General features: G+C 72.3%; 50 protein-coding genes (2 of these 50 only partly in view). 29 read left to right on the forward strand and 21 right to left on the reverse strand.

Annotated elements, in window-relative coordinates; translation table 11 throughout:
* Both ACZ42A_RS25050 and ACZ42A_RS25055 read right to left on the reverse strand, forming a co-directional pair.
* Positions 1-251, reverse strand: partial view of a GNAT family N-acetyltransferase gene (locus tag ACZ42A_RS25050; protein WP_468529479.1) — the 5' portion only. It extends 202 nt beyond the left edge of the window; the window shows 251 of its 453 coding nt (coding positions 1-251); its start codon is at positions 249-251; its stop codon lies beyond the left edge, outside the window.
* A 7-nt stretch (positions 252-258) separates the two neighbouring features.
* Positions 259-1,005 carry an FG-GAP repeat domain-containing protein gene (locus ACZ42A_RS25055; RefSeq protein WP_468529480.1) on the reverse strand — a complete coding sequence of 249 codons (747 nt, stop codon included), beginning with the start codon at positions 1,003-1,005 and terminating at the stop codon, positions 259-261.
* Positions 1,006-1,151: 146 nt separating this feature from the next.
* Here ACZ42A_RS25055 and ACZ42A_RS25060 point away from each other — a divergent pair, with 146 nt between their 5' ends.
* The 3 genes from ACZ42A_RS25060 (at position 1,152) to ACZ42A_RS25070 (ending at position 3,203) form a co-directional block, all read left to right on the forward strand.
* Positions 1,152-1,442 carry a hypothetical protein gene (locus ACZ42A_RS25060; protein WP_468529481.1) on the forward strand — a complete coding sequence of 97 codons (291 nt, stop codon included), beginning with the start codon at positions 1,152-1,154 and terminating at the stop codon, positions 1,440-1,442.
* Between the two features lie 31 nt (positions 1,443-1,473).
* Positions 1,474-2,460 carry an endonuclease/exonuclease/phosphatase family protein gene (locus tag ACZ42A_RS25065; protein ID WP_468529482.1) on the forward strand — a complete coding sequence of 329 codons (987 nt, stop codon included), beginning with the start codon at positions 1,474-1,476 and terminating at the stop codon, positions 2,458-2,460.
* A gap of 230 nt (positions 2,461-2,690) precedes the next feature.
* Positions 2,691-3,203 carry a GNAT family N-acetyltransferase gene (locus tag ACZ42A_RS25070; protein WP_468529483.1) on the forward strand — a complete coding sequence of 171 codons (513 nt, stop codon included), beginning with the start codon at positions 2,691-2,693 and terminating at the stop codon, positions 3,201-3,203.
* Between the two features lie 84 nt (positions 3,204-3,287).
* Here ACZ42A_RS25070 and ACZ42A_RS25075 read toward each other — a convergent pair whose 3' ends face one another.
* From ACZ42A_RS25075 to ACZ42A_RS25085, 3 genes are read right to left on the reverse strand one after another with little or no spacing between them, the layout of a single operon-like run.
* Positions 3,288-4,337: an ACP S-malonyltransferase gene (locus tag ACZ42A_RS25075; RefSeq protein ID WP_468529484.1), complete on the reverse strand. Its 1,050-nt coding sequence runs from the start codon at positions 4,335-4,337 to the stop codon at positions 3,288-3,290.
* Entirely contained in the window at positions 4,334-5,617 is a 1,284-nt protein-coding gene (locus ACZ42A_RS25080; RefSeq protein ID WP_468529485.1) for a beta-ketoacyl-[acyl-carrier-protein] synthase family protein, read from the reverse strand. The genes ACZ42A_RS25075 and ACZ42A_RS25080 overlap by 4 nt, the downstream gene beginning before the upstream one ends.
* A complete protein-coding gene (locus ACZ42A_RS25085; protein WP_468529486.1) occupies positions 5,614-5,886 on the reverse strand; it encodes an acyl carrier protein in 273 nt (90 codons plus the stop codon). The genes ACZ42A_RS25080 and ACZ42A_RS25085 overlap by 4 nt, the downstream gene beginning before the upstream one ends.
* A 307-nt stretch (positions 5,887-6,193) precedes the next feature.
* On the opposite strand from ACZ42A_RS25085, the gene ACZ42A_RS25090 reads away from it, so the two are divergent.
* The 4 genes from ACZ42A_RS25090 (at position 6,194) to ACZ42A_RS25105 (ending at position 11,179) form a co-directional block, all read left to right on the forward strand.
* The gene (locus tag ACZ42A_RS25090; protein WP_468529487.1) at positions 6,194-8,698 is read left to right on the forward strand and encodes an ATP-dependent Clp protease ATP-binding subunit; all 2,505 of its coding nucleotides are present in this window, start codon (positions 6,194-6,196) and stop codon (positions 8,696-8,698) included.
* A 67-nt stretch (positions 8,699-8,765) separates the two neighbouring features.
* Positions 8,766-9,767 (forward strand): NAD-dependent epimerase/dehydratase family protein, encoded by a 1,002-nt coding sequence (locus ACZ42A_RS25095; RefSeq protein WP_468529488.1) that lies wholly within the window; start codon positions 8,766-8,768, stop codon positions 9,765-9,767.
* An 18-nt stretch (positions 9,768-9,785) separates the two neighbouring features.
* The gene (locus ACZ42A_RS25100) at positions 9,786-10,481 is read left to right on the forward strand and encodes a glycosyltransferase family 2 protein (protein WP_468529489.1); all 696 of its coding nucleotides are present in this window, start codon (positions 9,786-9,788) and stop codon (positions 10,479-10,481) included.
* A 77-nt stretch (positions 10,482-10,558) separates the two neighbouring features.
* A complete protein-coding gene (locus tag ACZ42A_RS25105) occupies positions 10,559-11,179 on the forward strand; it encodes a TIGR04282 family arsenosugar biosynthesis glycosyltransferase (RefSeq protein WP_468529617.1) in 621 nt (206 codons plus the stop codon).
* A 59-nt stretch (positions 11,180-11,238) separates the two neighbouring features.
* Here the strand turns inward: ACZ42A_RS25105 and ACZ42A_RS25110 are convergent, their stop codons facing one another.
* Positions 11,239-11,706 (reverse strand): hypothetical protein, encoded by a 468-nt coding sequence (locus ACZ42A_RS25110; RefSeq protein ID WP_468529490.1) that lies wholly within the window; start codon positions 11,704-11,706, stop codon positions 11,239-11,241.
* Positions 11,706-12,974, reverse strand: a complete 1,269-nt coding sequence (locus tag ACZ42A_RS25115; protein WP_468529491.1) for a molybdopterin-dependent oxidoreductase — start codon at positions 12,972-12,974, stop codon at positions 11,706-11,708. The genes ACZ42A_RS25110 and ACZ42A_RS25115 overlap by 1 nt, the downstream gene beginning before the upstream one ends.
* 112 nt (positions 12,975-13,086) lie before the next feature.
* On the opposite strand from ACZ42A_RS25115, the gene ACZ42A_RS25120 reads away from it, so the two are divergent.
* The 4 genes from ACZ42A_RS25120 to ACZ42A_RS25135 all read left to right on the forward strand — a co-directional run bounded on the left by ACZ42A_RS25120 (position 13,087) and on the right by ACZ42A_RS25135 (position 19,071).
* A complete protein-coding gene (locus tag ACZ42A_RS25120) occupies positions 13,087-14,514 on the forward strand; it encodes a hypothetical protein (RefSeq protein WP_468529492.1) in 1,428 nt (475 codons plus the stop codon).
* 446 nt (positions 14,515-14,960) lie between these two features.
* A complete protein-coding gene (locus ACZ42A_RS25125; protein WP_468529493.1) occupies positions 14,961-17,204 on the forward strand; it encodes an endonuclease in 2,244 nt (747 codons plus the stop codon).
* An 89-nt stretch (positions 17,205-17,293) separates the two neighbouring features.
* Positions 17,294-17,791, forward strand: a complete 498-nt coding sequence (locus tag ACZ42A_RS25130) for a MarR family transcriptional regulator (RefSeq protein WP_468529494.1) — start codon at positions 17,294-17,296, stop codon at positions 17,789-17,791.
* Between the two features lie 173 nt (positions 17,792-17,964).
* Positions 17,965-19,071 carry a SagB/ThcOx family dehydrogenase gene (locus tag ACZ42A_RS25135; RefSeq protein ID WP_468529495.1) on the forward strand — a complete coding sequence of 369 codons (1,107 nt, stop codon included), beginning with the start codon at positions 17,965-17,967 and terminating at the stop codon, positions 19,069-19,071.
* A gap of 95 nt (positions 19,072-19,166) precedes the next feature.
* On the opposite strand, the gene ACZ42A_RS25140 is transcribed toward ACZ42A_RS25135, so the two are convergent.
* Complete coding sequence (locus ACZ42A_RS25140) at positions 19,167-19,631, reverse strand: cyclic nucleotide-binding domain-containing protein (protein ID WP_468529496.1); 465 nt, start codon at positions 19,629-19,631, stop codon at positions 19,167-19,169.
* Between the two features lie 387 nt (positions 19,632-20,018).
* Here ACZ42A_RS25140 and ACZ42A_RS25145 point away from each other — a divergent pair, with 387 nt between their 5' ends.
* The gene (locus tag ACZ42A_RS25145) at positions 20,019-21,221 is read left to right on the forward strand and encodes a globin domain-containing protein (RefSeq protein WP_468529497.1); all 1,203 of its coding nucleotides are present in this window, start codon (positions 20,019-20,021) and stop codon (positions 21,219-21,221) included.
* Positions 21,222-21,241: 20 nt separating this feature from the next.
* Here ACZ42A_RS25145 and ACZ42A_RS25150 read toward each other — a convergent pair whose 3' ends face one another.
* The 5 genes from ACZ42A_RS25150 to ACZ42A_RS25170 form a co-directional block, all read right to left on the reverse strand.
* A complete protein-coding gene (locus ACZ42A_RS25150; RefSeq protein ID WP_468529498.1) occupies positions 21,242-22,963 on the reverse strand; it encodes a sensor histidine kinase in 1,722 nt (573 codons plus the stop codon).
* Positions 22,964-23,045: 82 nt separating this feature from the next.
* Positions 23,046-23,750 (reverse strand): response regulator, encoded by a 705-nt coding sequence (locus ACZ42A_RS25155; protein ID WP_468529499.1) that lies wholly within the window; start codon positions 23,748-23,750, stop codon positions 23,046-23,048.
* Between the two features lie 153 nt (positions 23,751-23,903).
* Positions 23,904-26,288, reverse strand: a complete 2,385-nt coding sequence (locus ACZ42A_RS25160) for a phosphoketolase family protein (protein WP_468529500.1) — start codon at positions 26,286-26,288, stop codon at positions 23,904-23,906.
* A gap of 220 nt (positions 26,289-26,508) precedes the next feature.
* Positions 26,509-27,426, reverse strand: coding sequence for an aminoglycoside phosphotransferase family protein (locus ACZ42A_RS25165; protein ID WP_468529501.1), 918 nt, complete (start codon positions 27,424-27,426; stop codon positions 26,509-26,511).
* A gap of 138 nt (positions 27,427-27,564) precedes the next feature.
* Positions 27,565-28,884: a phytase gene (locus tag ACZ42A_RS25170; RefSeq protein ID WP_468529502.1), complete on the reverse strand. Its 1,320-nt coding sequence runs from the start codon at positions 28,882-28,884 to the stop codon at positions 27,565-27,567.
* Between the two features lie 509 nt (positions 28,885-29,393).
* On the opposite strand from ACZ42A_RS25170, the gene ACZ42A_RS25175 reads away from it, so the two are divergent.
* From ACZ42A_RS25175 to ACZ42A_RS25205, 7 genes are all read left to right on the forward strand, one after another.
* Positions 29,394-30,953, forward strand: a complete 1,560-nt coding sequence (locus ACZ42A_RS25175) for an APC family permease (protein ID WP_468529503.1) — start codon at positions 29,394-29,396, stop codon at positions 30,951-30,953.
* Between the two features lie 147 nt (positions 30,954-31,100).
* Positions 31,101-32,150 (forward strand): YihY/virulence factor BrkB family protein, encoded by a 1,050-nt coding sequence (locus tag ACZ42A_RS25180; protein WP_468529504.1) that lies wholly within the window; start codon positions 31,101-31,103, stop codon positions 32,148-32,150.
* A 230-nt stretch (positions 32,151-32,380) separates the two neighbouring features.
* Positions 32,381-33,715: a S8 family serine peptidase gene (locus tag ACZ42A_RS25185; protein ID WP_468529505.1), complete on the forward strand. Its 1,335-nt coding sequence runs from the start codon at positions 32,381-32,383 to the stop codon at positions 33,713-33,715.
* A gap of 142 nt (positions 33,716-33,857) precedes the next feature.
* Positions 33,858-34,955, forward strand: coding sequence for a ComEC/Rec2 family competence protein (locus tag ACZ42A_RS25190; RefSeq protein WP_468529506.1), 1,098 nt, complete (start codon positions 33,858-33,860; stop codon positions 34,953-34,955).
* 21 nt (positions 34,956-34,976) lie between these two features.
* Entirely contained in the window at positions 34,977-37,817 is a 2,841-nt protein-coding gene (locus ACZ42A_RS25195; protein WP_468529507.1) for a CHAT domain-containing protein, read from the forward strand.
* A 78-nt stretch (positions 37,818-37,895) separates the two neighbouring features.
* Complete coding sequence (locus ACZ42A_RS25200; protein WP_468529508.1) at positions 37,896-38,978, forward strand: DUF2235 domain-containing protein; 1,083 nt, start codon at positions 37,896-37,898, stop codon at positions 38,976-38,978.
* A 146-nt stretch (positions 38,979-39,124) separates the two neighbouring features.
* Positions 39,125-39,859 (forward strand): carbonic anhydrase, encoded by a 735-nt coding sequence (locus ACZ42A_RS25205; protein ID WP_468529509.1) that lies wholly within the window; start codon positions 39,125-39,127, stop codon positions 39,857-39,859.
* Positions 39,860-39,872: 13 nt separating this feature from the next.
* On the opposite strand, the gene ACZ42A_RS25210 is transcribed toward ACZ42A_RS25205, so the two are convergent.
* The 3 genes from ACZ42A_RS25210 to ACZ42A_RS25220 are packed head-to-tail and all read right to left on the reverse strand — an operon-like array spanning position 39,873 to position 42,881.
* Positions 39,873-41,372 carry a tripartite tricarboxylate transporter permease gene (locus ACZ42A_RS25210; RefSeq protein WP_468529510.1) on the reverse strand — a complete coding sequence of 500 codons (1,500 nt, stop codon included), beginning with the start codon at positions 41,370-41,372 and terminating at the stop codon, positions 39,873-39,875.
* 1 nt (position 41,373) lies between these two features.
* The gene (locus tag ACZ42A_RS25215; protein ID WP_468529511.1) at positions 41,374-41,901 is read right to left on the reverse strand and encodes a tripartite tricarboxylate transporter TctB family protein; all 528 of its coding nucleotides are present in this window, start codon (positions 41,899-41,901) and stop codon (positions 41,374-41,376) included.
* Positions 41,898-42,881, reverse strand: coding sequence for a Bug family tripartite tricarboxylate transporter substrate binding protein (locus ACZ42A_RS25220; protein ID WP_468529512.1), 984 nt, complete (start codon positions 42,879-42,881; stop codon positions 41,898-41,900). Before ACZ42A_RS25220 ends, ACZ42A_RS25215 begins: the two co-directional genes overlap by 4 nt.
* Before the next feature lie 350 nt (positions 42,882-43,231).
* Between ACZ42A_RS25220 and ACZ42A_RS25225 the strand changes: the two genes are divergently transcribed.
* Positions 43,232-43,801: a TetR/AcrR family transcriptional regulator gene (locus tag ACZ42A_RS25225; protein WP_468529513.1), complete on the forward strand. Its 570-nt coding sequence runs from the start codon at positions 43,232-43,234 to the stop codon at positions 43,799-43,801.
* A 25-nt stretch (positions 43,802-43,826) separates the two neighbouring features.
* A complete protein-coding gene (locus ACZ42A_RS25230) occupies positions 43,827-45,008 on the forward strand; it encodes a GDSL-type esterase/lipase family protein (RefSeq protein WP_468529514.1) in 1,182 nt (393 codons plus the stop codon).
* Between the two features lie 4 nt (positions 45,009-45,012).
* On the opposite strand, the gene ACZ42A_RS25235 is transcribed toward ACZ42A_RS25230, so the two are convergent.
* Complete coding sequence (locus ACZ42A_RS25235; protein WP_468529618.1) at positions 45,013-47,880, reverse strand: glycosyl hydrolase 115 family protein; 2,868 nt, start codon at positions 47,878-47,880, stop codon at positions 45,013-45,015.
* A 126-nt stretch (positions 47,881-48,006) separates the two neighbouring features.
* On the opposite strand from ACZ42A_RS25235, the gene ACZ42A_RS25240 reads away from it, so the two are divergent.
* Positions 48,007-48,192 carry a hypothetical protein gene (locus ACZ42A_RS25240; RefSeq protein WP_468529515.1) on the forward strand — a complete coding sequence of 62 codons (186 nt, stop codon included), beginning with the start codon at positions 48,007-48,009 and terminating at the stop codon, positions 48,190-48,192.
* 134 nt (positions 48,193-48,326) lie between these two features.
* A complete protein-coding gene (locus ACZ42A_RS25245; RefSeq protein ID WP_468529516.1) occupies positions 48,327-49,064 on the forward strand; it encodes a response regulator in 738 nt (245 codons plus the stop codon).
* A gap of 22 nt (positions 49,065-49,086) precedes the next feature.
* Here ACZ42A_RS25245 and ACZ42A_RS25250 read toward each other — a convergent pair whose 3' ends face one another.
* On the reverse strand, positions 49,087-49,623 hold the full coding sequence (locus ACZ42A_RS25250) for a hypothetical protein (protein WP_468529517.1): 537 nt from the start codon (positions 49,621-49,623) through the stop codon (positions 49,087-49,089).
* Between the two features lie 799 nt (positions 49,624-50,422).
* Entirely contained in the window at positions 50,423-50,878 is a 456-nt protein-coding gene (locus ACZ42A_RS25255; RefSeq protein ID WP_468529518.1) for a flavodoxin family protein, read from the reverse strand.
* A 79-nt stretch (positions 50,879-50,957) separates the two neighbouring features.
* Here ACZ42A_RS25255 and ACZ42A_RS25260 point away from each other — a divergent pair, with 79 nt between their 5' ends.
* Positions 50,958-51,593 carry a class I SAM-dependent methyltransferase gene (locus ACZ42A_RS25260; protein WP_468529519.1) on the forward strand — a complete coding sequence of 212 codons (636 nt, stop codon included), beginning with the start codon at positions 50,958-50,960 and terminating at the stop codon, positions 51,591-51,593.
* Between the two features lie 51 nt (positions 51,594-51,644).
* A complete protein-coding gene (locus ACZ42A_RS25265) occupies positions 51,645-52,529 on the forward strand; it encodes an arginase family protein (RefSeq protein ID WP_468529520.1) in 885 nt (294 codons plus the stop codon).
* Between the two features lie 102 nt (positions 52,530-52,631).
* Here ACZ42A_RS25265 and ACZ42A_RS25270 read toward each other — a convergent pair whose 3' ends face one another.
* Positions 52,632-53,039, reverse strand: coding sequence for a four-helix bundle copper-binding protein (locus tag ACZ42A_RS25270; RefSeq protein WP_468529521.1), 408 nt, complete (start codon positions 53,037-53,039; stop codon positions 52,632-52,634).
* Between the two features lie 184 nt (positions 53,040-53,223).
* Here ACZ42A_RS25270 and ACZ42A_RS25275 point away from each other — a divergent pair, with 184 nt between their 5' ends.
* Positions 53,224-53,664 carry a DUF6153 family protein gene (locus ACZ42A_RS25275; protein ID WP_468529522.1) on the forward strand — a complete coding sequence of 147 codons (441 nt, stop codon included), beginning with the start codon at positions 53,224-53,226 and terminating at the stop codon, positions 53,662-53,664.
* A 107-nt stretch (positions 53,665-53,771) separates the two neighbouring features.
* On the forward strand, positions 53,772-54,455 hold the full coding sequence (locus ACZ42A_RS25280; RefSeq protein WP_468529523.1) for a DUF305 domain-containing protein: 684 nt from the start codon (positions 53,772-53,774) through the stop codon (positions 54,453-54,455).
* Between the two features lie 49 nt (positions 54,456-54,504).
* Here ACZ42A_RS25280 and ACZ42A_RS25285 read toward each other — a convergent pair whose 3' ends face one another.
* Positions 54,505-54,864, reverse strand: coding sequence for an ArsR/SmtB family transcription factor (locus ACZ42A_RS25285; protein ID WP_468529524.1), 360 nt, complete (start codon positions 54,862-54,864; stop codon positions 54,505-54,507).
* Positions 54,865-54,994: 130 nt separating this feature from the next.
* Here ACZ42A_RS25285 and ACZ42A_RS25290 point away from each other — a divergent pair, with 130 nt between their 5' ends.
* The gene (locus ACZ42A_RS25290) at positions 54,995-55,387 is read left to right on the forward strand and encodes a Fur family transcriptional regulator (RefSeq protein ID WP_468529525.1); all 393 of its coding nucleotides are present in this window, start codon (positions 54,995-54,997) and stop codon (positions 55,385-55,387) included.
* 159 nt (positions 55,388-55,546) lie between these two features.
* A protein-coding gene (locus ACZ42A_RS25295; RefSeq protein WP_468529526.1) for an FAD-dependent oxidoreductase crosses the window boundary here: on the forward strand, positions 55,547-56,531 show its 5' portion. It continues 380 nt past the right edge of the window; the window shows 985 of its 1,365 coding nt (coding positions 1-985); it begins with the start codon at positions 55,547-55,549; the stop codon falls past the right edge of the window.

A 56,531-nucleotide genomic window follows, 5' to 3' on the forward strand; every position in this document is an offset into this window, starting at 1 on the left:
AGGCCCGCGCCCCGGGCGTCGTCCCGGGTGGCGATCAGATGCACGTAGCCGGTCGCGTCGGGGGTGACGAAGCCGATGAGATATCCGCGGATGCCGTCATCGGCGCGGGCCACGAGGCAGGTCGAAGGGAATTCGTGCACCAGGGTGACGAGATGCAGTGAGCGAAGGTCGCGTTCGCCCCAGTAACGGGAGTGCTCGGCCACGACCCGGTGGAAGTCGGCTATGCCGGCCTGAGTGATCTCTACATCCATGGGGCGATCATGGCAGCTCTTTCCTCCCGCAAGCCGGGTGAAATACCGTCAGGTCCGCGTGCGGCATGGTCGTGGGAGTCGGGTTGTCGGTCTCCTCGGCGACGACGACGTACCGCCGGTTCCCGGCGTCCAGCTTCCGGTCGAGGCCCTTGTCGCCGCCGAGGCGGGCCTCGGTCGCGTACACGCCGTCGCCTTGGTGGCGGTAGGCGGCGAGGTCCGGATACCGGTCCCGGTCGTAGTCGGCGACGGCGACAGCGCGCGGTTCGTTCAGGTCGACGTGGTGGTCGCTCTGGCCGCGCCCGCGTGCCGAGAACGGCCCGAGCCGCAGTTCGGAGACGTCCGGCTCGATCGGATCGTCGCCCCGGAACTCGTCGGTGGCGGCGACGAACAGATCGGTCCAGCCGTCGCGGTCGAAGTCGGCGACGACCGCGAGCACATCCTCCGCGTCCTCGCCGCGGTCCCCGACGAGGTCCCTGGGTCCGACCGTTGTGCCCTCACCGTCCTTGGCGCCGAAGGTGAGGGTGAGACCGGCGCCGGTGAGGTCGGCGTTCGAGGCACGGTCGGCCGTACCGTCGCCGTCGAAGTCGGCGACGAGGCCGCCGGACGGCGTCACACACGGACCGATCGCCGGCCCGGCCGTCGGACGCGGGGGTGGGTCGCCCCGGCCGTCACCGCATGCCGCGACGAGGGCGACCGCGACCGCGAGCACCACCGCGCGGCGCGCCCGCCCGACCGTCCGTCCCCCACCGCGCACGTGGTGACCGCCTCTCCCCTGAGCCTCAGCAAGCCAGTCGCAAGCGAGTTCGCAAGCGAGGTGATCCTAGACGCCGTCCACGGGCCCGGTCGGATCGTCCCCGTGTCGCGGCGGGACCCGCCCCGTGATCGCCATAGGATCCGGGCGTGGCACACACCATCGACGAGCTCGTGGAACTGCAGCGGGCAGCCAATGCCGCACACGCCGAGATGCAGCGCCTCCGGGACGCTTTCGGCAAGCCCACCGAGGGGAGGTGGGCCGCCGAGCAGCACACCGAGTGGGAGACCGCCTGGCGGGCCTGGAGCGACCTCTCCCGCCAGGTGCAACTGGCCGTCACCGAGCACGCGGAGGCCGAGGGCGTCCCGCGGAGCAAGGTGGAGGCGGAGGTCCAGCGGAGGGCTCGGGAGCCGGAGCAGGACGGCACCGAGGGATCGTAGCCCGGCGGTGGTGGAACGGGGGGAACGCACGGTGCGGTGGCGCTTTTCGGACGACGGCGGGAACGGGGACGCGCACGGCGGCCCGTCGGTGTGGGCGCGGGGGCGGCTCCTCGCCGCGCTCGCCGTACTCACGGCCGGCCTGCTGGTCTGGCACCGTGCGATACCCAACTCCGTCGGCCGTCTGGGCAGCCTGCTGGAGACGTTCCTGCCGTGGCTCGGTCCGGCGGTCGTCGTGTTGCTCTGTCTCGCGCTGCTGCGCCGCTCGCCCCTCGCGCTGGTGGCGCTGCTTCTCCCGGCGGCGGCCTGGACGTATCTCTTCGGCGGGCTGCTGCTGCCCCGGGCCGGGGCCGGTGGGGAAGACCTGCTCGTGGTGCAGCACAACGTCAGCGACGAGAACACCAATCCGGCGGGTACGGCCCGCGCGCTGGCCCGTGTCCGGCCCGACCTCATAGCGCTGGAGGAGCTGGTTCCGCCGGCGCTGGCGGTCTACGAAGAGATCCTGGCCCCGGACTACCCCTTCCACGCCGTCCGGGGCACCGTCGGGCTCTGGTCGAGGTATCCGCTGCGCGACGTCCGGCCGCTGGACATCAAACCCCGGGGGATCACGGAGCCGTGGAACCGCGCGCTGCGGGCCGTCGTCCGCGCGCCGCGGGGCGAGATCGCCGCGTACGTCGCCCATCTGCCGTCGGTCCGCGTCCGGGCGAGCGGCCTCGCGTCCGCCCGGCGGGACGAGAGTGCCCGGTTGCTGGGCGAGGCCGTCGCCGCCGAGAAGCTGCGGACGGTGGTGGTGCTCGGCGACCTCAACGGCACGGTCGACGACCGTGGACTGGCTCCGCTCACCTCGCGGATGAACGTGCCGCGACGGGGCTTCGCCTTCAGCTTCCCCGCGGCCTTTCCGCTGGCCCGGATCGACCAGGTCATGGCCCGCTCCGCGACGGTCGCCGACATCCGCGCCCTGCCCGCCACCGGCAGCGACCACCTGCCGGTCGCGGCCCGCGTGAAACCGCTTGGCGGCTGAGGCGCTGCTCTGTACGGTGGGACCGTTCGTGTCGATCGTGACCGGCACAAGCGACGAGCAGAGCAGGAAGGTGAGGTTGATGACCGCGCTCGAGGCCACCGCGTCCGGCGCCCGGGTCCCCCTCACGTCCCGGGTCGTGGCCTGATCTCGTCCTGTCCTTCCTCGCCGGGAGCGTGAGCTCGCGAGGGATCGTCACACGAACGCTTCTACGGAACGGATCCGTATCTGTCATGAGCAACACCTGGATCACGCGCGCCGAGACTCCCGGCGACCGCACCGCCGTCCGTGAGATCCTCCTCGCCGCCTTCCCCACCGCGGAAGAGGCCGACCTGGTCGACGCCCTGCGCGCCGACCCCGCCGCGTGGCTCGACGGGCTGTCCGTCGTCGCCGCGGACGAGCACGGCGAGGTCGTCGCCCTCGCGCTGCTGACGCGCTGTCACATCGGCGAGGTCCCGGCCCTGTGCCTGGCCCCGTGCGCCGTACGGCCCGAACGGCAGCGCACCGGTGCCGGCTCGGCGGCCATCCGCGCCGCCCTGCGGGCGGCCAGGGAGGCGGGCGAGCGGTACGTCGTCGTCCTCGGGCACCCGACGTACTACCCGAGGTTCGGCTTTACCCGCGCCTCCGCGTACGGCATCAAGCTGAGCATCGACGTCCCGGACGAGGCGCTCATGGCCCTCGCCCTCGACGCCGAGCATCCGCTGCCCGGCGGCACCGTCCGCTACGCCGCGGCCTTCGGCATCTGACCGAGCCCGCCGGGCGGGGACGCGACGGTGCCCCCGCCCGGCGCCTTCAGGAGCCTCGGTCCCACGAGTTGAAGAGCACTTCCGTCAGCTGCGCGCGCTCCTCAGGGAGGGCAGGCCGACGGGGCGGTGGACCGGGCCGCCGTCCAGGGCTCGGGTGAGCCGCTCGCGTACGCGGGTGACGTCGACGGGGGTGCGCAACGGTGCGGCGGTGCGGCAGCCGGGCAGGGTGGCCTTGGCCAGGGTGCTCAGCAGGGCGCGGGGCCCGCTGTCGATGAAGGTGGTGTAGCCGGCCCGGCGCATCGTGTGCAGGGTGCGGACGAAGGACAGGGGCGCGGTGAGGTGGGCGGCCGCGGCGCTGCGGAGCTGGGCCGGGCTGCGGGCGGGCCGGCCGGACGCCGCGGTGTAGACGGTGAGGGCGGGCGGGTGCAGCCGCTGTGTCCGCAGCAGGCGGCGGTAGGCGCGGTGCACGTCGGTGAGCAGCGGATGGTGGAAGGCCGTACGGCTGGTGAGCGGGGTGGCGCGATGGCCGCGGTCGCGGGCGGCCTGCCGGGCGAGGGCGAGGTCGCCGTCGGGTCCGGAGAGGACCGTCTGGGCGGGGGCGTTGTGGGCGGCGATCCGTACCTGTCGCAGGCCGCAGGCGTCGAGCAGGCCGGCCGTCTGGTCGGTGGTCATGTCGGTGGCCAGCAGGCCCGCCGAGGGCAGCCCGGCGTCGCGCAGCATCCGGTCGCGGACGTGCAGCAGCCAGGCGCCCTGCCGCACGGTGATGGCCCCGGCGACGGTGAGTGCCGCCAGGTCGCCGATGCTGTGCCCGAGGACGGCGTCGACGGGGGTGTGCAGGGACCTGAGCAGGACAGCGGCCGAGGCGACGACGGCGGCGTAGGTGGCCAGGTCGAAGGCGAGCGGATGCCGGGCCACCAGGTCGTCGGGGCCCGGCGCGCTCTCGTCGGTGAGGAGCGTGCTCACCGGTGGTGCGGGGCCGTCGGGGCAGAGGGTGTCGACGGTGTCCAGGACGGTCCGTACGGCGGGGATATCCCGCAGGTGGCGGAGGGCGCCCGGGAGGTAGGCGCCCTGTCCCGGGCACATCAGCACGGTGCCCGGTGAACCGCCGGCGGAGGCGGGCTCGGCGCGGGTCATGAGGCGGTGGTGAAGGCCAGCGCCACATTGTGGCCGCCGAACCCCATGCTGGTGCTGACCGCCGCCAGGGGCCCGGCGGGCAGCGGGCGGGGATCGGGGCCCGCGACGTCGAGTGCGATCGCCGGGTCCAGGCGGTCGAGGGTGGACACGGGCGGTGCGACGCGCTCGCGCAGGGCGAGCACGGTGAGGACGGCCTCGATGGCTCCCGCGGCGCCCAGGGTGTGTCCCAGGGCGGCCTTGGGCGCGCTGACCACGATGTCGCGCAGCGCCTCCCCGAACGCGCTGCGCAGCGCCTGGGCCTCGCAGAGATCTCCGACCGGCGTCGACGTGGCGTGGGCGTTGACGTGCCGGATCTGCTCGGCGGCCAGCCCCGCGTCGTGCAGGGCGGCCGTGACCGCGGCGGCGCAGCCGGTGCCGCCGGGCGCGGGCTGGGCGATGTGGTGGCTGTCGTTGGTGATGGCGGCGCCGGTCAGGTGGCCGTGGACGCGGGCGCCGCGGGCCGCTGCGTGCGCCGGGCTCTCCAGGACGAGCATGCCCGCGCCCTCGCCCATGACGAATCCGTCCCGGTCGGCGTCGAAGGGGCGGGAGGCCCGCTTGGGGTCGTCGTGACGCCGGGACAGGGCCTGGAGACGGGCGAAGCCGGCGAGGGCGACGGGGACGAGGGCGGCCTCGGCGCCTCCCGCGACGACGATGTCGGCCTGTCCGTCACGGATGAGGGAGAGAGCCTGGGCGAGGGCCTCGGCGCCCGAGGCGCAGGCGCTGACCGGGGCGTGCACCCGGGCCTTGGCGCCGACCATCAGCCCCACTTCGGCGGCGGCCTGGTTGGGCAGCATCATCGGGATCGCCCGTGGGCTGACCCGGCCGACGCCGCCCGACTCCAGTCGGCGGTGCTGTTCGAGGATGCTGCCGAGTCCGCCGAGGCCCACCCCCACGATCACGGCCACGCGGGTGCCGGCCTCGGAGAGCGCCGTCGCGAGTCCCGCGTCGCGCAGCGCCTCCCGGGCGGCCACGAGGGCGAGTTGTGCGGCACGGTCGCAGTGCGAGGCCTTCGCGGTGGACAGCACCGTCCGGGGATCGACCGCCGCCGGCGCCGCGAGATGCACCTGCGCGGGTCCGGAGGGCCCCCCGAAGTCGAGGCAGTCGATGCCGCACTCCCCGGCCAGCAGGGCCGTCCACGTGGAGGGCACGTCACCGCCCAGGGGCGTGGTCGCCCCCAGACCGGTGACAGCCGCCACGGCGGTCCCGTCGGCCGGATCGAGCGGGTGGTGCCGCGGGCTCATGCGAGGTCCCCGGCAGGGGCGGGCAGGACGGTCGCCAGATGGGCGACGATCTGACGCACCGTGGCGAGCTGCTCGGCCTCCTCCGTGGGCACCTCGATCTGCCAGTGGTCCTCGATGGCCGCGACCAGTTCCAGCCTGGCCAGCGAGTCGACGCCCAGGTCGTCCTTCAGCGAGCTGTCGAGCCGGACGTCCTCGGCGGACAGGTCCTCGACCGTGGCGGCCAGCAGCTCACGGAGGGCGTCGAACAGCTGTCCTTCGTCGGTGGTCATCGCGGGGTCCCTTCCTCGTCGGTACGGCAGCGGCACGGCCGGGCTGCCGGATGCTGCCGACAGCCTTTCCGAGCGTCCGGACGGGCAAGCCGTGCGTGCGGTGGCCGATGAAGCATCCGGTGCACCCGAGGAGCGCCTCACCGGCGGGCCTGGCTTCCGTACGCGTTCAAGCGCCCCGCTCGGCGTTCAGGGTGGGGGGCGGTGAGCGCGTAAGAGCAGCCGTCACCCTTACGCCACACAGGACGGGCCGGTCGACGCCCTGTCCTCCAGGCTGGGCAGGGTCACCGCTGATCCACGGAGAGCTCACATGTCGATGGCGTTCGGTTCGCCCTTTGGTTCGTCCGATCCGTTCAGCGATCTCCTGAACCGGTTCTTCGGAATGTCGCCGGCGTCGTCTCCCCCGGCCGTGCAGCGGGTGCCGATCGGGCGGCTGCTGACCGAGTCGTCGCACGAACTCCTCGGCCTGGCCGCCCGGAAGGCGGCCGAGGACGGCACGTCCGACCTCGACACCGAGCATCTGCTCTGGGCGGCCACGCAGGTCGACCCGGCCCGCAGGCTGCTGGCCGAGGGCGGCGTCGACCCCGAGGCACTCGCGGCCCGGATCGCCAAGGTGCTCCCCACGGAGTCGGGCGAGCCGGCCGCGGAACCCGGTCTCACCCCGGCGGCGAAGCGCACGCTCGCGGCGGCCTACGCCACCTCGCGGGCGGCCGGGGTCTCCTACATCGGACCCGAGCACATCCTCGGCGCGCTCCTCGGCGACCCCGACTCCGGCGCCGGTCGTCTGCTGCGCGCCGAAGACCTGGATGTACGGCAGTTGCGCGGCCTCACGGACCAGGCGGCCCGCCCGGAGGGCAGGTCCCCCGCCGTGCGGGAGCCGGCCACGACCCTCGACGAGTTCGGCAGGGACCTGACCGAGGAGGCGAGGGCGGGCCGGCTCGACCCGGTGGTCGGGCGGGCCGAGGAGATCGAGCAGACCATCGAGATCCTGTCGCGGCGCACCAAGAACAACCCCGTGCTCATCGGCGAACCCGGCGTCGGGAAGACCGCCATCGTCGAGGGGCTGGCCCAGCGCATCGTGGCGGGCGAGGTGCCCGACGTCCTGAAGGGCAAGCGGGTGGTCTCGCTGGACCTGTCCGGCATGGTGGCCGGCGCGCAGTACCGCGGGCAGTTCGAGGAACGGCTGAAGAAGGTCATCGAGGACGTCAGGGAGGCCGGCGGGGGCATCGTCCTCTTCATCGACGAACTGCACACGGTGGTGGGCGCCGGCGCGGCCGGCGAGGGCTCGATGGACGCGGGCAACATGCTCAAGCCCGCCCTCGCCCGCGGGGAGCTGCATGTGGTCGGCGCGACGACGATCGACGAGTACCGCAGGTACATCGAGAAGGACGCCGCGCTCGAACGCCGCTTCCAGCCCGTGCTGGTCCCCGAGCCGACGGTCGAGGAGACGGTGCAGATCCTCGAGGGGCTGCGGGACGCGTACGAGGCACACCATCAGGTGCGCTTCGCCGACGGGGCGCTGACGGCCGCGGCGGAACTGTCGGACCGCTACATCAGCGACCGGTTCCTGCCCGACAAGGCCATCGACCTCATGGACCAGGCCGGCGCCCGGGTACGGCTGCGCGGCGCGGCCCGGTCCACCGAGGTGGTCGGTCTCGAGGACCGGCTGGCGAAGCTGCGGCGCGAGAAGGACCAGGCGGTCACGAACGAGGAGTTCGAGCGGGCGTCGGAGCTGAAGCAGCAGATCGCCGAGGTGGAGGAGGAGCTGGCGGGCATCGAGGAGCGGCGGGAGGGGGTCGTCTCGGTCACGGCCTCCGACATCGCCGACATCGTCTCGCGGCGCACGGGCATCCCGGTCTCCCAGCTCACCGCCAGCGAGAGGGAACGGCTGCTGAGGCTGGAGGAGGAGATGCACGCCAGGATCGTCGGCCAGGACGAGGCGGTCACCGCGGTCTCGCAGGCGGTACGCCGCAGCCGCGCGGGCATGGGCGACCCGGACCGCCCCGTCGGTTCCTTCCTCTTCCTCGGGCCCACGGGCGTGGGCAAGACGGAACTCGCCAAGACGCTCGCCGAGCTGCTGTTCGGGGACGAGAGCCGCATGATCCGGTTCGACATGAGCGAGTTCCAGGAGAAGCACACGGTGGCCCGGCTGGTCGGCGCGCCTCCCGGCTACGTCGGCTACGAGGAGGCCGGCCAGCTCACCGAGCAGGTCCGGCGCCGGCCGTACAGCGTGGTGCTGTTCGACGAGGTGGAGAAGGCGCACCCGGACGTCTTCAACACGCTGCTCCAGATCCTCGACGACGGCCGGCTCACCGACGCACAGGGCCGCACGGTCGACTTCCGCCACTGCGTCGTCATCATGACGTCCAACATCGGTGCCCATCGCATCCTCGCCCACCAGGGCGACGCGGCCGGGCTGAAGGACGAGCTGATGGAGGATCTGCGCGGGCGGTTCCTGCCGGAGTTCCTCAACCGGATCGACGACATCATCGTCTTCCACCGTCTCAGCGAGCGGGATCTCACCCGGATCGTCGAACATCTCCTGGACCAGAGCAGGCACCGCGTCCATGCCCAGGGCATGGAGCTGGAGGTCACCGAGGCGGCCAGGAAGCTGCTGGTCGCCCACGGTTACCAGCCGGAGTTCGGGGCCCGTCCGCTGCGTCGCACCATCCAGGCGGAACTCGACAACCGCGTCGCCTCCCTGCTCCTCGGCGGCGAGGCGGACCCCGGGGACACGATCGTCGCCGACGTACGGGAGGACTCGCTGCACTGCTCGGTGCGCCACGGGGCCGTCGCCGAGCAGGCGCCGGCGTAGGGACGAGGCCCGGTTCCCGGCGGTCGGCGTGTGTGGCGCGGTGTCGGCGCGGGCCCGGCGGGGCCGTATGCGGGTACTGGTCACCGGCGGTGCCGGGTTCATCGGGTCCCATGTGGTCGAGGTGCTCGCGGCGCGCGGGCACGAGCCGGTCGTGTTCGACGTCCGGGAGGATCCCGGCGCCGATGTGCGGGACGCGGCGGCCGTCGGCCGGGCGCTGTCGGGTGTGGACGCCGTGTGCCACCAGGCGGCGATGGTCGGGCTCGGCGACGGGGTCGCCGACGCGGCGGAGTACGTCTCGCGCAACGACCTGGGCACCGCCGTGCTGCTCGCCGCCATGGCGGAGGCGGGAGTCACGCGCCTCGTGCTGGCCGGGTCGATGGTCGTCTACGGGGAGGGGCGGTACGAGTGCCCGCGGCACGGGGTCGTACGGCCCGGGCCGCGGGCCGTCGCCGATCTCGACGCGGGCCGGTTCGAGCCCACCTGCCCGGTGTGCGGGAACGACCTCTCCCCCGGCCTCGTCGGCGAGGACGCCCCGGCCGATCCCCGGAACGTGTACGCGACGACCAAGCTCGCCCAGGAGCACCTGGCCGCCGCCTGGGCCCGCTGCACCGGCGGATCGGCGGTGTCGCTGCGCTACCACAACGTGTACGGGCCCGGAATGCCGCGCGACACCCCGTACGCCGGTGTCGCCTCCTTGTTCCGATCAGCGCTCGCCCGGGGCGCGGCACCGCGCGTGTTCGAGGACGGGCGGCAGCGGAGGGACTTCGTGCACGTCCGGGACGTGGCGGCGGCCAACGCGCTGGCGTTGGAGGCGGAGGCCGCGCGGGGTGTGCTCACGCCGTACAACACCGGCAGCGGTGAGCCGCACACCGTCGGCGAGATGGCGCGGGCGCTGGCCGCCGCGTACGGCGGGCCCGAGCCCGTCGTCACCGGCGAGTACCGGCTGGGGGACGTCCGGCACATCACCGCGGACTCGTCGCGCCTGCGGGCCGAGCTGGGGTGGAGGCCTGGGGTCGGATTCGCGGACGGCATGGCGGAGTTCGCGCGGGCCGGCATGCGGGGCGTGTGAGGCCGCGGTGGTGAGCCCGTGACGACGACACCTTCGGACGTCGATGTGGTGCTGCCCTGCCTGAACGAGGCCGAGGCCCTTCCCTGGGTGCTCGAACGGATTCCGCCGGGCTGGCGCGCGCTCGTCGTCGACAACGGTTCCACCGACGGCTCGGCCCGGGTCGCCCGCGCACGCGGCGCGACCGTCGTGCACGAGCCGCGCCGGGGCTTCGGCGCCGCCTGCCACGCCGGGCTGACCGCCGCCACCGCCGACGTGGTGTGCTTCTGCGACTGCGACGGCTCCCTCGATCCGTCGCTGCTCGTGCCCTTCGTACGCGAAGTACGCGGCGGCGAGGCCGACCTGGTGCTCGGCCGACGGCGTCCGCAGGGCCGGGGCGCGTGGCCCGCGCACGCCCGCGTCGGCAACCTCGCGCTGGCGCGGATGCTGCGCCGCCGCACCGGGCTGCGCCTGCACGACCTCGGTCCCTTGCGCGCCGCCCGCCGCGAGCCGTTGCTCGCCCTCGGCCTCACCGACCGGCGCAGCGGCTATCCGCTCCAGATGGTCGTCCGCGCGGCCGACGCCGGCTGGCGGATCGCCGAACACGACGTGCCGTACCTGCCGCGTACCGGGGCGTCGAAGGTGACGGGCACCTGGCGCGGCACCTGGCAGGCCGTACGGGACATGAGCCGCGTGTTGAGCGAGCCACCCGCGCACGGAGGAGGAACCGTCCGTTGAGTCCGTCAAGTGCGTCAAGCTCGTCGAGTACGCCGAGTGCGCCGAGTGCGTCGCGTGCGTCGACCACGCTCCTCGTCATCGCCAAGGAGCCGCTGCCGGGCCGGGTCAAGACCCGGCTCACCCCGCCGTTCACGCCCGTGCAGGCGGCGGAGCTGGCCGAGGCGGCTCTCGCGGACACCCTGCACGCCGTGGCGGCCACGCCCGCCTCCCGGCGCGTCCTCGTCCTCGACGGCACCTCCGGCCCGTGGCTGCCGCCCGGCTTCGACGTCGTACCGCAGTGCGCGGGCGGGCTGGACGAGCGGCTTGCGGACGCCTTCGCCGGCTGCGCCGGCCCGGCCCTGCTCATCGGTATGGACACCCCGCAGGTGACGCCGGAGCTGCTCACCGTGGACTTCGCCGGCTACGACGCCTGCTTCGGCCCCGCCGAGGACGGCGGCTTCTGGGCCCTCGGCCTGGCGCGCCCGGATCCCGCCCTGCTGCGGGGCGTGCCCATGTCGACGCCCGTGACGGGAACGGTCCAGCGGGACCGGCTCGTCACCGCCGGTCTGCGGGTGCGCGACCTGCCGTGCCTGCGCGACGTCGACACCGCCGCCGACGCCCACGCCGTCGCCGCCCTGGCCCCGCACAGCCGCTTCGCGGCACGGCTGGCCCGGTTCACGGCGGTCACGGGAGCCGACTCACCCGGGTCACCGAGCTGAACTCCCCGCCGGTCTCCGCACCGGACGCCCGACGGCCCGGACCGCCCTGGTGGACGTCGTCAGCGGACGGCCGGCGGACGGCGCTTCGCCGCCCTGCGCGGCCGCGCCAGCCGCAGCGCCAGCAGCAGCGCGGAGCCGCCGAACAGGACGGCGGTGATCAGCAGCCAGCGGGCGAGGAACACGTCCGGCGGCAGCCCGGTGCCGGACCGGTAGCGCCGCTCGACGTTCCCGCTGATCAGCGGGAACCAGACGAGAAGGAGTAGCCCGGACAGGGCCGCCGGTACGCGCGCGTACGGCACCCAGTCCCGGCGCCGGACCGCGCCGAGACCTCGTACGACCGCCCGGTCCGCGACCGTGTACACGGGCAGCAGGACGAGGTCGTGCAGCAGTGCGGCGCCCACGAACCACAGCGCCACGCCGAACCAGTCGTCGGCGAGAAGGCGCACGCCCGCGTAGGCGGCGAGAGTGAACGAAGCAGTGAGCAGCAGGAGTTGGAAGGGGCCGCCGATCCGGATCCGCGGACGCATCACAGGTCTCCGAACGTCAGCCGGGCCACCCACTTGGTGTTCAGCACACCGGGCGCCGCGGGCACGATGATCCGTGCCGGGTGGCCGTGGTCGGGGGACAACTCCTCGCCGTTGACGTACAAGGCGAGCAGGGAACGCGGGTCGGCCACCTGGTTGGCGCGCAGGGCGGCGCTGCGGAAGGCGCCGCGCCGCTGGAGGGACTCGACGAACACGTCCGGCGGGTCGTCGTACCCGACGAGGGCCGCGAGGTCGCGCAGCCGCACCCCGCGCCACCACAGGTCCGACGTCGACCAGCCCTCCACGCAGGCGATGGGCAACGCCGAACTGGTCAGGGGCAGTCCGGCGAGCTGGGCCCGGCTGAGGCGGACGGTTCCCGTGCGCCCCGTCACGACGAGCCGCCACGCGTCCTCCCCCGTCTGCGCCGCGTCGATCCCGGCGTACGCGGCGGTCTTGTTGATCTGGAAGCCGTTCGGGCCGCTGCCGGGGTCCCCGCCGCCGTGCGGTGCGAGGAGGGCGGTGCGCCGCAGCGGACCGTCGGTGTTCTGCCCCACCGTCGTCGCGAAGAGCAGCAGCGAGCCGCCCCCGACGAACCACAGGGCGCCCCGCCGGGAGAAGGTCGGCTCGGCGGGGCGCGGGGACACCAGGTCGTTCTTCTCCTCGTCGTCCTCCCGCCGGTGCCGCAGACTGCGCAGCACCGTGGGCGCCTTCAGCAGCGCGTGGGCGACGAACGCGGCGAAGAACACCCACGCTCCGTAGAAGTGCAGCGGATAGAAGGAGCCGGGGAAGACGTAGTCGAGCTGGATGTTGAGCACACCGGTCACGAACTCGAACAGCCCGCCCCCTACCAGCAGCACCAGCGAGATCCGCTCCAGGGCGTGCGCGAGCGAGCGGGCCGGCGGCAGCGCGAACAGCCTCGGCACCACGGACCACAGCTTGGCGAGCAGGACGGGGATGAGGGTGATGCCGAGGGTGACGTGGACGCCCTGGTTGAGCCGGTACAGCCAGTGCGGGTTCGTCGGCCAGGCGAAGAGGTAGAAGCCGAGGACTCCCTTGTCCGGGGTCATGTCGTTCACCGGCGACAGGTCCGGGTTGTAGGCGGCGTACGAGACCAGGCCCGTCACGAACAGCACGGTGATGCCGACGAGCAGGACCAGGCCCAGCACCGAGGTGAACCAGGGGCCGCGCAGAGGGCTGCGCCAGAAGGCGGGCGAGAAGGGAAGCCGTGAGTCGGCTCGCGGGGAGAGCCGTGGGGCGTCGGGATCGCGCATGCCCCGACGGTAGGCCGCGACCACCCCGCGAAAGGGTGCACCACCCAGGACGAAACGCTGACAACGAGCCCGGACGGCGGTCTCGCCCGGCCGCGCGCCCTAGCGTTCCGGTGTGATCCGCACCCCGCCCTCCGCCGGGCCCCGCGCCGCGCACCCCGGCGAGCGTCGTGGCCTCCGCCGTGACCTGTACGCCGCCGGGGCCGCCGCACTGCTCGTGACGGTGGCCGCGCTGGTCGGCCGCCACATCGAGGAGACCAGTCGGACCCTGTTCGTCGGCTGGCCCCCGCTGCTGGCGTCATGGGACCCTCACGTGGGCCCCGGCACTCCGGCGGCCGTCCTGGTGGCGATCGCCACGGTGGCGTACGGCCCCACCCTCGCGGCCCGTCTCCCCTGGCGGGCCTTGCTGCTCCTGGCGTGGGGCACGGCCCTGGCGTGGATCTTCTCCCTGGCCCTGGTCGACGGCTGGCAACGGGGCATCGCCGGCCGGCTCACCACTCCCCACGAGTACCTCCGGGTCATCGACCGCTTCCACGACATCCCGGCAGCCCTGCGGAACTTCACCCGGCACATCCTCATCGACTCCCCCGACAACTGGCCCGCCCACATCGCCGGCCATCCGCCCGCGGCCCCGCTCGCCTTCGTCCTGCTCGACCGGATCGGGCTGCGGGGCGGGGGCTGGGCCGGGATGTGGTGCGTCACCGTCGGGGCGACGGTCTGCGTGGCCGTGCTGGTCACGATCCGCGCCCTGGCCGACGAGGCACTCGCGCGCAGGGCGGCGCCGTTCCTCGTCCTGGCCCCGGCCGCGGTGTGGATGGGCACCTCGGCCGACGCGTACTTCGCGGCGGTGGCGGCATGGGCGGTGGCGCTGGTCGCACTGGCGGTCACCGGACGGTCCCTCTGGTGGGCGGGAGCGTCCGGGCTGCTGTTCGGCCTGACCTGCTACCTGTCGTACGGCCTCACGCTCGTCGCCCTGATCGCGGCCGCGGTCCTGGCGCTCGGCCGCCACGGGATCCGGGAGCGCCCGGTGCTGCTGGTGCCGCTGCTCGCCGGACTGGCCGTGGCCCCGACGGCGTTCACGCTCGCCGGGTTCGACTGGTGGGAGGCGTACCACCTGCTCGTCACGCGCTACCACCAGGGTGTGGGCGGCATCCGGCCCTACGGCTACTGGGTGTGGGCCAACCTGGCCTGCACGGTGCTCAGCACCGGCCTGGCGACGGCGGCGGGGCTGCGGCGGGCAGGTGCGGTGCTCGTCCGCCACCGCTCCGACGCGCTCACCCGTCCCGGCGGCCCCGGTGCCGACGCCCGTCTGGCGCTCCTCCTGTCCGCCGCCCTCCTCGCCCTGCTGGTCGCCGACCTGTCCGGCATGAGCAAGGCGGAGACGGAACGCATCTGGCTTCCCTTCACGACATGGCTGCTCGCGTCCTGCGCGTTCCTCACCCGATCCCAGCCTCTCGGCCCCACCCGAGCCCTCCGCACCTGGCTCACCGCTCAGGCGCTGCTCGCGCTTGTCCTCAACCATCTGCTGCTCACCGGGTGGTGAGCGCTCCCGAGGGGGGGAGCTACCCGTACTTGCGGATCGCCTCCTGCAACGTCCCGTCGGGCGTAAGGGAGTTGCTCCAGGTCGCCGTAGCGCAGGGGCCGGTCCTGGCAGACGGCGGCGAGTTCGGTGCGCAGCCGGTGCTCGATCTCCGGGTTCCGGGTGATCTCCACGACGGCAATGCGACCCGCAGTGATCACTGCGTCACAGCTGCGGCTTTGCCCGTCGGCCCTTTTGCGTGCATATCCCACATCTGGAAGCATCGGTAACAGGAAAACCTGTACGAAAAGCAGCGCGCCGTACAAACGTGTACGAAAGCACCGCGCCGTACATGGTCCGCGCGCATCCGCGGCAGAGCCCGACGCCTTCACCGGACGCCGTCCCGCCTGTCCCCGGAAGAACCGTGCCCCCACACCACCGCCACGATCGAGCAGGCCAGGAGGCGGATCATGGCCACGGCGGAACTCGCTACCGAACGAGAGTCGGCCTATCTGACGCAACTGACGATGGCCGCGGCACGCTACACCAAGCGAACCGAGGAACGGGAGAGAAACCAGTCCGTTCTCGAGACGCGGGGCGTGCTGTACGCGGACACTCCCGAGCGGGTCGAGAAGCGGCTGGCCCGTCTCGGCGCCGACTGGGCCATGGCGCGGGCGATCGAGCACACGCCGACGGAACCCGCCAGCAGCGCGGGGAGCACGCTCCCGCTGCCCCCGGAGGCCTTCACCAGTGAGGTGCTGGGGCTGGAGCGCCTCATCGGGCGGAACAACCTCACCCCCGTCGCGTTCCTGGAGAAGGGGGTCCAGGCCTCCCACTCGATCGGCCGGATCACCATCAGCGGGCCGGGCGGCGGCCACGGCACCGGCTTCATGGTGTCCCCCTCCCTGCTGCTCACCAACAACCACGTGCTGCGCGGCGCGCCGGAGGCGAGCCGCAGCAAGGTGGCGTTCGCGTTCCAGGACGGCGCCGACGGCAGCCCGCTCGTACCGGCGGTGTTCCAGCTGGAGCCGCACCGGTTCTTCGTCACCGACCGGGCGCTGGACTACAGCCTCGTCGCGGTCGCCCCGCGCGGTACGCAGGGCGAGGCGCTGTCGTCGTTCGGCCTGCTGCCCCTGAGCGAGGCGCTGGGGAAGGTCGTCATCGGGGAGTTCGTCAACATCATCCAGCACCCTCGGGGCGAGCCCAAGCAGATCGCGCTGCGCGACAACCAGGTCGTCGACGTGCTGGAGCGGTTCCTGCACTACGAGTCCGACACCCGTGAGGGTTCGTCGGGTTCTCCCGTCTTCAACGACCAGTGGGAGGTCATCGCGCTGCACCACTCGGCCGTGCCGAAGACCGACGACCAGGGCCGGCCGGTGAGCGTCGACGGCGGGGTGTGGCGGCCGGAGATGGGCGAGCAGCAACTGGCGTGGCGGGCCAACGAAGGCGTGCGGATCAGCCGCGTACTGCAGTCCCTGCACGCGGTGACCCTGACCGGTGAGGCGGCCCGGCTGCGGGACGAGGTGTTCACCACCGGGCTCGCACTCTCCCCCATGGAGAGCGCCCCGGCGCCGTCCTCCGCCCCCGCGCCCACCCTCCCCGGGATCGACGGCGCACAGGCCCGGGAACAGGCTCCGGCACAGGTACAGCCACAGGCGCAGGCACAGGCGGTCGACGGCACTGCCCGGCTCACCCTCCCGCTGCGCATCACCGTCGGCTTCGACACGCCCTCGTCGTCGCCGGTCACCCTCTTCGCCCCGCTGCCCGCGGTGGCGCCGGCACCCCCGCCGACGCCGACACCGGTGACGGTCCCGCAGCCGTCCCCCACCGGGCGGACGGACATCGTGTCAGCGGTCGGGAAGGACGTCGAGGCCGCCCTCGTCAACCACCGGCTGGCCCAGGAACGCCCCTACTACGACCGGACCGCCGACGCCGCCGCACGCGACGCGTACTACGCGGACATCCGCACCGGCGACGCGGACGCGCTGCGCCGCGCGCTGACCACGCTGCTGACGGAAACGCACACTCCGCAGCCCAGGTACAAGCCGATGCGGCTGGTCTATCCATGGGTGGACCTGCACAAGGACGGCAAGCTGCGCAGCATCTACTCGGGCAAGACCTTCACCGCCGAGGAGCTCATCCAGGCCGACGCGGCCGTGGCGGAGGCCCGGCTGGCCCGGGTCCAGGAACTCCTGTTCCAGGAGAGCACGGCGGGACCGGCCGAGTTCGAGGCGGAGTTCGACGCGCTGGAGGCGTCGATGCCGTTCAACTGCGAGCACGTGGTGCCGCAGTCGTGGTTCGCCAAGAAGGAGCCGATGCGGGGCGACCTGCACCACCTCTTCGCCTGCGAGGTGGCCTGCAACAGCTACCGGGGCAACTTCCCGTACTTCGACTTCCCCAACTTCGACGAAGTGGTCCGCGAGTCCTGCGGTATGCGCGAGAAGGTGGGGTTCGAGCCGGAGGAGGGCAAGGGCGCGGTCGCCCGCGCCACCCTGTACTTCCTGCTCCGCTACCCGGGCCAGGTCGGCGATGTCGAGCGCGAGTTCCCCGAGGACCGGCTGCCCGTCCTGCTGCAGTGGCACGAGAGCGAGGCGGTCACCGACTACGAGCTGCACCGCAACGCGGCCATCGCGGAGATCCAGGGCAACCGCAATCCGCTGATAGACCACCCCGAGTGGGCCCGCGAGATCGACTTCTCGGGCGTCTGGCCCTGAGGGCCGCGTCGGGTCAACGTCCTTGACCTCAACCTTGGTTGACCTTCTACGGTGCCGTCGTAGAGATCGATCACCAGGAGGGTACGGACATGACCGCGGCCCAGGCCCAGAGCCAGACCCAGGACTTCTCCGACGCCGAACTCGCCGCGCAGCCGGCCGCCTACTGGACCGGAGTGGCCTACGAGGCGCTCATCGCGTTCACTCGGGCCCGGCAGGCGGAGCTGGGATTCACCCAGCCCCAGTACTGGCTGTTGCGGAACCTGTCGGAGAACGACCTCTCCCCCGACGGCCACGGCATGACACTCCCGGAACTGCGGCAGGCCATGAGCTCCTACCTCAGACCCGAGGACGATCTGGCCGCCGAAGCGGAGGTCCTGCTGGAGCGCGGCCGGCTCACCCGCGACGGCGACGGGCGGCTGTGGATCACCGAGGCGGGCGAGGCCGCCAGGGCCGAGTTGAAGAAGCACGCCCCGGCCATCCGTGACCGCATCCACGAGGGGATCGACGACGCGGACTACATCACCGCGCTGAGGGTGCTTCAGCGGATGATCCGCAACACGAGCGGCGCGCAGAACCACTCCCAGTGAACGTCAGGGGCGTACGCCGGACTGTTCCCGTGGGCGTTCGACACCGGTGTGCTCGGTCGGGTGGTTTCGGGGGGTGAGCGGCGCCGGCCGCGGTCGGGTCGAGTCTCCTGGTGCGGCGGACGCCCCTCGCGGGGGTCCGCGTCCCCCGTCGCCCGGCCTTGGAGGGGTGTGTCATGCGTCTACGGCGGTCGCGCGGGCTGACCTGCTACTGGCGCCGGGGCCTGCTGATCGCGCATCCCTATCCGCACGGCACGCCCACGGCACTGCGACCGGTCGCGGTGGAAGTCCTGGACGTGTTCGAGGAGTTCACCGATGTCGCCGACGCCGTCAAGGCTCTCGGGCATCTCCGGCCGGAGGAGGTGGAGGAGACGGTGCGCGCTCTGCGGTCGGCCGGACTGCTGCTGGACGAGGACAGCGAGGAGGCGCAGCGGGACGAGCACATCGCACGCCGGTGGGGTCCGTGGGCGCCCGAGGCGCCGTTCTTCCACTACGGCACCCAGCAGCCGGAGGGCGCCGAGGGCGGCCCCCGGGGAGCCACCGGGCACCTGTCGGCGTTCCGCCCGCAGCCTCCGCTCTTCACCTGCTATCCGGACGCCGACCGGCTGATGCTGCCCCGCGGGCGCGCCGAACTCGACGCCCCGTACGGACGGGTGCTGTACGCCCGGCGCACCCACCGTGACTTCTCGGGCCGGCCGGTGGCCCTGGAGGTGCTGGCCGCCCTGCTCGCCACCGTCTTCGGCCCGACGGACTTCGTCGACTGCGGCCGCAGCGCCCTGTACCGGCGTACCAGTCCGCAGGGCGGCGCCCGGCAGGAACTTGACGTCTACGTCGGCGCGATGAACGTCACCGGTGTCGATCCCGGCATGTACCACTACAACGCGCGCGAGCACTCCCTGGAGCTCCTCTCCCCCGGCCTCACCGGCGAGGAGACCGCACGCCTGTGCGCCGGGCAGGAGTGGACGGGCGGCGCCGCCTTCCTCGTCGCCCTGGTCGCCCGGCTCGACCGGATGCAGGCCGGGTACGGCTCGGCGCGCTGCTATCGCGTCTGCCTGCTCGACGCGGGCCATCTGGGGCAGACCTTCGCCCTCACCGCGACCGCCCTCGGCCTGGGCCCCGCCCAGACCGGCACGTTCACGGACGCGCTGCTGGCAGCTCGGCTCGGCCTGGACAACGCCGCTCACACGCCGCTCTACGTCCTGCTCGCCGGCCACCCCAGCCGCCATCCCCTGCACGCCCCGCCGCCCGCGACCCTGCGGGCCTTCCGTCACACCGCGCTCTGATCCGGCGTCAGCGGCGACACGTTGTTCTCCCGGCGTGTGCTGCGGACTCTGCGCACCCCACGACACGCCTCCGCCCACGGGCCGCGCCAGGGAGTTCAGCCGGGGATCCCGCTGCCGTAGGGGGCGTACAGGTCGAGCAGGCGGGAGCGGGCCGCGTGCAGGCGGTGGGCGAGGACCTGGCCGGCCCAGTGCGCGACCGACTCGCCGAGCCGGGGGTCGTCGCGGCACAGCTCCCGGACGGGACCGGCGTCGAACTCCCAGGCGCGCACCGGTGTCACCGCCTCGGCGCCCAGGTGCCACACGTGCGGCGGGAACAGCCAGGACCAGCCGACGAGATCGCCGAAGCCCAGGGTCTCGATGACGGCCGGGCGCCGGCCGGGCACCCGCACGTCGAGGGCGACCGTTCCGGTGCGGACGATCCAGAAGCGGTCGGCCCGCCCGCCCTCGTCGAAGAGCCGGCTGCCCTGCGGGACGGCCACCTCGCGGGCGAGGCTCATGAGCGTGCCCCGGTGTTCGGCGGGCAGGGACCGGGTGATGCGGGGCGTGGTCGTGGTGGTCATGACTGCACCTCCTCGTGCGGCGGTCGCGGCGTGGCGGGTTCGCCGCTGTACGGCACCTGGCCCCAGGTTCAGGCACGGGGTGTCCGGCGGCTTGGGCCGAGAGGCCCGGTGCGGGGTGCCGATGGGCCTCGTACGAGCCGGCCGGTGGGCGGGACCCGGCGAGCCGGTGGGCGGGACCCGGCGGGCCTCTCCGTCCCGGGCCGCGGGGCCGGTCGGCCCTCGGTCATGGGGCCGAAGGTCCCTGTTGTGTGGGCCGCTGGTCCCCGGTTGCCGGCCGGGGACCCGTAACCGCCGGGAAGGGACGGATCCGGTTGCTATACAGAGGCGGCCGGCCGCTCGTCGCGGCGGCCGTCCCCCTGTCCTCTCCATCCCGTCCCGGGAGGCTTCATGCTGTCCGCAGAGTCCGCCGCCGTCATACGCGCCACCCTGCCCGCCGTCGCCGGCGCGCTCGACGCGATCACCGAGCGCTTCTACGACACGATGTTCCGCGACCGCCCGGAGCTGCTGGACGGCATGTTCAACCGCGGCAACCAGGCCGTCGGCACCCAGCGCCGGGCGCTGGCCGGGGCTGTGGCGGGCTTCGCGAGCGTGCTGGTCGCGGATCCCGGGGCCCGTCCCGACGCGCTGCTGGACCGGATCGCCCACAAGCACACCGCCGTCGGCGTCACCGAGGACCAGTACACGGTCGTCCACAAGTATCTGTTCGGCGCGATCGCGGAGGTGCTGGGCGACGCGGTGACGCCGGAGGTGGCGGCGGCCTGGGACGAGGTGTACTGGCTGCTGGCCGGTGCGCTGATCGCCCGGGAGGCCCGGCTCTATCAGGCCGCGGGCGTGGCGCCGGGCGACATCTGGCGGCCGTGGACCGTCGTCGAACGCCGCGAGGAGACCTCCGACGTGGTCTCCTTCCTGCTGCGGCCCGCCGACGGCGGGCCCGCACCGGCGGCCCGGGCCGGGCAGTACGTGAGCGTGCGGATGACGATGCCGGACGGGGTGCGCCAGCTGCGCCAGTACAGCCTGTCCTGCGACCCGGGCGGCCAGCTGCGGCGCATCACCGTCAAGCGGGTCGCGGGCGGCGACGGCGCCCCCGAGGGCGAGCTGTCGAACCTCCTGCACCGGACCGTCCGGGTGGGCGACGAACTCACCCTCTCCGTGCCCGTCGGCGATGTCGTCCTCGACGAGGCCGACACCCCGCTCGTCCTCGTCTCGGCGGGCATCGGCTGCACTCCCCTGGTCGGGATGCTCGCCCGGCTCGCCGCGACCGGCTCCGAGCGCCCCGTCCTCGTCCTGCACGCCGACCGCTCCCCCGACGACCACGCCCTGCGCGCGGAGACCCGGGAGCTGACCGACCGTCTGCCCCGGGCACAGGCCGTCTTCTGGTACGAACGTCCCGGCGCCGCGGAGCCCGGCGCCCGCGTCGGCCGGATGGACCTCTCCGAGGTGACGGTTCCCGCCGACGCCACCGTGTACCTGTGCGGCCCGCTGCCGTTCATGCGCGCCGTCCGGTCCGCGCTGCTGGAGCAGGGCGTTCCCCCGCGGCGCGTCCGCTACGAGGTCTTCGGCCCGGACCTGTGGCAGGCGGAGGCCGTCTGACGGGAACGTTGAACCGGCCGCTACTCGGCCACCGGCACCCGCCACACCAGCCTCGTGCCGCCGGACGGCGGTGTCGTCCAGGTCAGGTCGCCGCCCAGGTGCGCGGCGCGTTCCGCCATGTTGCGCAGGCCGCTGCGGCGGCCCTCGGGCGGGATGCCGACGCCGTCGTCGGTGACCTCCAGGAGCAGTTCGCGCCCGTCGGTGGCCAGGACCACGTCGGCGCGGGAGGCCCGGGCGTGGCGGGCGATGTTGGTCAGGGCCTCGGAGAGGACGGCGATCGCGTGGTCGGCGGTCTCCTTGGGCACGCGGGTGTCGAGGAGGCCGTCCATCCGAAGGGCGGGCGCGAAGCCCAGGACGGGTGCGGCCTCGCCCGCCACCCGGACCGCGCGGGCCCGCAGACCGGTGCCGGCGCCGGTCTCGCGGGAGCGCAGGCCGAAGATCGTGGAGCGGATGATCTTGATGGTCTCGTCCAGGTCGTCCACCGCGCGCGTCACCCGCTCGGCGGCCTCCGGGTGCTCGATGAAACGGCCCGCGCTCTGGAGGGTCATCCCGGTGGCGAACAGCCGCTGGATCGCCAGGTCGTGCAGGTCCCGTGCGATCCGGTCCCGGTCCTGGAGCACCGCGATCCGCTCGGCGTCCCGGCGCCGCTCGGCCAGCTCCATGGCGACCGCGGCCTGCCCGGCGAACGACTGCAGCGGCTCGGTCTGCCGCTCGGTGAAGACCGTCTGGCCGGCCTCCCTGACCAGCAGTACGACCCCGCGTACGCCGTCGCCGCTGCCGATGGGCACCGCGACCGCCGGACCGAGCCCGGCGAACCGCGGCGGGCCGGACGAGACCCGGTGGTCCCGGGCGATGTCCGGGCTGGTGAGGGTGGCGGCCTCGGCGAAGGACCGGCCGATCAGGCTGGCCCGCACGGGCAGCACCAGGCCCTGGTGGACGTCCGCCTCCCGTCCGAGGGCGAGTTCCACCGTGAGGGAGTCGGTGCCGTCCATGGGCACCGCGACCACCGCGAGGGCCGCCCCGGTGATCTCCCGGGTCCGCTCGGCGATCAGCCGCAGCACCTCGCCGCGGTCGCTGCCGGAGATGATGCTGTGGGTGATCTCCGCGCTCGCCCGCAGCCAGCGTTCCCGCAGCCGGGACTCCTCGTACAGGCGGGCGTTGTCGATGGCCACGCCGGCCGCCACGGCCAGGGTGGACAGCACCGACTCGTCCTCCTCGTCGAACTGCGCCCCGCCCCGTTTCTCGGTCAGATACAGATTGCCGAAGACCTGGTCGCGCACCCGGATGGGGACGCCGAGGAAAGTGTGCATCGGCGGGTGGTGGGGCGGCAGGCCGTAGGAGGCGGGGTGCTCGGAGATCCTGGCCAGCCGCAGCGGCCGGGGGTGCCGGATCAGCTCGCCGAGGATGCCGTGCCCCTCGGGGAAGTCGCCGATCTCGGTGATCTGCTCGTCGGTGACGCCGACCGTGTGGAAGTCCGACAGCCGCCTGCCGTCAGGGCCGATCACGCCGAGGGCCGCGTACCGGGCGTCCACCAGCACGGCCGCGGCCTGCACGATGCTGCGCAGCACCTGTTCCAGGTCCAGCTCGCTGCCGACCGAGAGCACCGCTTCCAGCAGGTTGTGCACGCGGTCGCGGGTGCCGCGGACCGCGTCCAGCCGTGCCTGGACCTCCTCCAGCAGCTCGTCGAGCCGAAGCTGGGGAAGCCTGATCCGCGCCTCCCCGGGCTCCGCGGGGCCTGCCACCCGAGTTCCTCCCGGCCTTCACCGCGCGTCCGCCGGCCGGACGCGTCCGCTGCCACCGTAACCGGGGCCGGACGGGCAGGCCTCACAGGCCGCCGCGGCCCTCCTGCCGGAGCCGGTCCTGGGCCTGGGTGGCGATGACGGCGGCCTGGACGCGCCGTTCGACGCCCAGTTTGGCGAGGAGGCGGGAGATGTGGTTCTTGACCGTCTTCTCGGCGAGGTAGAGCCGTCGGCCGATCTGCCGGTTGGTCAGCCCTTCCCCGATCAGGGCGAGGATCTCGCGCTCGCGCCCGGTCAGCGCGGGAAGGGCGTCGGGCTCGTCGGGCGGCTGCTCGGTGGTGCCCCGCAGCCGGGCCATCACGCGGGTGGTGGCGCTGGGGTCGAGCAGGGATTGGCCGCGGGCGACCGTGCGGACCGCCGTGACCAGGTCGGAGCCCTGGATCTGCTTCAGGACGTATCCGGACGCGCCCGCCATGATCGAGTCCAGCAGGGCCTCCTCGTCGTCGAAGGAGGTCAGCATCAGGCATGCCAGGTCGGGCATCCGGGAGCGCAGTTCCCGGCAGACGGTGACACCGTCGCCGTCGGGAAGGCGGACGTCGAGGATCGCCACCCGCGGGCGCAGGGCCGGTACCCGCACCAGCGCCTGCTCGGCGGTGGCGGCCTCGCCGACGACGGCGATGTCCGGCTCGTCGTCCAGCAGGTCGCGCACCCCGCGCCGTACGACCTCGTGGTCGTCCAGCAGGAAGACCCGGGTCGGTCCGTCCGGGCCGGGCCGCTCGCCGTCCGCCATCGCTCGCTCCTCGTCCTCGCCCCGGTCCTGGCCCTGGCCCTGGCCCTGGCCCTGCGGGATTGTCCTGGTCCTGCGGGGCCTGGGGCCCCTGTCCAGGATCCTGGTCCCCGCGGGGCCGGATGACCAGGGCCGTTCGGCCCTGATCCGGCCGGCTCAGCCCTCCCAGGCCCAGTCGGTGACCTCGGGCAGGTCGATGCCGTGCGCGCGGATCCAGTCGTGGTGGCGCAGCCGGGCGTCCTCCATGCGCTGCCGTACGGGCGCGGCCCGCACGGCGAGGCCGGGCACGCGGTCGATGACGTCCATGACCAGGCGGAAACGGTCCAGGTCGTTGGCGACGACCATGTCGAACGGGGTGGTCGTGGTGCCGATCTCCTTGTAGCCGCGGACGTGCAGGTGGGGGTGGCCGGCCCGGCGGTAGGCCAGGCGGTGGATGAGCCACGGGTAGCCGTGGTACGCGAAGATCACCGGCTTGTCGCGGGTGAACAGGGCGTCGTACTCGGCGTCCCGCATCCCGTGCGGATGCTCCTCCCGGGGCAGCAGCCGGGCCAGGTCGACGACGTTGACCACGCGCACCGACAGCTCGGGCAGGTGCCGCCGCAGCAGCTGGGCGGCGGCCATGACCTCCTGGGTGGGCACGTCGCCGGCGCAGGCCAGCACCACGTCCGGTTCGCGGGTGCCGTCCTCGGTGCCCGCCCAGTCCCACACCCCGGCGCCGCGCGCGCAGTGCACCTTGGCCTGCTCCATGGTCAGCCAGTCGAAGCAGGGCTGTTTGCCCGCGATGACGACGTTGACGTAGTCGCGGCTGCGCAGCACGTGGTCGGCGACGGACAGCAGGGTGTTGGCGTCCGGCGGCAGGTAGACGCGTACCGCCTCGGGGCTCTTGTTCAGGATGTGGTCGACGAAGCCGGGGTCCTGGTGGGAGAAGCCGTTGTGGTCCTGGCGCCAGACGTGCGAGGTGAGCAGGTAGTTCAGCGAGGCGATGGGGGCGCGCCAGGGCAGCCGGCGGGTCACCCGCAGCCACTTGATGTGCTGGTTCACCATCGAGTCGACGATGTGCGCGAACGCCTCGTAGCAGGAGAACAGCCCGTGCCGGCCCGTGAGGAGGTAGCCCTCCAGCCAGCCCTGGCAGGTGTGTTCGGAGAGGATCTCCATCACCCGGCCGTGCCGGTCGAGGTGCTCGTCGACGGGCAGGGTGCGGGCCTGCCAGGCCTTGCCGCTGGCTCCGTAGACGGCCTGGAGGCGGTTGGAGGCGGTCTCGTCGGGGCCGACGAGCCGGAAGTCGCGCCGACCGGCGGTGGCCCGCATGACGTCCTCCAGCAGGCCGCCGAGGACGGCGGTGGGTTCGTGCCGGGTGGTGCCGGGCTTGTCGACCGGGACGGCGTACGACTCCAGGGACGGCAGCGGGAGTTCGCGCAGCAGGAGTCCGCCGTTGGCGTGTGGCGTGGCGCCGAGGCGGCGCGGTCCCTCCGGGACGCAGGCAAGCACCTGGGGACGGGGCCTGCCCCGCTCGTCGAAGAGTTCCTCGGGCCGGTACGACCGCAGCCACGCCTCCAGCTGCCGCAGATGCTCCGGGTCGTCCCGTACGGCGGCCAGCGGCACCTGGTGGGAGCGCCAGGTGTCCGCCACGGGCAGGCCGTCGACCTCGGCCGGTCCGGTCCAGCCCTTGGGCGTGCGCAGCACGATCACCGGCCAGCGGGGGCGCTCGGTCACGCCGTCCTCGCGGGCGGCGCGCTGCACGGCGGCGATCCGGTCCAGCGCGGTGTCCAGGGCCTGGGCCATGGCCCGGTGGACGGTGGCCGGGTCGTCGCCGGTGACGTGGATCGGGTCGTGGCCGTAGCCGGTGAGGAGGGCGTCGAGTTCGGGCTCGGGGAGCCGGGCGAGGACCGCCGGGTTGGCGATCTTGTAGCCGTTGAGGTGGAGGATCGGCAGGACGGCCCCGTCGTGCACGGGGTCGAGGAACTTGTTCGAGTGCCAGGAGGCGGCCAGCGGACCGGTCTCCGCCTCGCCGTCGCCGATGACGCACGCGACGAGCAGGTCCGGGTTGTCCAGCGCGGCGCCGTAGGCGTGGGAGAGGGAGTAGCCCAGCTCGCCGCCCTCGTGGAGGGAGCCCGGAGTCTCCGGCGCGACATGGCTGGGCACGCCGCCGGGGAAGGAGAACTGCCGGAACAGCCGGGCCATCCCGGTCGCGTCGCGCGTGACGTCCGGGTAGGTCTGGGTGTACGACCCCTCCAGCCAGGAGTTGGCGAGTACGGCCGGACCGCCGTGACCGGGCCCCCACACGCACAGAGCGTTCAGGTCGCGGGCACGGATCACCCGGTTGAGGTGGGTGTACACCAGGTTCAGGCCCGGGGAGGTGCCCCAGTGGCCGAGCAGCCGCTGCTTGATGTGTTCGGGGCGCAGCGGTTCGCTCAGCAGCGGGTTGGCCAGCAGGTAGATCTGGCCGACGGACAGGTAGTTCGCGGCGCGCCAGTGGGCGTCCAGCGCCGTCAGCTCCTGGTCCGAGAGCTCGGCGGAGGCCTGCCGGGTGTCGACGGACATGGGGTCCCTCCGGTCGGGTGCGGTCGGGATACGTGCGGGCGGCGGATCGGCGGCGGGGCGGTCGTCTTCGCGTTGTCTCCGTGTCTCCGCGTTGTCTCCGTGCTTCCACCCTCACCCTGGCCCGCCCGCCCGGGTACCCGACAGGGCCGTTCGGTCCACTCGGGGGCCTGCGCGGCCCATACGGCGCCCGACGGTGCCACGGCGATCAGCGAAGGATCCGTCACCCCCGCCCGTCGCCTCGGACCTCCGCCAGCACCTCCCGGATCACATGCCGGGCGTTCCGCGCCATCGCCAGGTTCCTCTCCCGGTGGTACGGCAGCGCGATCAGCGCCTGCGAGAGTGTGCGCCCCCGGCCGCGGACCCACGATGCGTCGTCCACGCCGAGTGCGTCGCGGAACACCTGCCGTGCCGCGCCGGGCAGCAGATTCCAGGCGGGGAACAGATCGCAGGCCGGATCGCCCACGCCCATGCACCCGAAGTCGATCACGGAGGTGAGCCGGCCGGCGTCCACCAGCAGGTTGCCCGGCATCAGATCGGCGTGCAGCCACACCGGCGGCCCGGACCAGTCCGGCGCCTGGAGCGCGTCCTCCCATACGGCGGCCACGGCGTCGCAGTCGACGCCCTCCTGCGGGATACCGCGCAGTTCCTCGATCGCCGCCCGGGTCCCCGCGTCGAGCGAGGCGAGGGGTCCGCCGCGGTAGGCGGCCGGCGCTCCCGGCAGGGTGATGCCGCGCATCGCCGTCACGAACGCGGCCAGCTCCTCGGCCAGCCGTACGGGCTCGCTCAGCGCCCCCGCCTCGGGGTTCTCCCCCGGCAGCCACCGGTACACCGACCACGGCCACGGATATCCCTCGGTGGGCTCGCCCGCCGCCAGCACGTCGGGCACGGCCGTGGGCAGCAGGGGCGCGAGGCGCGGCAGCCACTCCCGCTCGACGGCCACGTCCTCGGCTCCGCCCGCCACCAACGGCAGCCGCACGACCATGTCGTCGCCGAGCCGGTACATGGCGTTGACGGTGCCGCCGGACGGGACCCGCTTCAGCGGCAGGCGGGCCCACCGCGGGAACTGCCCGGCGATCAGCCGCCGTACGAGGTCGTCGTCGACGGCATGCCCGTCCGAATCTGTCCGCACGCTGCTCATGAGGGGTCATCCGATCGCCGGGACGCCGAGGGCGTCAATCGCTTTTCGGCGCCCGGTGCGTCCCTGACCGCCACGGGCGTACGGCCGCCGGGCCCACGCGGTTACCCGGCGGCCGTCCGCACCTCAGGTGTACGGATCTCACATGTCGGCGGCGTCCACCACGTCACCGAGGTCGACGAACTTGAAGCCGGTCGCCGTGCGGGTGCCGCCCTCGCCGTCGGGGACCTCGGGGGTCTCGTGGCCGTCCTGGACGACCAGCAGGCCGTTCGGGTAGCGGCTGCCGAGCGGGGCGTTCAGGACCGCGGCGCCGTCGCACTCCTCGGAGCCGTCGAGCGTGGCCGAGGCGGCGCCGACGCGGAAGCCGCCCTCGTACTCGTTGTCCTCGCTCACCTCACGGTCGTACAGGGCGAAGGTGTCGTCGCCCTGGCTGGAGGCCAGCAGGTAGCCGTCGCCGTCGGACTCCTGGAACAGGGTCAGGCCCTCGACGTCGGCGGACAGCCGCTCGCCGCCGTAGCCGGGGTCGGTGCCGGCGGTGCACTCCTCGGTCGTCTCGTCGTAGACGCCGGGGACGCCGTACTCGCGGACCTTGTCCACCAGAACGGGCCGGTCGGTGAGGTCGGCGCGCAGCCGCCAGATGCCGACGTCCTCCTGGCCGGCGTAGAGCGTGCCGGTGGCCGGGTCCACCACCATGCCCTCCACCTGCGGGAGTTCACCGGGCTCCGCGCAGGGGGACCAGGTGGTGCCGTTGGGCAGACGGAAGGACGACGGCAGGTCGAGGGTGCGGACCTTGCGGTAGCCGACGGTGCCGTTCGCGGTCGGGGTCAGCTCGACGAGGGCCACCCGCGTCCGCTCGCGCTGGCTGACCAGGGCGTAGGTGCGCCCGGTGGCCTTGTCCTGCCAGGTGGCGAGGCCGTACGCCGTGCGCTGGTCGTTGATCTCGGCCTGGTCGGCGGAGAAGACCGGGGCGGCGGCCGGGTCGGTGATGTCGGTGAGCGGGGCGCCGGGCCGGGCCGGGTCGATGCGGTAGATCCGCAGGCGGTCGTTGCCGCGGTCGCTGACCACCGCCACGTCGGCGCGGCCGGCGGAGGTGCGCAGGCCGGTGACGAGGTCGACGTTGTTGAAGCGGCCCGGGGCGTCGTCCTCGGCGGGCGGTCGCGGGGCGGACAGCGACTGCACCAGACGGGCGTCGAGGTCGTACACGCGCAGGCCGCCTTCCTTGGCGGTGGCGATGACGAGGCTGCGGTCGGGGTCGGCCGCGTTGCGCCAGATCGCCGGGTCGTCCGCGTCGGAGTTGCCGCCCGCCTCGTCGTCATAGAGGGCGGGGGTCTCGCTGACGGGGGTGACCGTCGGCAGGCCCGCGTCGTCGTCGGCCCCGGCCGGGGCGGCGGCCAGCAGGGCGAGCAGGGCGGTGCCCAGGGCGAGGATGGCGGCTCTGTGCGGAGTGCGGTGCGTTCTCACAAGCGCTTCCTTCGTCGGCGTCTTTGTGTCAAGGACATGCCGATACTGCGGGGAGAAGCTTGCATCCAAGGGTCCGTGAGCTGTACGCAGACCCACGAGAGACATGACTCCGCGTCAACTCTCAGCCGTCCGGTGCGTCCCGGACCGTGGGTTCAGCTCCTCGCGCAGGGCCCGCCGCTCCTCGGCGGGCGACAGCGGGACCCCCTCCCGGGCGGCGGCGAGGAGAGTCATCCGCCCCACCCAGCCATACGTCGAATATCAGCCACCCTCGCTGTGTGACGCAGATCACACCGGAAGCTTTGGAACCGGGCATTCCGGGCCTCGCTGCGATTACCGAATATCGAACACCGACCGCGCGGTTATGGAAGACCAGTTCCGCAGGGTGAAGAAACCTTCGAAATGTAGGCAGTGAGGGCCATCACGCCCTCGAAAGGTCGGATCATGAAGCCCTGAACCCCTCGATGTCACGCACCGTTGGCACGGAAACCGCAGCACTTAACGTCCTGTTCATGACTCAGCTGGACGTACGGCCCCTGGCCGGAAACACAGGCGACGGGGCCCCCGCCGACGGCATGCGTGCCAAGGGCCTGAGCGGGAACTCCGTCGGGCTGCTCGGCAGCGCCGTCATCGGCGTCTCCACGGTGGCCCCGGTGTACTGCCTCACCTCCACCCTCGGGTCCACCGCGGGTGAGGTCGGGGTGCAGATGCCGGCGGTGTTCCTCGCGGGCTTCCTGCCGATGCTGCTCGTCGCCTTCGCCTACCGCGAGCTGAACAAGGTGATGCCGGACTGCGGCACCTCCTTCACCTGGACGGTGAAGGCCTTCGGCCCGAAGGTGGGCTGGATGTGCGGGTGGGGCCTGGTGATCGCCACGATCATCGTGCTCTCGAACCTCGCCGGTGTGGCGACGTCGTACTTCTGGCTGCTCGCCGGGGAGATCACCGGCAGTGACAAGGTGGCGGCGCTCGACGGGAACAAGGCGGTGCATATCGTCACCTGTCTCGCGCTGGTCGCCATCGCGACCGTGATCAGCTACCGCGGGATGACCGCGACCAAGGGCGTGCAGTACGCGCTGGTCGGGCTTCAGCTGGTGGTTCTCGCCCTCTTCGTCGTGATGGCGTTCGGCAAGGCGGGCAGCGCCGACTTCCCGACCTCGACGGACTTCTCGCTGTCCTGGCTCAACCCCTTCGCGGTGCAGTCGTTCGGCGCCTTCACCGCCGGTCTGTCCCTGTCGATCTTCATGTACTGGGGCTGGGACGCCTGTCTGACCGCCAACGAGGAGACCAGCGGCAGCACCAAGACCCCGGGCCGCGCGGCGCTGCTCGCGATGGTCGTGCTGGTCGGCTCCTACCTGGCCACCGGTGTGGCGGCGCAGATGGTGGTCGGCTCCGGCGACAAGGGGCTGGGCCTCGCCAACCCCGACACCTCCGACAACGTCTTCGCCGCGCTGGCCGGTCCGGTGATGGGCCCGGCGCTGGGCATCCTGCTCTTCGTGGCCGTCCTGGCCTCGGCGGCGGCGAGCCTGCAGACCACGTTCATCCCGGTCGCCCGTACCGTGCTCGCGATGTCGACGTACGAGGCGCTGCCCGCCTCCTACTCCAAGGTCCACGAGCGATTCCGCACCCCGGGCCGCGCCACGGTCATGGCCGGCATCGCGACCGGCGTGTTCTACACCGTGATGACGCTGGTCAGCGAGCATGTGCTGGTCGACACGATCTACGCGCTCGGCCTGATGATCTGCTTCTACTACGCCCTCACCGCCTTCGCCTGCGTCTGGTACTTCCGCGCCGATATCCTGCGCTCCGGGCGTGACCTGCTCTTCAAGGGCCTCTTCCCGCTGGTGGGCGGGCTGCTGCTGAGCGCGGTCTTCGCCAAGACGCTGGTGGACATGTGGAACCCGGACTACGGCAGCGGGTCCTCCGTCCTCGGCGTGGGCTCGGTGTTCGTGATCGGCGTGGGTCTGCTGCTCCTGGGTGTCGTGATCATGTACGCGATGCGGTGGCGCAGCCCGGCGTTCTTCCAGGGCAAGACCCTCACCGGGTCGACGCCGGCGCTGGTCGCCGAGGACTGACGGCCGAGTCACCAGGAGAGGCGGGGCATCCCACGGGGTGCCCCGCCTCTTCCGTGTTCCCCGCCGAGTTCCAGGACGACCGCCGGCTGGAGACGGCCGGCACGCGGGACTGAGTGAGGGGTCCCGTCAGATGGTTACTCGGGGCCCATGGCGAAGCTGCATCTTCCCGGGCGCCTCGGGCACCGGGACCGGCACGACGACCACCGGCCGCCGACTCCGGAGGAGGTCGGGCCCGGTCCCGAAGTGGAGCGGGCCGCGCCCGACACGCCGGCCAAGCTGCCGAAGGGTGCCTGGGGGGCGGTGTTCAAGGGCAGCCTCCGGGAGTTCAAGGACGACGAGCTGACCGACCGCGCGGCGGCCCTGACGTACTACGGGGTGCTGTCGCTGTTCCCGGCGCTGCTGGTGCTGGTGTCGCTGCTCGGCATCTCCGGCAGGTCGACCACGGACAAGGTCCTGCAGAACCTGGAGTCGCTGGCCCCCGGCGCGGCGCGGGACATCATCACGCGGGCCGTCGAGCAGTTGCAGGGCAACGCGGGCATCGGGTCCGTGATGGCGATCGTCGGTCTGGTCCTCGCGGTGTGGTCCGCGTCCGGTTACGTGGCGGCGTTCATGCGCACGGCGAACGCCGTCTACGACATCCCGGAGGGGCGGCCGATGTGGGCGATCCTGCCAGTGCGTCTCGGACTGACCGTGGCGCTGATGATCATGGCGGTGATCAGCGCGCTGATCGTGGTCTTCACCGGCGGCCTGGCCCGCCGCGCGGGCGACGTCCTCGGTCTCGGGGACACCGCGCTGACGGTGTGGGCCATCGCCAAGTGGCCCGTCCTGGTCCTGCTGGTCACGCTGATGATCGCGCTGCTGTACTGGGCGAGTCCCAACGCCCGGGTGCGGGGCTGGCGATGGATCACCCCGGGCAGCTTCCTGGCCCTGGTGATCTGGATGATCGCCTCCGCCGGGTTCGCGTTCTACGTCGCCAACTTCGGCTCGTACAACAAGACGTACGGGACCATGGCCGCCGTCATCGTCTTCCTCGTCTGGCTGTGGATCACCAATCTGGCGATCCTGCTGGGCCTGGAGTTCGACGCCGAGACCGCCCGCCAGCGGGCCATCGCCGGGGGCCATCCGCCGGAAGAGGAGCCGTACACCGAGCCGCGCTCGACCCGCACCTGGGACGAGCCCCCGCCCGGTGGACACTAGGGGGCCGCCGGCACGGCCGTGCACCGGCACTGAGTTGCGAGGCCCCGTGCGCGGTGTGACCGTGGACACTGAAGTCATGTCTGCCGGCCCGGGAGCGGACAGCCCTTGCAGGCGATGGCACGACACGTCGACACCCGACTGACACACCTCCCACCTATGGCGCTGACGGAACCGCCGATGAGCGTGTGTCCGAGAGCCGTGAGAGATACGCACAGAGCGCGGGAGACGCGATGTCGAACGGACCCATGGACAGGCGTTCCTTCGGTGACCAGCCCGACCGGCCCGAGGGCGGCGGCACGGGCAAGCGCGGGGAATTCACCGGTCGGTACCTGATCGCCCTGGACCGGAATGATCAGGAAAGCGGGTTGAACGCGTTGCGCTCCGAGGCCGGTATAGGACCCGTCGAACGCGTCCGGGGAACCGAGGTCGATCGGACCGCCGAACTCCTCGAACGTCCCGACGTGTCCGTGTTCTACGAGGAACTCGGCCTCCTCGTCGCGGAGGTGCGGCCCGATCAGCGTGTCGCGCTGGTGACCATCGCCGAGCGGGAGTCCTCAATCGTCTCCGCGGAGCCGGAACGCTTCGTCCACGCCGCAGTGATCATCGAACCGCGGCAGGCGCCCACCGAGTTCTTCCCCGCCTACCGCAGCGACGCGGACGTGGTCGAACGCCTGACCCGAGCCGAATTGGTCTCCGCCGGCGGTCCGGCGTGGGATGAGCGAGCCTCGACCTGGGGGATGCAGGCGATCCGGGCCAACCTGTCCAGTCTGTCCGGCCTCGACGTGAAGATCGCCGTCCTCGACACCGGCGTGGACACCGCACATCCGGACCTCGCCGGTCGCATCGAGGCGACGGCCTCCTTCGTGGCCGGCGAGACCGTGCAGGACGGCAACGGTCACGGCACGCACTGCATCGGTACGGCCGCCGGTCCGGAGCACCCGCGTCAGGGGCCCCGCTACGGCGTGGCCTGCGACGCGCGGATTCTCGCGGCGAAGGTGCTCAGCAACGCGGGCACCGGCTCCGACGGCCAGATCCTGGCCGGCATCGCCTGGGCCGTCGCCGGTGGCGCAAAGGTCATCTCCCTGTCCCTCGGCGCGCCGGTCCTGCCGGGCGAACTCTTCCCGCAGACGTACGAGAAACTGGCCCAGTACGCGCTCGGCCACGGAGCGGTCGTGGTCGCCGCCGCCGGCGACGACAGCAATCGGCCCGGGCACGTCCAGCCCGTGAGCCGGCCCGCCAACTGCCCCTCCGTTCTCGGGGTGGCCGCGCTCGACAAGACACTCACGACGACGTTGTACTCCAACAGCGGCATCAACGGCCAGGGCGGCGAGGTCGATATCTCCGCGCCCGGCCTGGCCGTGTGGTCGGCCGCCCCTGGCGGGGGGTACCAGACACTGAGCGGCACCAGCATGGCGACCTCGCACGTCGCGGGTGTCATCGCGTTGCTCGCCCAGGCGTGGCCCGACGCCTCACCGGCCGGCCTCAAGGCCGGCTTGCTGGCCGGTGCGCTCCCACTGGCGCAGCCTGCCGGCGACGTGGGAGCCGGCCTGCTCCAGGCGCCGTGAGTCGAAGCGTCAACAATTCCACGTCGAATCCCGGAAATCAGCCCGGAAATCAGCCGGCGCGCGTATTTCATTCATTCTCGTTAGACTGGACGGGACACCCGGCGCGATCTCCGCACAACGCCCCGGGGCAGAGGTATGACCCATGTCCGGCCCTGTTTTCGTGGTCAATTGCCTGCCCGTACGTCACGGCGACTGCATTCTCATCGAGTACGGCGATCAGGAGGACCCGTCCCGTATCCTGATCGATGGCGGCCCCGCCTCTTCCTATGCGGCGCTGCGTGCCGCCATCAGCGGACTTCCGCCGGACAAGCGCCGTTTCGAATTGCTGGTGGTCACGCATATCGACGCGGACCACATCGATGGTGTGCTCATCCTTCTCCAGGATGAAGACCTGGGTGCCGACTTCGGCGAGGTGTGGTTCAACGGCTGGCCGCAGCTGGAGTCGCTCTCCGGCGGCCGTCCACGGGATGTCTTCGCTCCCCAGCAAGGGGAATTCCTCGGTTACCTCCTGCATGCACAGGCCCGGGCGTGGAACTCCTCGTTCGCGGAGAATCGCGGATGCGTGGTGGTCGCCGATACGGGCCCGCTGCCCGCACGACAGCTGCCGGGAGGTGCGACGATCACACTGCTCTCTCCGCTGGAAGAGAACCTGCTGAAACTTCGGCGCGCATGGGTGAAAACCCTGGAGGAGGCCGGGATGCGGCCGGGTGACTGGGCGGAGGCCGAAGTCCGGCTCGCCGAGCGCGCCGAGTACCGGCCTCGTGTCCCTCGGCGGGACGTGTACGCGCGGCGGGAATTCGGTTCCGACACGTCCGTGGCGAACGGGGCGAGCATAGCGTTCGTTTTCGACTACCGGGACCGCAGGGTGCTGTTCGGCGCGGATGCGCATGTGGCCGTGCTCACCAAGGGGCTGAGACGTCTCGCCGACGAGCTGGGGGCCCAGCGTGTTCCCTTGGAGGCCGTGAAGCTCTCACATCACGGCAGCATGGCGAACATCGACGGTCGGTTCCTCGACATGATCGACGCCCCGAGTTTCCTGGTGTCGACCAACGGGGCGTACTTCCGGCACCCAGATCCGGAGACCATCCTGCTCCTCGCGGAACGTGTGCCGGGAGCCGAAATCCGGTTCAACCACCGCTGCACCACGACCGAAGTGTGGGAGCGGCCCGGAGCGGTACCGGGCAGCGGAATCCGCGCGGTGTTCCCACCCGAAGGCCGGATGCTGGACCTTGGATCGTGACGGTCCGGCGAAGGGGTCGTGATGGCTTCGGAGTTCGAGAAACTCGACCTGGAGGTGCTGGCCGGCCGGCACGAGCAGCTGTGGGTCTCGGCACGTTCCCGTCTGGGTGCGGTGTACGCCATCCCGCGAGGCGGCTGGACCACAGAGCAGCTGATGGAGGCCGGCAAGACACTGCGGGACGCCGTGTGGCACGGTGACACCGCCGAGCCCACGGCACAGCGCATCGGGCAGGATCTTCAGGACCTCCTCCTCGGAGACACAGACCTGCGCGCCCTCTTCCAGCGCACCCGTGGCGCCGCCGCCGACGCGGGCCGGCCTCTCGCCGTCCGGATCCTGAGCGCACCGCACGACATCGCCGACCTGCCCTGGGAACTCACTCTCGACCCGGAAGGCGGCGGGACGTATCTGACCCTGGCACCGGACGTGCACATCCTCAGACTCGCCCGCACGCGGACCTATCCGGTGCACACACGCCCGGTCGAACCACCCCTGCGCATCCTGGTCGTGTTGTCCAGTCCCGAAGGCGAGAACATCCCGTTCGACCTGTACGAGGAGAAGAGAATCCTCCTGAACGAGCTCACCCCGCTCGTGCACAGCGGAAAGATCGTCGTGGACGTGGAGGACCGGCCCAGCCTCGACAACCTCCACCGGTGCGTCAGCGGCCGGACGCGCGGCTATCACGTCGTGCACTATCTGGGGCACGCCAGCCCGGCAGGCCTGGTACTGGAGACCAGCCGGGGCTCCCCCCGCGGCGTCACGGCAGAGCAGTTCACCAGCGTGCTCCTGGGCTGCCCGGATCTGCGGCTCGTGGTGTACGCAGGCTGCCTCACCGCGGGCCCGCCGGAGCGAGAGGGCCTGAGTGGACTGTCGGAGGACGACTGGCGCGAATCGCCCAGCATCGCGGACCTGAGCGCCAGGACGGCGGCACCGGTCGTGGTGGGCATGCAGGCCGTGCTGCCCTTCCCGACCCAACGCATCTTCGCCCGGATCTTCTACCGGTCGCTGGCAGGTGGACGGAGTCTCGCCAGCGCCGTCCAGCTCGCCCGCGCCGCCGTGCGCGGCGACGAGTTCGTCGGCGGCTTTCTCGACTGGGCCGTCCCGGCGCTCTTCGTCGGCGGCGACGAACCCGGACCTCTCCTGGACGTGTCAGCGCCCTCGGCAGCCGCGCCCCGCCCCCTCCGCCGGGAGCTCAAGCTCGGGCTGGAGGAAGAGGAACGCTCGCTGTTCGGCCGGCCCGTGTCCCTCCGGCAGGCGATGAACATCGTCAGCGGCCAGAGCTCCTCCCGCGCACTCTTCGTCACCGGCCCGCCGGAGCTGCGCACACCCTTCGTGGCCCGGATCCTCGACGATCTCGGCGACGACGTCAGTGTGGTGCTGTATGCGCACGCGCAGGAATTCGAGGACGAGGATCCGGTCGGCCAACTGTGCACCTGGGTCACCGAGCTGCTCACCGGGCTCGACGGGCGTGCCCGCCGGCCGCACAGGAGCTGGAGCAGCGGCGACTGGTGGAAACGCGTCCTCGAAGAGCTCGTCGCCGTGCCTGCGGTCCTCGCCTTCGACGGCCTGGAGGAACTCTCCGACGCGGCCGCGAGGAACCTGAGCTGTGTGTTTCAGGAGCTGGCACTGCGCCGCGGACGAGCGCGCCTGGTCCTGGCCGGCATGGTCGACATGGATCGCTTCCTGGGCGACCGCGCCGCGCGATACGCCCAGCAGATCCAGCTGCGTCCCCTGGAGTGGACAGCGGTCGAACGCTGGATCGGCTGGAACGTCCCCGAACTCCTCCGCCACCAGAGCAAGCTCGAACAGTGGTACACGGACGGGTTCCAAGAGGACTTCGCGCTGTGGACGCGGCTCGCGGAGAGGATCGCCAACCGCCCCACGGCCGACCCGCAGAGCTTCGTCGACGAACTCCTCGCCACCCGCTCCCCCGCCCCGCTGCACCGCGCCGCCCCGCCTTTGCGGGCAGCCCTCGCCCACCCGGGCACGGCGGGCCGCGCCGAGGAGTTCGCCGGCTGGATCACCGCCCTGGCCAACAAGAAGAGGGTGGGTGGCAAGGTCGTGGTCTCCGGCGGCGTGGGGGAACCGTCTTCCATCGCCGCTCTGGCACCGGTCGCCTCGCCGTTCACATCCGGACGCCCCATCACTGATGTCGAGGCCGTGGAATGGGCACACACCGCAGTCAAACACGGCGCGAATGTGCTGCTCCTGGATTTCGGCAGACCCGGAGCCTCCGCGGTCTGGGACTACCAGTGCCGGCGGCTCAGGGAACAGGGCGTGCTGGTGATCGGTGTCGGTGGGGATAGGAGCGACGAGGAGATCCGCTATCCCCCGTGGTGTCCCGACGTCCTCACGGTCGGCTCCCTCACAGAGGGACGCCCTCCGCCTACGGCAGTGTGGAAGCCCACCGCACGGAAGCCGGAGATCTTCGCCGCCGAGAGCCTGGCCTGGGCCGACCCCCCTCCCGCCTTCGCGGAACTGCGTCCCGGCAGCCATCAGGCGGCCCTGGGCGTACTGGCCGCCGCACTCCTGGTCTGGTCGGTGGACAGGACACTCACCGGCGACGACGTCCGTCACATCCTGCTGGACACGGCTGAGCGCCGGCAGGTGATGCGGGACGGCGAGGTCGCGGACTTCCGAGCGCTGCACCTGGACGCCGCGCTGGAGCGGGCCCGCACCGACCTGCTGTCGAACGTCCTCAGGCACGGCCCCGCCGGCCTACGTGAGCTGATAGCCGCCACCGGTCTCTCCGGCGACCTGGTGAGCGATCTGCTCGGTCGGCAGGCAGCCACCCACCGCATACGTCGCGTCGTGACGGAGGAGGGAGAGAAGTTCGAACTGATGGAGAAGCAGCCTGACGAGTAGGCCGGCGGCGGGAAGGTCGCGCTACGCCGTCGGGCCGACGGAGGATTCGGCTTCCACCAGAGGGGGTGGAGGCAACCTATGGCCTCGGAGACCGTGATGGGCAAGAACATCGTGGTGTGCCTGGACGGGACGGGCAATCAGCTCAAGGCCCGCGGCAACACCAACGTCGTCAAGCTCTACCAGATGCTCGATCTGCACGACCCCGCCACACAGATCGCCTACTACGACCCGGGCGTCGGCACCTTCTCCGCCGCGGGCGCCTGGTCGCTCCCCGCCCGCAAGCTCTCCAAACTGTTCGGGCTCGCTTTCGGCTCCGGGCTCAAGGCGAACCTCGCCGAGGCCTACACCTACCTGATGCACCATTACGAACCCGGCGACCGCATCTACCTCTTCGGCTTCAGCCGGGGCGCCTACACCGCCCGGGCTCTCGCGGGCATGCTCAAGGCCGTCGGCCTGCTCCGCCCCGGCTCTGAGAACCTCGTCCCCTACGCCATCGCCGTCTACACCAAGAACCGGGACTGGACCGACGACGACTGGAGGCAACTGCACCAGTTCGCCGGAGCGTTCAGCAGGAAGGTCGACAAACGGACCGGCATCCCCGTCCACTTCATGGGCCTGTGGGACTCGGTGAAGGCCGCCGGACTGCTGCGCTGGAACCTGCGGTGGCTCTACACCAGGCGCATCCCCAACGCCGGCCGCGTCCGGCACGCCGTCTCCATCGACGAGAAACGCCGGCCCTACGAGGACTACCTCGTCCTGCCCCCGAAGAAGCCCGGGGATCCCGGCCCGGTGATCGAGGAGGTCTGGTTCGCCGGAGTCCACTCCGACGTGGGCGGCACCTTCGAGGACGACCCGAAGCTGTCCACCATCGCCCTGAAGTGGGTCCTGGACGGCGCGCTCGACGCCGAACTCCTGCTCAAGAAGGGGGCGTACGCGAAACACCTCACGTTCGACTCCGGCCACGCACTCGGCGCGGTGCACCGCATGGGAGCGGTCTGGGCCCTGCTCACCTACCGGCACCGCCATGTCCCCCACGACGCCGAAGTGCACGAGAGCGTAAGGCTGCGCGTCCAGTCCGACGCCGACTACGGACGCCGCATCCCGAAAGGCGTGACATGGGCCGACAAGGACTGGCTGAACCCGAATCCGCGAGCCGGTTGACGACGAGGGCTCGCAGTCCCAACCCAAAGGGCTCCCCTCGCCCATGCCAACAACCGCCCAACAGCGGTCCACGAATCGGCCTTGCCGGGCCATGATTCGGTAGCGCGGGGACGGCCGGGAGCGGTTTCGGACATACGTTCTTCGCCGTGAACCTTGACGACACCCCTCTCAGAGCCGCCCAGTCGGCTCCCGCGCGCCGCTCCCTGCTGCGCGCCGCCGTGACCGGAGCCGCCGTGGCCGGCGTCGGACTCGCCGTCTCCCCCACCGCCGCCGCCGCGCCCGCCGCCCGGCCGCGGCCGACCACCGCGCAGGAAGCGCTGCGCGAGATGGCCGCCGGGAACCTCCGCTGGCGTACCTACCAGGAGCGGCACCCGGACGAGACCCCGGCCGTCCGGCAGGCGCTGACCTCCGGCCAGCACCCGTTCGCGATCGTGCTCGGCTGCGTCGACTCGCGGGTCCCGCCGGAGCTGGTCTTCGACCAGGGGCTCGGCGATCTGCTCACCGTGCGCAGCGCCGGTGAGGTGCTGGACGAGGCGGTGCTCGGCAGCATCGCCTATGGGGTGCTGGAGCTGGGGATACCGCTGGTGATGGTGCTGGGCCACCAGTCGTGCGGGGCCGTGCGGGCCGCCGTGGAGGCCGACGAGTCCGGCGGCCGGCTGCCCGCGCACATCCAGTACCTGGCCGACGAGATAGCCCCGGCCATCGACCGCACCACGGAGGGCGACGCCCGCGTCGACGCGACGATAGACGCCAACGTACGGCTCGTACGGTCCCGGCTCGCGGCGGAGCCGGATCTCGCCGAGCGGGTCGCGGACGGGCGGCTGGCGATCGTCGGCGCGCGGTACGAGCTGACCAGCCAGGTGGTGCGCCGGGTCGCCTGAGCCCCGACGTGCCTCACCGGGGTGTCGCGGTGCTCTTCGGCGTCCGCCGCCGGCGCAGCAGCGGCCAGGCCAGGAGCACCGCGATCACCGCGTACACCGTGATCGCGAACGGCGTGTCGACCAGCCCCGTGACGCTGCCGTCGCTGATCTGCAGGGCGCGGCGCAGCTGCTGCTCGGCGTTCGGGCCGAGGATGACGCCGATGACGGCGGGGAGGACCGGCAGGCCGTAGCGGCGCATGCCGAAGCCGATGAGGCCGATGACCAGCAGGATGACCAGGTCGACGACCTCCCCGCCCACCGCGTAGGCGCCGACCGCGGCGAAGAACAGGATGCCCGCGTAGAGGTACGGCCGGGGGATGCGCAGGAGCTTCGCCCACAGCGGGGCGAGCGGCAGGTTGAGGGCGAGCAGCAGGACCATGCCGACGAAGAGGGACGCGATCAGACCCCACACCAGGTCGGGTTCGCGTTCGAAGAGCAGCGGGCCGGGCTGGATGCCGTACTGCTGGAACGCGGCCAGCATGACCGCGGCGACCGCGGTGGTCGGCAGGCCGAGGGTCAGCATGGAGACGAGGGTGCCCGCCGCGGAGGCGGAGGCCGCCGACTCGGGTCCGGCCACACCCTCGATCGCGCCCTTGCCCCACTCGTCCTTGTGCTTCGACAGCCGCTTCTCGGTGACGTACGACAGGAAGGTCGGGATCTCCGCCCCGCCCGCCGGGATCGCGCCGAACGGGAAGCCGATGAACGGGCCGCGCAGCCAGGACTTCCAGGTGCGCCGCACGTCGCCGCGGCCGAGCCAGGGGCGGCCGACCGGGATCGGTTCGCCGGGCGTGCGCCGCAGATGCGCCGCCACCCACAGGGCCTCGCCGATCGCGAACAGGCCGACCGCGACGATCACCACGTCGATGCCGTCGGCGAGTTGCAGCGAGCCGAAGGTGAGCCGCTGCTGGCCGGTCATCTGGTCCAGCCCGACCAGGCCGAGGGTGAGGCCGATGAGCAGCGAGGCGAGGCCGCGGATCCGGGAAGAGCCCAGCACCGAGGTGACGGCGATGAACGCCAGCACCATGAGGGCGAAGTAGTCGGGCGCGCCGATGTCGACGGCGAGGTCGGCGACGGTCGGGGCGAGCGCGACCAGCAGGATCGTGCCGACCATGCCGCCGGCGAAGTGGCCGATGGCGGCTGCCGCCAACGCCTGCGCCCCGCGCCCGGACTTCGCCATCGGGTTGCCCTCGATGGCGGCGACCACGGCGGCGCTCTCGCCGGGGGTGTTGAGCAGGATGGAGGTGGTGGAGCCGCCGAACATGGCGCCGTAGTAGATGCCGGCGAACATGATGAACGCGCCGACGGGGTCGAGTCCGTACGTCACCGGCAGCAGCAGCGCGACCGCCATGGCCGGGCCGATGCCGGGCAGGACGCCGATCGCGGTGCCGAGGAGGACACCGAGGGCGGCCCAGAGCAGGTTGAGCGGGGTGAGGGCCGTACCGAAGCCGTCCAGGAGGGAGTCGAGGGCGTTCATGTCACAGGACTCCCATCAGCGGGCCGCCGGGCAGCGGCACTCCGAGCAGGTGGTTGAAGACGGCGTAGGTGATGAGGGAGAGGGCGGCCGCGATCAGCGGGTCGCGGTCGGTGCGGCGGCTGCCGAGGGCGAAGGCGGCGCCCCAGAAGAGCAGGGCGCCCGCGGCGGGGAAGCCGAGGGGTTCGATGAGGACGGCGGAACCGAGGAAGACGCCCGCCAGCAGCAGCACCGTGCGCCAGTCGGCGGGTTCGGAGAGGTCGACGTCCTCGCCGGTCTCGGCCTGGCCGCGCCCGCCGCGCAGCACGTCGACGGCGAGCAGGGCGGCGATCAGCAGCAGGCCCGCGCCGACGACGACGGGCACGGTCTTCGGGCCGACGGGGCCGCGCTGGGCGATGTCGACGTCCATGGTGAGCGCGTCGGTGAGGACGAGCACGCCGAGCGCCAGCAGCAGGGCGCAGACGCCGAGTTCGGAGTGGTCGCGCAGCCAGGAGCGGCGGGGCGGGGCCTCGGAGGTGGCGGGTGTCGTCACAGTCCCAGCTCCTTCAGTACGGAGACCACGCGCTTGTCCTGGGCGTCGAGGAACGCGCCGAACCGGTCGCCGGTGAGGAAGGCGTCGTCCCAGCCGTTCTCGCGCAGGGACTTCCGCCACTCCGGCGAGTCGTGCAGCGCCTCGATCAGACGGATCAGCTTGTCGCGTTCGGCGTCGGTGAGGCCGGGCGGGGCGACGATGCCGCGCCAGTTGGTGAAGTTCACGTCGTAGCCCGCCTCTTGGAGGGTGGGCGCGTCGAGGCCGTCGACGCGTTCGGGTCCCGTGACGGCGAGGAGGCGCAGTTCGCCCGACTTGATCTGGTCGAGGTACTCGCCGACGCCGGACACGCCGAAGGCGACCTTGTTGCCGAGGATCGAGGCGAGGAGTTCGCCGCCGCCGTCGAAGGGGATGTAGTTGACGTCCTTCGGGGAGATCCCGGCGGCCCTGGCCATCAGCATCGGCGCCAGATGGTCGGGGCCGCCGGGGGCCGAACCGCCGCCCACGGGCAGCTTGCCGGGGTCGGCCTTCCAGGCGGTGATCAGCTCGTCGATGGTCTGGTACGGCGAGTCCTTCGCGACCACGACCACGTCCTGTTCCTCGGTGAGGCGGGCGATCGGGGTGGTGTCGGCGAGGGTCTTGGGCGCGTGGTTGGAGCGGACGGCGCCGACGACGCCGAGCCCCATGGACATCGCCAGCTTGCCGTTGCCGTGCTCGCTCACCAGCCGGGTGAGGCCGACGGTGCCGCCAGCGCCGGGGAGGTTGAACACCTCGATGTTCGGGGTCAGTTCGGCGTCCTCGGCGTTCCGGGCGGCGGTGCGGGCGGTGATGTCGTAGCCGCCGCCGGGCGTGTTGGGAACCATGAAGCGCAGGCCCGGGATTCGCGTACCGGTCTCGGCGCCGCTGCCGGTGGTCAGCAGCGGCGGTCCCAGGAGCACGAGCACGGCGGCGCCGAGCAGGGCGAGGGGAGTGCGCAGGCGCACGGGCCACCACCTGTCGATGAGTTCGGGGAGGGAGGTGGCCACATGGTGCCCGGGGGCGGCCGGGCTGTCGCGTTTGTGGAGGCAACGATGATTGTGGTCGTTGTGGTCAGGGCGTCAGAGGGGCGCGCGTGGCCCGGTCCACCCAGCGGTGCGTCACTTTCGGTCGAGGGCGTCCGCCTCGTCGAGCACGGGTGCGGCCGTGTGCAGGCGGCGCCGGCGGGGGTGGTCTTGAACAGATAGGGCTGGATCGGACAGGGGCGGCCGGGTGGCTCGACTAACACCAGATGGCGTTTGCCTAAAGGCTTTAGGGAAATGCCATAATCGATTCAGCGAACGGAAGGAGGGCCGCCATGGCACGCGTGGGACTGACCACGGAGCGTCTGATCCAGGCGGGCGCCGAGCTGGCCGACGAGGTCGGCTTCGAGCGGGTGACCGTCTCCGCGCTGGCCCGCCGGTTCGACGTCAAGGTCGCCAGCCTGTACTCCCACCTGAGGAACTCGCAGGACCTCCGGACCGGGATCGCCCTGCTCGCGCTGGAGGAGCTCGCCGACCGCGCCGCCGACGCGCTCGCCGGACGGGCCGGCAAGGACGCCTTGACCGCGTTCGCGAACGTCTACCGCGACTACGCCCGGGAGCACCCCGGCCGCTATGCCGCGGCCCGGCTGAAGCTCGACCCCGAGACGGCGGCGGCCAGTGCCGGCGTACGGCACGCGCAGATGACCCGGGCGATCCTGCGCGGCTACGACCTGACGGAACCGGACCAGACCCACGCGGTCCGCATGCTGGGCAGCGTGTTCCACGGCTACGTCAGCCTCGAGCTGAGCGGCGGGTTCAGCCACAGCGAACCCGACTCCGAGGAGACCTGGTCGCGGATCCTCGACGCCCTGGACGCCCTGCTGCGCGACTGGCCCGCGCGCTGACCCCCGACCCCCACCGGCGGAGACCATGACCACCCCCTGGACCACCACCCCGCTCACCGCGGACCTCGTGCGCGGCGCCCTCGACCTGGAGCGCACCGCGCACGGACTGCTGCCGCACCGGCTGCCCGCCCGGGCCCGGGCGCAGTACCTCGACCCACAGCTCGCCTCGGCGGAGTCACAGCCCTCCGGCGTACGGCTGGTCTTCCGCACCCGCGCCACCGCCGTCGAGCTGGACACGCTGCCCACCAAGCGGGTCTACGTGGGCGTCCCGCCCCGCCCGGACGGCGTCTACGACCTGCTCGTGGACGGCGAGCCGGCCGGTCAGGCCACCGTGGCCGGCGGCAACACCCTCACCATCGACATGACCACCGGGTCCTTCGAGTCACGGCCCGGACCACCCGGCACGGTCCGTTTCGACGGGCTGCCCGACCGGGTCAAGGTCGTCGAGATCTGGCTGCCGCACAACGAGACCACCGAACTCGTCGCCCTGCGCACCGACGCCCCGGTCGAGCCCGTGCCCATGGACCCGGACCGCCCGGTGTGGCTGCACCACGGCAGTTCGATCAGCCACGGCTCCGACGCCGCGAGCCCCACCGCCACCTGGCCCGCGCTCGCCGCCTCCCTCGGCGGCGCGGAGCTGATCAATCTGGGCCTGGGCGGCAGCGCCCTGCTCGACCCGTTCACCGCCCGGGCGATGCGGGACACCCCCGCCGATCTGATCAGCCTGAAGATCGGCATCAATCTGGTGAACCTCGACCTGATGCGGCTGCGGGCCTTCACCCCCGCCGTCCACGGGTTCCTGGACACCCTCCGGGAGGGCCATCCCGCCACCCCGCTGCTGGTGATCTCCCCCATCCTGTGCCCCATCCACGAGGACACCCCGGGCCCCGGCGTTCCGGACTTCTCCACCCTCGGCACCGGACAGCTGCGGTTCCGGGCGACCGGCGACCCGGATGAGATCGCCTGGGGCAAGCTCACCCTGAACGTCATCCGTGACGAACTCGCCCGGATCGTCGAGCAGCGCGCCGCCGAGGACCCGCATCTGCACTACCTCGACGGCCGTGCCCTCTACGGCGGGTCCGACGCCGCCGAGCTGCCGCTGCCGGACGGTCTGCACCCGGACGCCGCCACCCACCGCCGGATGGGCGAGCGCTTCGCCGAACTCGCCTTCGGCGGCGGCGGTCCGTTCGCGGGCGCCCGCGCCTGAGGCGTCAGAGCCCGTCGGAGGACGGGTGGTGACTCTCCGGCGGGGCGAGATAGGTGGCGGGAAGCCCGCCGGTGTCGATCACGATCTGGTCGACGGCGATCGCCGGGTCCACCATCAGCAGGCGCAGGACATGCTCGCCGGGCTCGTCCACGGTGACGGTGGTGGTCAGCTTCTCGATCCCCTCCTCGACGTTGCGGGCCCAGGCGTCGCCCCGGTTGCCGGTGGCGACGGCCTGCCCGGACAGGACGGTGGCGGGCTGGTCGTCGAGGGCGACGGCCAGGCGCCGCCTGCCGCGCTCGTCGAGGGAGGGCAGCCGGAAGACGGTCACCGGGAACGTGCCGGTGCTGCTGAACCGCACCCGGTACCACAGCTCCGGCGCCCGTCCCTCGGTGATCGGCGCGGCCGTGGACGGCACGGTCTGCACGGCGGCCGTACGGCGGCCCAGTCCGCGGACCGTCTCCCAGCGGGCGCCGCCCCGCGCCACCCGGCCGTCGAAGTGCGCAGCCTCGATCGAGACGTACCCGTGCGCCTCGACGAACCCGCGGGCGCGCCGCCGCGCCCGCTCCCCGTCGTTGCGCACCCGCACGGGGACGACGACGCTCGTCCCGCCGCCGGTGACGGTGACCGCCGCCTCGTGCGCGCCCTCGGGCGCCCGCTCCCAGTCGACGTCCGCCCACACCCGGATCTGGTCGGTGAGGGTGCCCGAGGCGGTGCTCAGCCGCAGCCAGGGATGGCTGGTCGTCGCGGTCCACTCCAGGGGCAGGAAGCCGGTGTTGAAGACGTCGAGGAAGCGGCGGTCGCGGGTGTAGGAGGAGAAGGACAGCGGCCGTTCGACGCCCGTCTCGTTGCCCTCGGACGCCACGCCGAGGCCCGAGGTCTCCTGCCGGGGGACCCGGGTCACGGCAGGGCGGCCGGGTGCCTTCGGGATCTGGGAGGGGTACGGGTTGACGATCCCGTCCCATTTCCCGCCGGCGACCTCGGTGTTGTAGCGGCGGGTGAGCGCGACCTCGTCGGCGTGCGCGGCCAGCGCGAGATCGGCGTAGACGTTGGTGCCCGCGCCCCGGCCCTGCCGGACGGCGAGCGCGTTGCGGTCGGCCCAGTGGTACTTGAGGTTCATCAGGTACGCCCCGTGCACCGGGTACTCGACCAGCTCGAAGTAGGCGTCCCGGTAGGCGGCGGGCAGCCGGGCGCCGAGCGCACGCGTCCGCTCCAGCAGCTCCTCGTAGGCGGTCATCCGGCGACCGCCCTCGTCACCGTGGTGGACCAGCGAGTAGGTGCCGCGGTCGACGAACTCCGGGCGCCGCTCTGCGGCGAGCCGGTAGTACTCCGTGCGGATCCGGGCGATCTCGGCGCCGTACCGGCCGCCGAACTGCCGTCCGGTCCACTCGACGAGGAAGTCCTCGACGGTGTCGGCGTCCCAGCGGTCCACGTCCCAGGCCATGTCCAGGCAGAACGACAGGCCTGTCTCGATGGACTTGATGTCGCCCACGTTGAAGATCCACATCCGGTCGACCCGGTGGTCGTAGGCCCGGCGCAGTTCCTGCCACACCTTGCTCAACTGGGTGGTGTCCAGCCAGAGATAGCTCTTGGGCCGTCCCCAGTAGGACAGGTGGTAGTAGATCCCGTGGCCGCCGGGGCGGCGCCGCTCCTCGGCGTCGGGCAGCTGGCGCATGTTGCCGTGGTTGTCGTCCGGCCAGATCAGGGTGACGTCGTCGGGGACCCGGACGCCCGCGTTGTAGAGGTCCAGGACCTCCTTGTACGGGATGAAGATCTGCGGCTCGGCCGCGGCGCCGACCTCCTCGGCCAGGATGCGCCGCTGGTCGGCGATGATGTCGTTCATCACCGCGACCTTCTCCTCGATCGTGGTGGCGTACTTCGTCTCCAGCGCCGAGTCGTGCAGCCCGCGCATGCCGAGGGTCCAGCTGCTCTCGTACGCCGCGTTCTGCCGGGCCCGGGCCCGCCAGTAGGCGGAGATCACCTCGGGATTCACCGTGTAGTCGTACACCGGCAGGGTGCCGTCGGTGCCCTTGTGCTCCTCGGCCCACGGCGCCCATTCGTGCACGCCGTTGCGGAGCATGGCCTCGGGGTGGCTGGAGCCGACGACGATGCCGTAGGCGTCGGCGAGGCGGGGGTTCTCCGGGTGCTTGTTGAAGAAGTCGGAGTACGGATGCATCGCGGGCCAGAGGTAGTTGGCCTTCGGCCGGAGCAGCAGCTCGAAGATCCGCTCGTAGGTGCGGGGGCCGATGTTCTTGTCCGGCTCCTGGGTGCGGTGCGACCACGTGGTGAGGTTCTGCTCGTCGTTGACGAAGATCCCGCGGTAGCGGACGGACGGTTCGGGCCGCAGCTGCGGGCGGGCCGGGACGGTCACCGTGTCGCGGTGCTCCACGGGGACGTCGGCCCACCAGTACCAGGGGGAGACGCCGATGCGCTCCGAGGTGTCGTAGACGCCGTAGATCGTGCCGCGCCGGTCGCTGCCCGCGATCACGAGGGCGCGCTCCACGCCGGGCATCGGGTGCTCCACGACCTGGGTGACGGAGGCCTCCCAGCGGCCGCGCACCCGGAAGACGTCCAGGCGTCCGGCGGCGGCGAGCCGGTCCACGACGGGACTCGAACCGAGGGTGCCCACGACGACGAGACCGGCGGCCCGCTCCGGCGGGGTGTGCACCAGCCGCGGCCGGACGCCGCTCACCCGCTCCACGTCGGCCTGCAGGTCGCCGGCCGCGCGGACGACGGCGGGGTCGTCGGCGGCGTCCACGAAGATGTCGGTGGCGGCCCCGTCCCGGACGAGCGGGAAGCCGGAGGAGTCGGCGGCCGCGTGCGGCGTGCCCGGCAGGGCGACGGGCAGGAACGGGGCAACGCCCGCGGCGGCCATGCCCCGCAGGAACGACTTCCGGGTCCATCCCGGGGGCGGCTCGTTGTGCGGCACGAGGGTCACCTTCCTGGAAGCGGGGCAGAAAGCGCTTTCGCAAGGAGCTTTCGCGACTGTAGGTGAGGGGTGTTGACGCGTCCAGAGGGGCGGGTGGGGCGAAATCCGGTCAGGGGAGGGCTCTGCGGGTGGGGCTGCCGGAGGCAGGACGTCCAGGGGTGCTTCTCCGCCGAGCGCATCGGCAGCGCCGGCGTCGCCGCCGTACGGGAGGCGCTGACCGCCGACTGGGGTGAGCCGCCGCTCGTCACGGCACCCTGAGCGCGTCACACCCCTGGCGTCCGGCCTGCCGGTCTGCGAACGTCACGGCGGCGGGATCACGGTGCCGAATCCGTGATCCCGGCACGCCTGACCGTCAGCCACCCCGTCGACGCGGTGGCGGAAGGAGCGGACCGATGAGCACTGCGGTGTCCAGCACGACTCTTGTCGCCGATCCGTCCGGTGCGGCCACGGACACGATCGGCGTCCTGGTCGTCGACGACGACTTCAGGGTGGCGAAGGTGCATCGCGCCTACGTGGAACGGGTCCGGCCGTTCCGGGTCGTGGGCGTCGCGGGCAGCGGCCAGGAGGCCGTGGACGCCGTGGACGACCTGCGCCCGGACCTCGTGCTGCTGGATCTCTACCTGCCGGATGTCTTCGGCCTGGACGTCATCCCCCGCCTGCGCTCCGCCGGGCACGACTGCGACGTGATGGTGATCAGCGCGGCCCGGGAGGCGGACGCGGTGCGCGGCGCGGTACGGCAGGGTGTCGTCGACTATCTCCTCAAGCCGTTCGACTTCGCCGACCTGCGGGTGCGGCTGGAACGTTACGTCGCGCAGCGCGGCCGGCGGGAGAACGCCGTCGTACGCGGGCAGGCCGACGTGGACCGGGTGCTCGCCGGGGCAGCCCTGCCGGCGCCGGTCACCGGGACGCTGCCGAAGGGCATGAGCGTGGAGACCGCGGACCTGGTGGAACGCGCGCTCCGCGGCGCGGACGGCACCCTCTCCGCGAGCGAGTGCGCCTCCCTGACCGGGTTGTCACGGGTCAGCGCCCGTCGCTATCTGGAGTACTTCCATACGACGGGCAGCGCGGAGGTGTCGCTGCGGTACGGCGTGGCGGGGCGGCCGGAGCGGCGGTACGGCTGGCGGGGCTGAGGCGGCGGGACCGGCTGCCGGCTCAGGCGATGAGCGCCTGGTCCGCCGGGTCCGGACCCAGTCGGTCCAGCAGGTGATCCAGGTGCAGTTCGGCTATGGGGGCCATCAGGTCGGGGTGACGGAGCAGCGCCGCGGCGTCCCGGTCGCGGACGCCGGGCTCGATCAGGCGGCGGAACCCGACCGGCGAACCGGCGGGCTCCGCGCCCTCGGTCACCACGGCCACCGCCTGCCGGGCCAGTTCCGGGTCGGTGAGCAGACAGGCGGCCCAGCTGGCCACGACCTCGTCCACCCAGGTGCGCCAGGCGGCGTCGTCATCGTGCGCGTCGCCCGCCGCGTCCGCGCCGGTGACCCAGTCCAGGCGGGCCGAGCCGCCAGGGCCGGCCATCGCTACCAGCGCCGCGTCCGTCCGCGTGGGGTAACGCAGCAGTGCCGCGACCGTCACCGCCTGCCGCGCCTGCGCCTCGCACAGGGCGGCGGCGAACGCACCGCCGGACGCCGGGTAGGCACGCGTCAGCCACTGGGCGGTCGCCGCGATGAGCGGGGTCAGGTCTGTGAGCACTGGCGGGCCGTCCGAGCTGCCGGGAAACAGGGATCGGACAAAACGGTATCTCGGGGACCGCGGAGATGGACATGGCCCGGATCTCTTCCGGGGCGTGGCTTCGCCCACATTCGGGGGGACGGGCTGCGTCCCTCGGACCTGCGGCAGGCGGCGCCCGGAGAGGCACCGGCCCCGACCGACGGAGGCGACCCGAGCAGGCTCGCCCCGGGCCGACAGGCGGAAGGCGACCTGAGCAGGCTCCCCCCGGACCGACGGGCGGAAGGCGCCCCGAACAGGCCCACCCCGGACCGACGGGCGGAAGGCGCCCCGAACAGGCCCACCCCGGACCGACGGGCGGAAGGCGCCCCGAACAGGCCCACCCCGGCCGACCGACGACAGGCACACCCGCCAGACGGGCCCGACCGACCGACAGCAGGCGACAGCCCCGACAACCAACGCCCGGGCCGACCGACGACAGGCACACCCGCCAGACGGGCCCGACCGACCGACAGCAGGCGACAGCCCCGACAACCAACGCCCGGGCCGACCGGCGTCAGGCCGCAGGCCGCAGGCCGCAGGCCGCAGGCCGCAGGCCGCAGGCCGCAGGCCGCAGGCCGCAGGCCGCAGGCCGCAGGCCGCAGGCCGCAGGGAAACGACAGGCGGCCCCGGATAGGCACCGCCCCGACCGACCGGCGGCAGACGGCGGGCGGGACGCGTAGGCGACAGGCGGCAGTCACGAGGCGGCGGACGGCAGGCGACAAGCGGCGGGCGGCCCAGCCACGCACCGCCTAGCCCCGCACCGCCCAGCCACCCCGCCCGCTCACCGGCCCATCAGCCCCGCCGCCACCGTCGCCCCCAGTTCCCAGCACGCCTCCAGGTCGGTCTTGGTGGGCTCGCCGGTCACGGTCAGTGGCTCGGCGGCGCGGCGCCAGCCGAGGCCGGTGGTGATCGACTCGATGCCGCGGACGGCTCCGGTGACGTCGCTGCCGCCGTGCACGTAGTAGCCGAAGGGCCGGCCTCGGGTCTCGTCCAGGCACGGGTAGTAGACCTGGTCGAAGAAGTGCTTGAGCGCGCCGGACATGTAGCCGAGATTCGCGGGCGTGCCCAGCAGATAGCCGTCGGCGGCCAGCACGTCGGACGCGGTGGCGGACAGGGCCGCGCGCCGCTCGACGCGGACGTTCTCGATCTCCGGCGTCGTCGCCCCGGCGAGGACGGCTTCGAGGAGCGCCTGGCAGTTGGGCGACGGGGTGTGATGCACGATCAGCAAGGTGGCCACGGCGGAACCCTAACTCCCGTTGTCATCCCGCTTCCCCGGGTGCGACGATGCCCGCCACGACCACGCCGGAGGAGGCATTGTGACCGACGGGGACCACCGGCCGGACGCGGCTGCCGTGTTCGACGCGCTCGGCGCCGCGTACGAGAAGGCGTTCGCCGGATCGGAGGCGCACCGGGCGTCGCTCGAGTGGCTGCTGGAGCGGCTGGAGCCGGGCAGCAGGGTGCTCGATGTGGGCAGCGGGACGGGGCGGCCGACGGCCGAGACGCTGGCCGGGGCGGGCCATCGGGTGCTGGGGGTGGACGTCTCCCCGGTGATGGTGGAGCTGGCGCGGCGGCAGGTAACCGACGCCGAGTTCCGGTGCGCCGACATCCGTGAGCTGCCGCTCGCGGACGGCTCCTACGACGCGGTCTGCGTGTACTTCTCGCTGCTCCAGATGGACCGCGAGGAACAGTCCGGCCTGGTCGGGCGGCTGGCGCGGGCGGTGCGCCCGGGCGGGCACCTGGTGCTGGCGACGGTGCCCGTCGACGTGGAGGGCGTCGACGTCGTGTTCATGGGGCAGCCGGTCCGGGTGACCAGCTTCGCCGCCGGGGACTTCACCGCGCTGGCGGGCGCGGCGGGCCTGACGGTGCTCCGCGAGGAGCAGACGCTGTTCACGCCGGCCCACCCCGAGGCCGTACCGGAGCCGCATCTGTTCCTGTACGCCCGGCGCGACTGACGCCGGCCGGCGCGGGACGATGGCCGTGACGCCACGGAAAGGGGTCCGGCCATGCGCGACACGGCGATCGTGGAGGCTCCGTCCGTGCTCGGCCTGCGACCGACCGGCGTCCAGGACCTTCCGGCGGCGCTGCTCGACGCCGGGCTGGCGACCCTTGCCGGTGCCGTGCGCGCCGGGCGGGTGGAGCCGCCGCCGTACGACGCCCGGCGGGACCCGGAGACCGGCGTGCTCAACCCCGCCGGTCTGGTGGCGTACTCGGTGCGGCTCGCGGACGCGGTCGGCGCCGTCCTGGACACGGGGCGCTTCCCGCTGGTCCTCGGCGGCGACTGCAGCATCCTGCTGGGCAATCTGCTCGCCCTCAGGCGCCGGGGACGGTACGGCCTGCTCTTCCTGGACGGGCACACCGACTTCTACCAGCCGTCGGCGGAACCGGCCGGGGAGGCGGCCTCCATGGAGCTGGCCCTGGTCACCGGCCGCGGCCCCAGCCTGCTGACCGATCTCGAAGGGCGTGGGCCCCTGGTGCGGGACGAGGACGTCGCCGTACTCGGCTTCCGGGACGCCGACGAATCCGGCCGGGCGGGGATGCAGCCGCTGCCGCCCCGGCTGTACGCGATCGACCTGGACGGCGTCCGAGCCGTCGGCGCGGGCGAGGCGGCCCGGCAGGCGGTCGGGCGGCTCGCCGACGTCCGCTACTGGGTCCATCTGGACGTCGACGTGCTCGACGACGCGATCATGCCGGCCGTTGACTACCGGCTGCCCGGCGGGCTGGCCTGGGCGGAGCTGACCGAGATGCTGCGCACGGCGCTGGCCGACGAGCGGGCGGTCGGCCTCGACGTGACCATCTTCAATCCGCGCCTGGACCCCGACGGGATCCTCGCGGCCCGCCTTGCGCGCTGTCTACGCCGCGGACTGAGTGTCGACGAGCCAATGGTGTGAGTAAGGGTGGGAGTGATGACGGCATCACCTCGACCGGACGGCAGCGCCTCGCCCCGCGACCAGGCCGGAGGGCCGAGTCGTCAGGGCCGGGGCGTCGGTGTTTCAGCCGAGGGCGCCGAGAAGCTCCTCGCAGGCCTGTGCACAGGAGCGGCAGGCCTCGGCGCACAGGCGGCAGTGTTCGTGCTGGTCGGCGTGGGTGGCGCACTCGTCGGCGCAGGCCGTGCAGGCGGTGGCGCAGGCTTGCAGGATCGCGCGGGTGACGTGGGCGTCGTAGCCGGTGTGGCGGGACAGGACGGACGCGGTGGCGTTGCAGATGTCGGCGCAGTCCATGTCGGTGCGGATGCACTTGGTCAGGTCGCCGACCATGCCCTCGGAGAGACAGGCGTCCGCGCAGGCGGTACACGCCTGGGCACAGGCGACGCACTCCTCGATGCACCGGGTGAGCTTGGCGCGGTCGACATCGCCGAGGTCGGCCGGGTAGGTGGCGAGCATGTCCTTGACCGTGGTCATGACGGACCCCTCCTCTTGGCGCCGGGGGGCGGGCAGTCGGACCCTTGCCGAATAGCCGCCGTCAGCAGGGCCAAACGCGCGAATCGCGCCCCCCTTCACCGGCTGGCGTCTCGCGACCGGATACGGTCTGGAGGGAATGCCGAGACGGCGGAGAAGGGGATCGAGCGTGCGGGCGAGCCGGTGCGTGCGGACGGCAGGCGCCTTCGGGCAGCTGCTGCTCGTCGTCGTGCTCACGCTCGGCGTCTTCGTGATGCACACCCTCGGACATCCGGACGACTCGTCCGGCACAGCGGCGATCTCCGCGGCGCCCATGAAGATGTCTCCGGAGATGTCCCGTCCGGAGAGGGCAGGTCATCCGGCGGAGCACACGTCGACGCACTCGTCCGACACCCCGTCGACCTCCCATGAGCCGACCTCCCACGAACCCGGCATGGCCATGGACATGGCCTCGCTGTGCGTGGCGGTCATGCTCGGCGGGTGGGTGCTCGCCACGCTCCTGAAAGCGGCGTTCACCCGGCGCCGCGAGTGGCTGGCGAAGCTGCTCGCCCAGGTGGCCGCCGTACAGCGGCCCAATCCCCCGCCACGCGGACCCGATCTCACCCGGTTGTCGGTGCTGCGGCTGTAGGCCGAATCGCCTGCGCGGGCGCGCGCCTACGTGCCCCCGCGATCTCGCGTACGCCAAAAACGGCCACCAGAACAGCAACAGAACCGACATACGAGGTGAAATCCACCATGACTGCGTTCACGCGCGCCCTGCACCGCAACCCCGCCCGCCGTATCGCCGCCGCCGGCCTCGTCACCGCCGGGGCCCTGTTCCTCACCGCCTGCGGCGGGGACGACATGAGCGGCATGGACCACGGCAGCGACACCGGCTCCGCGTCGGCGACCGCCAAGACCGGGGCCGAGGCCGGGGCCGGCGCTGAGGCCGGGACCGAGGCCGGTGACTTCAACGACGCCGACGTCACCTTCGCCCAGCAGATGATCCCGCACCACGAGCAGGCCCTGGAGATGGCGCGGCTCGCCGACGGCCGCGCCTCGGACGCGGAGATCAAGGACATCGCCGGAAAGATCGAGCAGGCCCAGGACCCGGAGATCCGCACCATGAAGGGCTGGCTGCGGTCCTGGAAGCAGCCGACCGCCGCGGAGTCCATGCCGGGCATGGACCACAGCGCTCACGGCAGCGGTGACGGCATGATGTCCGACACGGACATGGAACGGCTGAAGGGCATGAAGGGCGCCGCCTTCGACAAGGCCTTCGCCGAGATGATGATCGAGCACCACAACGGCGCGATCAGCATGGCCCAGGACGAGCAGAAGGACGGCGCGAACGCCGACGCCAAGAAGATGGCCGACGACATCGTCAAGGGACAGTCCGCCGAGGTCGAGCAGCTGCGGGACATCCTCGACCGGCTCTGATCCGGCGGATCACCAGGCCCCGCACCGGTACGTCGGGCTCCGGCCCGCGTCAGTCGTGCGGGGCCTTCCCGCTGACCCGGTGGTCGGCGTGGCTGAGGGCTTCCATGACGAGGCGGCGCAGATGGCCGTCGCGCAGGCTGTAGTGGATGTGCCGCCCCTCGCGGCGGGACTCCACCAGCCCGGCGAGCCGGAGCTTGGCCAGGTGCTGGCTCACCGCCGTACGCGACGCCGCGCAGCGCTCGGTGAGCGAGCCGACGTCGGACTCCCCCTGCGCCAGCAGCCACAGCAGATGCAGCCGGGTGGGGTCGGCGAGCATCGCGAACACCTCGGTGGCCTCCGCGAGGCGCGCGCTGTCCGGAGGGCGCAGATGCGTGTCGAGTGCGGGTGACACGGACTCGCGAGCAGGCATGCGTACAGCCTAGAGGCTGCGCGGCGTGACACATGACGATGCGTTCATGTGGGCATGGCTTTCATTATCACTTACCATCGTTTCCGCGCACCGGCGCGGTGCGCCGCGACACCACTGGAGGTGATCTGCCGTGAGCGGCCGTACGACACGGCAGCGAGCGGCCGTGCTCGACGGCCTGACGCGCTGCCACGACTTCGTGTCCGCACAGGAGTTGCACGCCCGGCTGACCGCCCACGGCGTCTCCATCGGCCTGACCACCGTCTACCGCTCCCTGCGCCACTTGGTGGCGACCGGCGGCGTCGACGTCGTCCGGGACACGGCGGGCGAGCGGCTGTACCGCCCCCGGCCCGGCGACGAGCACCGGCACTATCTGATCTGCCGCCACTGCGGATTCAGCCGCCCGCTGGACAGCGCGGTCGTGGAGGAGTGGGCCGAACGCGTCTCGGCCGACACGGGGTTCGCCGCGGTGGAGCACACCGTGGAACTCACCGGTGTGTGCGCCGACTGCCAGGTGGCCGCCTGAGGCGGTCCGGGCGCGGTTCCGGCAGGGGCCGAAGGCTCGCTTATTCTTCTCATAAGGCCGCCTTATGAGCCCATAGGTCGGACCCGCGTACCGACTTAGGCATGCCTTAGCTTAGGCTTCCCCGCGAGTCGCTTGTCATCGCTCGAAGGGAACCTGATCATGCCCCGCCCTCTGCGGGTAGCCATCGTCGGAGCCGGCCCCGCCGGGATCTACGCCGCCGACGCCCTGCTCAAGTCCGACGTGGCCGCCGAACCCGGTGTGTCCATCGACCTCTTCGAGCGGATGCCGGCGCCGTTCGGACTGATCCGCTACGGCGTCGCCCCCGACCACCCCCGGATCAAGGGCATCATCACCGCCCTCCACCAGGTGCTCGACAAGCCGCAGATCCGCCTCTTCGGCAACGTCGACTACGGCACCGACATCAGCCTGGACGACCTGCGGTCGTTCTACGACGCGGTGATCTTCTCCACCGGTGCGATGGCGGACCGCGCGCTGTCCATCCCCGGCATCGACCTCGACGGCTCCTACGGCGCCGCCGACTTCGTCTCCTGGTACGACGGCCACCCGGACGTGCCGCGCACCTGGCCGCTCGAGGCCGAGAAGGTCGCCGTCCTCGGCGTCGGCAACGTCGCCCTCGACATCGCGCGCATCCTCGCCAAGACGGCCGACGAGCTGCTGCCGACCGAGATCCCGCCGAACGTCTACGAGGGGCTCAAGGCCAACAAGGCCCTGGAGGTCCACGTCTTCGGCCGCCGTGGCCCGGCGCAGGCGAAGTTCAGCCCGATGGAGCTGCGCGAGCTGGACCACTCCCCCAACATCGAGGTCATCGTCGACCCCGAGGACATCGACTACGACGAGGGCTCGATCGAGACCCGGCGTGGCAACAAGCAGGCCGACATGGTCGCCAAGACGCTGGAGAACTGGGCGATCCGCGACGTCGGCGACCGCCCGCACAAGCTCTTCCTGCACTTCTTCGAGTCGCCCACCGAGATCCTGGGCGAGGACGGCAAGGTCGTGGGCCTGCGCACCGAGCGCACGGAACTCGACGGCACCGGCAACGTCAAGGGCACCGGCAAGTTCACGGACTGGGACGTCACCGCCGTCTACCGCGCCGTCGGCTACCTCTCCGACAAGCTGCCGAAGC

This window comes from Streptomyces sp. NPDC030838 (assembly GCF_055572035.1).

What these genes read in the sequence shown, in the direction of transcription:
- ACZ42A_RS25070 (WP_468529483.1), top strand. Translation starts at nt 2,691, where the DNA reads ATGAGCAACACCTGGATCACGCGCGCCGAGACTCCCGGCGACCGCACC.
- ACZ42A_RS25075 (WP_468529484.1), bottom strand. Translation starts at nt 4,337, where the DNA reads ATGACCCGCGCCGAGCCCGCCTCCGCCGGCGGTTCACCGGGCACCGTG.
- ACZ42A_RS25080 (WP_468529485.1), bottom strand. Translation starts at nt 5,617, where the DNA reads ATGAGCCCGCGGCACCACCCGCTCGATCCGGCCGACGGGACCGCCGTG.
- ACZ42A_RS25085 (WP_468529486.1), bottom strand. Translation starts at nt 5,886, where the DNA reads ATGACCACCGACGAAGGACAGCTGTTCGACGCCCTCCGTGAGCTGCTG.
- ACZ42A_RS25090 (WP_468529487.1), top strand. Translation starts at nt 6,194, where the DNA reads ATGTCGATGGCGTTCGGTTCGCCCTTTGGTTCGTCCGATCCGTTCAGC.
- ACZ42A_RS25095 (WP_468529488.1), top strand. Translation starts at nt 8,766, where the DNA reads ATGCGGGTACTGGTCACCGGCGGTGCCGGGTTCATCGGGTCCCATGTG.
- ACZ42A_RS25110 (WP_468529490.1), bottom strand. Translation starts at nt 11,706, where the DNA reads ATGCGTCCGCGGATCCGGATCGGCGGCCCCTTCCAACTCCTGCTGCTC.
- ACZ42A_RS25115 (WP_468529491.1), bottom strand. Translation starts at nt 12,974, where the DNA reads ATGCGCGATCCCGACGCCCCACGGCTCTCCCCGCGAGCCGACTCACGG.
- ACZ42A_RS25125 (WP_468529493.1), top strand. Translation starts at nt 14,961, where the DNA reads ATGGCCACGGCGGAACTCGCTACCGAACGAGAGTCGGCCTATCTGACG.
- ACZ42A_RS25130 (WP_468529494.1), top strand. Translation starts at nt 17,294, where the DNA reads ATGACCGCGGCCCAGGCCCAGAGCCAGACCCAGGACTTCTCCGACGCC.
- ACZ42A_RS25135 (WP_468529495.1), top strand. Translation starts at nt 17,965, where the DNA reads ATGCGTCTACGGCGGTCGCGCGGGCTGACCTGCTACTGGCGCCGGGGC.
- ACZ42A_RS25140 (WP_468529496.1), bottom strand. Translation starts at nt 19,631, where the DNA reads ATGACCACCACGACCACGCCCCGCATCACCCGGTCCCTGCCCGCCGAA.
- ACZ42A_RS25145 (WP_468529497.1), top strand. Translation starts at nt 20,019, where the DNA reads ATGCTGTCCGCAGAGTCCGCCGCCGTCATACGCGCCACCCTGCCCGCC.
- ACZ42A_RS25155 (WP_468529499.1), bottom strand. Translation starts at nt 23,750, where the DNA reads ATGGCGGACGGCGAGCGGCCCGGCCCGGACGGACCGACCCGGGTCTTC.
- ACZ42A_RS25160 (WP_468529500.1), bottom strand. Translation starts at nt 26,288, where the DNA reads ATGTCCGTCGACACCCGGCAGGCCTCCGCCGAGCTCTCGGACCAGGAG.
- ACZ42A_RS25165 (WP_468529501.1), bottom strand. Translation starts at nt 27,426, where the DNA reads ATGAGCAGCGTGCGGACAGATTCGGACGGGCATGCCGTCGACGACGAC.
- ACZ42A_RS25175 (WP_468529503.1), top strand. Translation starts at nt 29,394, where the DNA reads ATGACTCAGCTGGACGTACGGCCCCTGGCCGGAAACACAGGCGACGGG.
- ACZ42A_RS25180 (WP_468529504.1), top strand. Translation starts at nt 31,101, where the DNA reads ATGGCGAAGCTGCATCTTCCCGGGCGCCTCGGGCACCGGGACCGGCAC.
- ACZ42A_RS25185 (WP_468529505.1), top strand. Translation starts at nt 32,381, where the DNA reads ATGTCGAACGGACCCATGGACAGGCGTTCCTTCGGTGACCAGCCCGAC.
- ACZ42A_RS25190 (WP_468529506.1), top strand. Translation starts at nt 33,858, where the DNA reads ATGTCCGGCCCTGTTTTCGTGGTCAATTGCCTGCCCGTACGTCACGGC.
- ACZ42A_RS25195 (WP_468529507.1), top strand. Translation starts at nt 34,977, where the DNA reads ATGGCTTCGGAGTTCGAGAAACTCGACCTGGAGGTGCTGGCCGGCCGG.
- ACZ42A_RS25200 (WP_468529508.1), top strand. Translation starts at nt 37,896, where the DNA reads ATGGCCTCGGAGACCGTGATGGGCAAGAACATCGTGGTGTGCCTGGAC.
- ACZ42A_RS25210 (WP_468529510.1), bottom strand. Translation starts at nt 41,372, where the DNA reads ATGAACGCCCTCGACTCCCTCCTGGACGGCTTCGGTACGGCCCTCACC.
- ACZ42A_RS25225 (WP_468529513.1), top strand. Translation starts at nt 43,232, where the DNA reads ATGGCACGCGTGGGACTGACCACGGAGCGTCTGATCCAGGCGGGCGCC.
- ACZ42A_RS25230 (WP_468529514.1), top strand. Translation starts at nt 43,827, where the DNA reads ATGACCACCCCCTGGACCACCACCCCGCTCACCGCGGACCTCGTGCGC.
- ACZ42A_RS25235 (WP_468529618.1), bottom strand. Translation starts at nt 47,880, where the DNA reads ATGGCCGCCGCGGGCGTTGCCCCGTTCCTGCCCGTCGCCCTGCCGGGC.
- ACZ42A_RS25245 (WP_468529516.1), top strand. Translation starts at nt 48,327, where the DNA reads ATGAGCACTGCGGTGTCCAGCACGACTCTTGTCGCCGATCCGTCCGGT.
- ACZ42A_RS25265 (WP_468529520.1), top strand. Translation starts at nt 51,645, where the DNA reads ATGCGCGACACGGCGATCGTGGAGGCTCCGTCCGTGCTCGGCCTGCGA.
- ACZ42A_RS25270 (WP_468529521.1), bottom strand. Translation starts at nt 53,039, where the DNA reads ATGACCACGGTCAAGGACATGCTCGCCACCTACCCGGCCGACCTCGGC.
- ACZ42A_RS25280 (WP_468529523.1), top strand. Translation starts at nt 53,772, where the DNA reads ATGACTGCGTTCACGCGCGCCCTGCACCGCAACCCCGCCCGCCGTATC.
- ACZ42A_RS25285 (WP_468529524.1), bottom strand. Translation starts at nt 54,864, where the DNA reads ATGCCTGCTCGCGAGTCCGTGTCACCCGCACTCGACACGCATCTGCGC.